The sequence below is a fragment of the Sinomicrobium pectinilyticum genome (assembly GCF_003725735.1).
Taxonomy (GTDB): domain Bacteria; phylum Bacteroidota; class Bacteroidia; order Flavobacteriales; family Flavobacteriaceae; genus Sinomicrobium; species Sinomicrobium pectinilyticum.
The window spans coordinates 57,672-104,693 of record NZ_RJTM01000108.1 but is presented as its reverse complement, the minus strand read 5'-3'; the positions used below and the strand labels follow the sequence as shown (position 1 = coordinate 104,693).

Sequence of the window (47,022 nt, the reverse complement as noted above, 5' to 3'; positions counted from 1 at the left end):
CCCTGCGGGGGGTACCCCCCGCAGGGGAGAACAACCAGACAGAGTTTAATTTACAGACCCGAAAAACACAATACCGGCGAATATCTTATTTTCTTATTTCCTTTATCATTTCAGCGGCCTGCTGCTTTTGGCAACAGGCCGCATTTTTTAACGGCGCTGAAAAACTTTTCTTATTTCCTTATCTCCGTCCTTTAAACATACTTTATCCGTCAAAGAATCCAAAAAACTAGAATTCCGTGGGCAGAATGAGGGTTCTGCCAATGAAGTAAAAACAAATGGAAGTTCCCGGTTCGAGAGGAAGACCAACGGAGATCCTGCCTTTCTTCAACAGCTCTCCGCTTCTTTTGGAATATTGAACCCAGCGGTCGTCTACACGGTTGCGACATAGATGAATGCATATAAAATTTTCTTCTCCGGAAAGCGCAAATGCCTGCATGGCCATATCCTTTAACAGGCCATCCGCCTCAAAAAGAGACACCACATACCTTACTCCGTCCGTATAATAAAACGGAAAATCAGGGTGCAAATACAATTTACCCGAGCTTTGGAAAGCCTCTATGCGCCGCCGGACGGTTTTATTTTTAGTTTCAACAGATTGATATTGTAATGCTACTTCCATAAATTTCAAATGAGTTTTACCCTGCAATCAGCAACAATGTTATTCCGGAATTCTATCTCAAGGTATATTTTGTAAGGCAAACTCTTCAGGTCTCGCACAAAATATTTCCACTGATCCACATAATAGTGGTTGTATTCATCTCCGAGAAGTTCCATGATCTCTTCTTTAGATTTAGACAACAAAACCCCTCCGTCCAATATGCTTTTCAGATGGGATATCCGTTGATCCCTGCTATTTTTCCACAACGAACTTTCAAAAGAGCAGTGCCGGACCCGCAATGCGATCATGACATATTTACAAAATAATGACATCTCTCAATTTTTTACTGTCTATCAAAGCCTTATGATTCACGTTTAAAAAATTACCTCAAATCCATACTTTCCGTAATTTTATTCTGTTTCCGATAAAAACATCCAAAATCAGGAAGAACATTTCTATATTTGCAGTCTTAGTAATCTTCAGTAGAGACAGCCCTCCCGGGAGTTGATAAAACGACCCGGGGCGGACTGTTCTAAACACTTGATTATGATATTAGGAAACGCTGTATTAACGTTGACATAAAATTAAAAGGACCTCGTCATATTCCCGTTAAAAAAGTTGTAGAACTAGTACAGGCCGGGTGTAGAATAAATTCGTGTTACATATAGAACAAGTTCTATAGATAACCGGTTATTTATAAGTATTTTTTTTGTATAATTGTACGCCCTAAACGTAATTATCTATAACTTACTTTATTTCAGGAACTTATTACTGTTTTATAGCCTTTAATACCAGTATAAAACGGATGTTTTTCACCCCTGATTAACAATTTTTTAAACCTGCAATTTTCACATAATCTTTTTAGAATTCCCCCTCTGATTCTAATGCGACTTACGTTGACCATTCTTTCCAGTTTACTTTACCTTATCTCTTATAGCAATCAGGTTCGCGATCTTCCGACTAAAGACTATGGCATTAACTGGTATACCGATAGTGACGGACTGCCCCAAAACAGTGTAAAACATATTTTTAAAGACACTTACGGATTTATCTGGCTACTCACCCAAAACGGTCTGGTTCGTTATGACGGAAGAAATTTCCGTGTATTCAACTCCAAAAACACCTCGATACACAACAACCGAATGATGTATGCGCTCGGGGTTCCGGACAAAGACAGTATATTTGTTTATAACGAGTTCGGCGAAACCCTCCTGATATCCCAAAGAAAAGCTGAAACCCTTCAACAAAACATCTTAGACCTCCCCCATCCCCTTATTTCGACGCCGGAAATAAACAGTACCGATAGCACAAATATCCGGGGGAAAAAATATGTAATCCCCGCTTCCGGAAACAACCACTATACTGTCACCAATGATACGGTTTCTCATTACAACAATAACTCCCGGAGGACATCGGAGGTCTATTTCCCGCACAATGCCTCCGGTTATTTTTTCACCGTGGGCGACAGCCTGTATCATCTCGAAAAGGATGGAGAATATACCAGGATATATGGCGGAAGAACTGTTCACGAAAAAACGGAAGTCCCGGCCGGGGACGAAAATATTACCGGAATTATCTATAATAATATTACCCGGCAAACATTTTTACATACCCGGAAAAGCCTGTATCTCCTGCAGGTAAAAAATTCAAAACTACGTCTGGAACGCATACTTCCGGATTTCGATTTCGGCCCTGAAAACAGTATAATCTCCGCCTATTATGATTCTTTCCTGAAAATCATCTATCTGGGCAGTAAAACCAAGGGATTGGGGATTATTAAAAAGCACAATTTCAAAAACATAAACACCTGGGATACAGACAGGGTACAACATGCCCTTACCAACTATACCTCCAATAAAATACTGACTGCTACAGGTGCTGTTATTAATGTAGACAATATTGCCGGAGAGAAACTGAATGGTACGTGGGACAGCGATAAGTACAGTCTGATAACGGATAAACAGGGTGACATCTGGACCAAAAACCAAAACCACCTGTACCGTTTCAGTAAGGACACCGATTATCGGGAATTCCGCCAATGGGTACTGCCATATTCCATAGAACAACTCTACAAAGGAGCTCACGACAGGATATGGATTGCTATGCACCTCAGTAACGATGAACACAAAGCATCGGAAAGCGCAGTCTATTATCTGGATTCCGCAGATCCGGAGTGCGCCCCGAAATCTTACAGAAAATTCAATTTCAGTGTCCAGTACATCTTGCAAACCACAGACACTACCCTCTGGCTAGGGAGTTTAAGAGGCCTGCATAAACTAAACCTCGCCACAGGGAGATGCAGTACTATAGACGGACTGAACAACAAACAGGTAACCAGCCTTTATGCTTCGGCTCCCGCGGAAATATGGGTTACCACTTCCACAAAAGGTATATTCCTTTACCAGAACGGAAAACTTACGGGTTTTCCATCGGACAGGAAAGGGTATATGCTTTCTTCGCATTGTATCGTCGAAGACAATGAAGGATATTTATGGATCACAACCGGTAAGGGACTCTTTCAGGCGGCAAAGAAAAAGATGCTGGACTATGCTTCCGGGAAAATGGAACAGGTATATTATCACTATTACGATAAGAGTTCTGGGTTTCTTTCCAACGAATTTACGGGCGGGTGCGAACCCTGCGGTATCAGATTACAGAATGGCCATGTGGCACTTCCGTCTCTGAACGGGATTGTCATTTTCGATCCGAAAAAGGTAAAACCCGAACTTCCCAACGGAACCATGTATATAGACGAAGTAAGGACAGCGGAGGGTATACTCCCGGTAGATCAGGACACACTAAGGCTCAGCCGCAATTTCGGCAGGATATACATCCATCTGGCCACGCCATATTATGACAATCCTTACAACCTGAACATGGAATTTCAACTGGAAGATGAAGATACCAAAAACTGGGAGGACATAGAAGATGGTCAAACCATAACCTTCTCTCAATTACCTCCGGGGCAACACACCCTGGTGATACGAAAAATGAACAGTTTTTACTCGTATTATATCCATAAGAGAATCACACTGATAGTACCTCCTTATGTCTGGGAAACGGACTGGTTTTATATATTGCTATACCTGGCCATCCCGGTAGTCATTTTTTACAGCATCAAACTACGCATTAAATATGTCCGTTATAAAAACGCCCTCCTTAAAAAGAAAATAATAGAAAGCACACGACACCTTCGAAACACGATACGGACTTTAAGAATAACAAAAGATAAGCTGAAGCAACAAACCGCCATACAGGAAAAGCTTATCGCTTCGATCAGCCATGATATCCGAAGCCCTCTCCGTTTTATGGTAGATACCGGAGAATACCTGTATGCCAATTATGATACGGGGAATAAAAAAATGATAAGAGAAGGTATCCGTTCTATGTATACCGCCTCCGTAAAAATACATGAATTCATCAGCGAGATTCTCGATTACAGTAAGGCCCGTATGTATGAGGGCATAGGAAACACACCACGCGAAAGTTATGATCTCCAGCATCTCATCGGAGAAAAAATTTCACTTTTTACGGAAATAGCAAATTCGCAACGGACCAGAATATACAACTACATTCCCTATAATTTTACCACATGGGTAAACAAGCATTTGCTCTCCATAATCATCCATAACCTTCTGGACAATGCCGTTAAAAACACACACAACGGCAAAATAACCCTCTATGCTTTTATCCGTGAAAAAAAATTGCGTATTGTCATAGAAGATACCGGGAAAGGCATTTCCCAAAAACAGCTGCAATACTACCAATCGCTCATGAACCCGCATGAAGAACAGCAGATTTCCCTGGACACTCCAAATAAAAGCCTGGGAATTAAAATCATACTGGACCTTCTTATCATTCTAAATGGAAAGATAGACATTAAAAGTACCGTGAACAAAGGAACACGGATCACCTTGCTCTTTCCCGTAGAAGCCGAATAAAACCGACATTTGAAAAGTATCTGTTATTTCGCCAAAACCCGGAGAACAACACTTCTCTTACCATAGCTTAATTACAGAATGTACTCTCTTCCATATTATATAAGTCCCTCAGAAGCAAAAAAACAGTGCCTCTCCGAAGGGAAAGGCACTGTTACAAAATATCACACGTGAATATAAAAAGACATCAGTTCGTCCATATATCTTCTTCGAACCCTCTGATTTTTTCCTTTATCCGTTCACCTTCCAATAACTGGAACAAAGAATTCTCCACTATATAATCTTTTATAGGCCTGTCTCCATGCACATTATCTTCTTTATAGACGGTGGCATTAAACCTCCTGGTGTTCAATATCGTATCGAATGAAAGAGGGGCTGCCGAATTCCGGTTGTTGAAAGTCTTCGCCTCATGGAGGATTTGTCTTGCACTCGGATACCATACCCAGAACAGTTCTACAAGGTTAGACCCGTCGTCCGTGTCCGAATCTATGAAGTTTACATCCGGCGCTACAGGTGCTATGGCCAAAAGACGGTATTTCAGCTCGCCCTGGCGCTTATCAAAATACCAGACTCCTTTGATATGATATTCGACGATATCGGCAGCGGTGATATCCCTTTTATCGATATATTCCGGGGATACCTGTTCTCCTGCGTTCAACTGCTCATATCCCATATCGGTCGTATCGATCTTGGAAAGTGTGGATTCCAGGTCCTTAAATTCCCTTTTTTCCGTGAAATAGGAATCGACATAAATGTCTTCGAGCTTTCCTTCCTTTATGGCATCTACCAGTACGTCATAAAGTGATTTCCTGTTAGATTCCCTTATCGGTTCAATGGGATAGTAGAGAGAAAAATTTACTCTTTCGTTCAGGTCAATAACTTCCCAGGTTGTTTTAGTCCACATAACGTCCCTGTCATCTACATAACCGTAGTCCATAGGTGCGTCGTTGTCCGCTTCCTTTTGCCTGTCTGTCTTCACCCCGATCTCTTCGGGTTTCTTGGCATTGAGAAGGTTAGCCTGCCCAGGGGAGACATGAGACCATATAGCAAAAACCAAGGAAAGTGGGATAGTAACTCTCCAATTCATATATTTCTGTTTTTATGTTAGTTCAGATGAGTAACCACACAGAACCGGGAGTAATATGCTGCCCTCCCGGAGAGCAGCATAAAAAACTCCGGATGTGGATTATATGATTAATGCTTATACTAGTTGGTAAGCTGGATCACTACCGGTGATACTTTCTTCAATTTGTATCCGGTGTTTCCAGTAATATAAGCTTCTATGTCAAATACCTGAACAGCATCGCCTCTCCTTGCCCTTTTCAGCGCATTTCTGGCTGCACCGTCCAGCTTATTCCCTCGCACGGAAATCGTAGGCTGTCCCGGAACCTTGAATTTAAACCCGCGGATTCCCAGACTGAGATCAAAATCAAAGTCCTCCAGTACCGCCCCTACGGTAGATACTTCCAGGCTTGATCTCGGCATACTGACCTCACCCGATTCCCCGCGTATGGTTCCGGAAGGCCTCGGCACGTCTTTGATCCGGAATTCGGAAGTCGTACTGATGCGTTGTCCGTCCGGCAGTGTACCGCTGGCTGTTATGTTTACAGTTCTTCCCGAGCCGGGATTCATGGTATATTTACTACCTGAAATCCTGGATAATCCCGTAGCAGACGCAGACACTTTATTGTCCGGTATTCCGGGTATGGATATGGTAATGGGATTCGAAACCCCACGATATACCACATTCATTTTATCTGCGGAAATAACAGCGGCGTTCGGTTTGGTTATCGTAGCAAAAGTAGAAGATACCGGCACCTCAACAGGTTCGTCATTCTGCATGAACACTAATTTCCCTTCCAGTTTATGGTCTCCCGGGCTGCCCGCACTTACTTTGAGCTTTACTTTTCCCCCGTCCAGTTCATAATCATTCTCAGATAATTTTTTCCCATCCAGGAAAAGTTCCACTTCATGTGGTTTCGTTGTAGCATCCGTTCTACCCAGCACAATAGACCCGTCAAAAGTCTCTCCCTGGTAATAGGCCGACTTAGGTTGTTCGAGCAATGTGGTATAATTGGTCATCGATACCTCACTGCTCAACTCTTCTCCGAGCATTGCCCCGAAAATATCGCTTTCCGTGTTTTTAATGTCCGACTGTATTTGGGTGATCTTAGTCAGGGAAGCCACTAACGGAAAACCTTCGAAGTTGTAATTCAGCCAATCTATTTTAACGCCATCCCTGTTTTCTGCCTTGCCGTTTTCCCCGGTGGAAAACCGTTCTGCTACAGAACTCTTTATCTCGTTAAAATTTTCACCCAGGGCTTCCAGTACGGCTCCCCTGTACTCCTCCATTTTGTCTACGAACTCCTGCCCTTCTTCGGTGTACTTACCTCCTCCTTTAAAGAACTTTTTATCCAGGAACTTGGACTGGTCCATCTTTTCATAGTCCCTTTTATCGTTAAGCCTTTCGGTCATTTCTGTCTTCAGTTCCTCGAGATAAGCATAATATTCTGTAGAAGCTTCCTTTACACGATTTGCTTTTTCCAGTACAGGCTGGTACCGGTCCGGTTTTTCACTTGCCAGCCTCGAGAGGCCCTCAAGTGCAGCCGCATTATCGGTAGTTGCCTTAATATTGGAAGCTTCGAGTTTCTCATTCAACAGGCCAAATGCAGATAATACCTCTTTCCCCATATTTATGGCCAACATGGCAATAAACACGAGATACATGAGGTTTATCATCTTTTGACGTGGTGATAAATTATTTCCTGCCATGTCTAATTAGTTTTGATTTTTGGTTCTGAGGTTACTAATTAGCGTTTGATCATAGCAGATAACATACCTCCGTAAACATTGTTCAGGGAAGACAGGTTAGTGGTAAGAGACTCCATTTGTTCTTTCAGCCTTCCTGCGTTGTTAGCTACTTCTTCATTAATGGCAGCCTGTCTTCCGGCACTTTCCAACTGTACCTTGTACAAGCTATTGAGAGATTCCATCTGCGCTGCTGCCAGAGAAAGCTCTTCACTATATCTTTTTGTAGAAGAGATAGCATCTACAGTAGGTGCCATATTTTTTGCGGCTCCTTCAAAGTTGCGTATACTGTGCCCGAGGCTGCTCATCAATTCCGCATCGATTTTCGCGTCTTTTAACAGGTTGTCCAGTTTCTTGGAAAGCATCCCTTCCGCTTCGACTGCTTCTTCCTGGCTTTTCTTTTCTTTTTTTCTGGCTTCTCCCCCGTCAAGTTCAGGATATACCAAGCTCCAGTCCAGGTCTTCTTCCACCGGTTCAAATGCTGAAATAGCGAATATAATAGCTTCCGAAACAAGCCCTATGGCCAGAAGTACCGTTCCGTCCAGAAAACCGAGTTCCCAGTGGTTCAGCTTAAACAGTGCCCCTAAGATTACAATGGAAGCACCAAGGCCGTAAGCCATATTAAACAGCTTTTTACTAGATTTAGAATTTGCCATAATGGTAATAGTTGATTTGTAATATATTTAATTAAAAGTTCAGATAAACTTTGGATCTAGCGACCTATTTCGCTGGTCCCCATGTAGTCCTGTACCGTACGGAAGCCTATATAACTCCTGGCGGAATCCTGGTATTCGAAATCGCGGGTACTGACCTGTAAAAAATAAGCGACATCTTTCCAGGAACCTCCGCGGATCACTTTTCTCTTATTCCGCTCGTCATACGCATTGGGGTTCATTGTAGAAGCATAATCATAAGAATTGGGATCATAAGCAGAGTTTGTCCACTCCGAAACGTTACCGGCCATATTGTACAATCCGTAATCATTGGGCTGATAGGATTTGGCCTCTACGGTATACAAGGCATCATCGGAAGCGTAGTCTCCCCTGTTCGGTTTGAAGTTCGCCAGGAAGCAACCTCTCTCGTCTATAAGATAAGGACCTCCCCACGGATAGGTTCCCGATTCCAGACCTCCCCGGGCGGCATATTCCCATTCTGCCTCAATCGGGAGACGGAACTGGTTTACAAAGCCTTTTCCTCTGGATTTCTGAAAATCATTCTTGTACTTGGTCCTCCAGTTACAAAAAGCTTTTGCCTGTTTCCAGGACACTCCCACTACCGGGTATTCACTATACGCATCATGCCAGAAATAATCGTTGTGCATGGGTTCGTTATAGGAATAATAAAAATCCTTGATCCATACGGTAGTATCCGGATAAATCATTAACTCTTCGGTCTTCAGGAAATCTTTCCGGTTCCCTTTTTTCATTTTGGCAGCAGCCTGAATATCCATCCAGGTATATTTGTATTTTAGCTGAGTGACATCTATGGTACGGTACCCATTATAAGACTCTTCCATAGAGAGGTACATAGAGTCCATAACTTCGGTGTAGTACTCGTCCGGATATTTGGATGTATCCCAGATAAGCCGGGGCTTTTTATTCAGCATCCGTCCTTCATAACCGGTCTCTCCCATACCACCATAGTTTTCCAGCATGTACTTGTCATAAGCAGAAAGCTTGGAAGTGTCCGCATCGTCGAAGGCATATTCCCCTATACCACCATCATCCGGGGTAAGTCCTTCATAATCGGCAAGAATAGCAAGTTTTGTGCGGATTATGGAATCTTTCACCCATTCTACGAACTGTCTGTATTCGCTATTGGTAATTTCGGTTTCGTCCATATAAAACGACCTTACCGTCACGGTTTTGGTAGGGGCATTCATTCCACCAGCCACATCCGATTCGGATTTACCCATAATGAAAGAACCTCCGGGAACCAGAGTCATGCCATAAGGTTTCTCCGGATGCCATCGTTTTCCGCCTACTCCAACCAGTTCTCCCCTGTCCTTTTTGCCACAACTATAAAGAAATAATCCCAGGGTTATAACAAACAATAGTCTTTTCATTCGTTTTTTCGGTTATTTATAGTTTAAAAAATTCGAGCATACCTACTTCAATTACCCGGAACAAGTTTTTTTTGCCAGATGTTTATCCTCTGTTTCAAAAAGCACCCCTGTACCGGAAATTACCCCAGGGCCGTTTTCTTATATGCCTTCCACCAACGTTCGGGAACGACTTCGTTACAGGCGTCTAAATAATCTTTGTGGGTGCATGGTAATAACGTATGTCTTTTCAATTTATTATTCATCTCTCCAAGAATCGGTACTTCTATCCACCACCTTCCGGAGATATCACTTTTATAAAAACACAGTTCCTGATCTTCCATCGGCACTATGTATTTCTCGTAACTCTCTGTCCCGATAAACGGATAATCTTTTTTTCTGAAGTTGTATCCTTCCATAAAATACCAGAGCACCTGTGCGGCGAGCTGGGCATTCATACGGGTATTTCTGTTCTCGTAAATACCAAATACGGAAACCTTATCACTGATCCCCGCATACCTGGCTATGGCACAAATCTCACGACCGTCAAAACCATTAGGATAAGTGTCGGGGGCATTCCCCAGATCGGCTGCCCTTACAGCCGTCATATCCACACTTACCACATCGGCATCGCGAAAAACAGGTTCTGCCAGGGTAATGTCCCCGGTCACGGCGCCAAGTCTGTAAGCATCAAAGAACAACTTTTCCATCAAATCAATTTCTTCCTGAGCATTAAAGTAGGTCTGGTACCCCAGGTTGCAGAAATTAAACAGGTTATTCGGTTGTTCCACGATGATCTTGCTCATGTACGAATTGGAAGAAATAAGCTCTTCGGACGAACCGAAATCGAATTTGCTGTCTACCGCTACCACGTTAACCATTTGTTCGAGTTTGTCAAAAGCGCGATAGGTGGCGTAGGTAATATCCTGGCTTCCTCCTATGATTATAGGGACCGTATGATTTTTCACCAGGTGCTCCACTACGGTTTTTACGGCAAAATAGGTATCTTCCACCGTTTCTCCGGGCTCTATATTTCCCAGGTCCGCAATGTTGCTTCCCCAGTTTCCGGTAAAAAGCTGGTACAGCTGTATTCTTATTTCATTCAGGTCCGGCCGGTCCATGGTCTGGATCGACGCATTCCTGGTTTCATTGACCCCTATTATTGCCAGTTGCACATCATCCAGTTCCGGGAATCCGTCTTTTTCGGTATGAATGCTCATGTACTTCCCTATGGTTTGCCGGGATAGCAGTTGACTATGTGCCAAAACCACCGTACTTACCGGGGACAAAAACTCAAAATCCATACAGTCTGTATCTTTCGAAGATTGGGTTTATCCAGCCGAAGCTGTTTTTTCTCAATATTGTTTTTTATATCTTTGGCCAATTACCACTGCAAACATCACCCCTGCACATCAGTGGAAAAAGAAAGCCGGAATATACGAAAATGTTCCTGTAAAAATCCAACATACGGAATTAATAACTCCGGAAAATCAATACAATCTATTTCTTCGCTTTTGTGGACTTTTTCTTTTTCGGGGCTTTTTTATCCAGCATCCCTTTCGCGTCCTCCAGGCTCAACTGATTCACATCTACATCCTTGGAGAGCTCTACCTTGGCCCTGCCTTTTATGATATTATGCCTTCCCCAGCGGGCCTTTTCTATTCTAATTCCTTCATCCGGCCATTCCTGTACGACTTTCTCCGCTTCTTTTTTCAATTTGTCCTCTATCAGCTCCCGGATATCGGAATCCGAAAGGTTGTCAAAATCGTACTTTTTATTCACGTTCACGAACATGCCGTCCCATTTGATGAAGGGACCGAAACGGCCTTTCCCCTTGGTTACTTCTTTCCCTTTATAACTTGCAATGGGTGCATCTGCCTTTTGTTTGGCTTTTATCAGTTCCACAGCCCGATCCAGGGTAACATCAAAAACATCTTCTCCTTTATCCAGGGATATAAACGTATTATCGTAACGAACATACGGACCGTACCTGCCGACATTGACCTCCACGGTTTTTCCTTCATACTCTCCCAGGTTCCGTGGCAGTGCGAACAATTCCAATGCTTCCCCGAGGGTGATACTTTCAATGGTCTGTTCCGGCAAAAGACTTGCAAATTTCGGTTTTTCCTCTTCATCCGCAACGCCTATCTGAACCATGGGACCGAAGCGCCCGAGACGTACACTGACCTGCCGTCCGGTTTCCGGATCTGTTCCCAGTATCCTTTCCCCGGTTTCCCTGTCCGCATTCTCTTCCACATCTTTTACCTGAGGATGAAAATCCTCGTAAAAATCTTTCATCATCAGTGTCCAGTCTTCCTGCCCGGAAGCAATATCATCGAAATTCTGTTCTACCCTGGCGGTAAAGTTATAGTCCAGTATATTTTCAAAATGGTTAACGAGAAAATCGTTCACGATCATACCGATATCCGTAGGTACCAGTTTTCCTTTATCCGATCCGGTAATTTCGGACAGGGTCTTTTCCTGCACCTTTTCTTTTTCGAGAGTGAACTGAATATAGTTTCGCTCCGTCCCTTCGATGCTTCCCTTTTCGATATATCCCCTGTTCTGAATCGTGGAGATCGTCGGGGCATATGTAGACGGACGGCCTATGCCGAGCTCTTCCAGCTTTTTCACCAGGGAAGCTTCCGTATAGCGATACGGCGCCCTGGAAAACCGCTGTGTAGCCGTCATATAATTATTGATAAGGTTTTCCCCTACGGCCAGGGCAGGCAGCAGATCGGCCTGTTCTTCGTCTTCATCGTCCGTTCCTTCGATATACACTTTCAGGAAGCCGTCAAATTTGAGGACCTCACCGTTAGCCGTAAATTGCTCCTTATGTGTATCGGCTTCTATTTTCACCAGGGTCCGTTCCAGTTCGGCATCGCTCATCTGCGAGGCTATGGTACGCTTCCATATCAGGTCGTACAACCTGGCCTGGTCCCTTTCCACAGATACGGAATGCCTGGAAATATCCGTAGGCCTTATCGCTTCGTGAGCTTCCTGCGCCCCTTTTGCCTTTTGCGAAAAGTTACGCGGCTTACTGTATTTCTGTCCGTATTCACGTTGAATTTCCTCTTTTGCAGCTTCTACCGCTTCAGGAGAAAGGTTCACACTATCCGTTCTCATATAGGTAATAAGTCCCGCTTCATATAACCTCTGGGCCATATTCATGGTCTTGCTCACCGAAAAATAAAGTTTCCTTGAGGCTTCCTGCTGTAACGTAGAAGTGGTAAAGGGTGGTGCCGGGGTCTTTTTTGCCGGTTTGGTCTCTAGGTTTGCCACCTGAAATTCCGCACCTATATTGTTTTCCAGGAATTTTCTGGCTTCTTCTTTAGTCGCAAAGGTTTTGGGCAGTTTTGCCTTGAACGATTTGCCGGCTTCCGTTTTAAACTCCGCTACAATGCGGAAAGAGGCCTCCGGTGTAAAAGCGGTTATTTCCCGTTCGCGTTCCACGATAAGCCGTACCGCCACGGACTGTACCCGCCCGGCGGAAAGACCGCTTTTTATCTTTTTCCAGAGGATGGGCGACAATTCATAACCTACCAGGCGGTCCAGTACACGCCGGGCCTGCTGTGCATTTACCAGGTTATAGTCGATCCCCCTGGGGTTCTCAATAGCTTTTAGAATGGAATTTTGGGTAATGGCATTAAATACGATCCTCTTTACTTTAGACCGGTCCAGTTTTAATTGTTCTGCCAGGTGCCAGGCAATAGCTTCTCCCTCCCGGTCCTCATCACTCGCCAGCCAGACCGTATCGGCTTTTGCAGCAAGACTTTTGAGGTTCTTAACAACTTCCTTCTTGTCTTTTGAAACAATATATTTAGGTTTGAAGTCTTTTTCCACATCCACACCGAGTTCCTTGGAAGGCAGATCCGAAATATGCCCGTAACTGGATGCTACCTTATAATCCTTACCCAGGAATTTCTCTATGGTCTTCGCCTTGGCAGGCGACTCTACAATCACTAAATTCTTTGCCATAAACCCATTTTTAAGATTACAAAAGTATATTAAAAAATATTTATAAGGATACCCTTCCGTTTTTTTGCCTAAAAAACCACCGGCATTTCCCTGTCAAATTGTCACTAGGTTTATAAATAATCCTATCTTTGCACCATATAATTACGAATTGATTTTTTAAACGGTTCCCGGCATGGACCTGCCAGATAAATGCTGGCACAATGTTCCGGGAAGCAAATGAACCGCCCGTTACGGGCCTGAGTCCTTATGGAAAAAATAATTGACGAAAAGAAACAGGGAGAAAGCCTTGTCCTGGACCCGCAAAAAAATGCGGAACAGGCAATACGGAATGAAAAGGACGGCAGAAAGCTTTACATAGAAAGCTACGGCTGCCAAATGAATTTTTCCGACAGTGAGATTGTGGCCTCCATCCTGGCCAATGAAGGTTTTAATACCACCAGGCAAGTGGAAGAGGCAGACCTCGTCCTTATAAATACCTGCTCTATACGGGAAAAGGCCGAGCAAACCGTACGCAAAAGACTCGAAAAATTCAATGCCGTCAAAAAAATAAACCCGGGAATGAAGGTCGGGGTACTGGGCTGTATGGCCGAACGCCTTAAAAACAAATTCCTGGAAGAAGAAAAAATTGTGGACATGGTCGTCGGCCCTGACGCCTATAAAGACCTTCCCAACCTGGTACAGGAAATAGACGAAGGCCGGAATGCCGTAAATGTGATCCTCTCCAAAGAAGAGACCTACGGCGATGTAGCCCCCGTCCGCCTGAACAGCAACGGGGTGACCGCCTTTGTGTCTATTACCAGGGGGTGTGACAATATGTGCACGTTCTGTGTCGTACCTTTTACACGGGGACGGGAAAGAAGCCGGGACCCGCAATCCATACTGGAGGAGGTAAATGAACTGTGGGAAAAAGGATATAAAGAAATAACGCTTCTGGGGCAAAACGTGGACAGCTACCTGTGGTACGGAGGCGGCCTGAAAAAGGATTATGACAATGCATCAGAAATACAGAAAGCCACTGCTGTGAATTTTGCAGGGCTGCTGGCCATGGTTGCGGAGGCCCAACCCGGTATGCGTATCCGCTTCTCTACTTCTAACCCGCAGGATATGACACTGGATGTTATTGAAGTCATGGCCCAATACCGGAATATCTGTAAATATATCCACCTGCCCGTACAAAGCGGCAGCAACCGGATACTGAAGGCCATGAACCGCCTGCACACCCGTGAAGAGTATTTTGAACTTATAGAAAATATCCGCAAGATCATTCCCGATTGTGCTATTTCACACGATATGATTACAGGATTCCCCACAGAGACCGAAGAAGATCATCGGGACACCCTTTCCCTGATGGAATACGTAAAATATGACTTCGGTTTCATGTTTGCTTATTCCGAAAGGCCCGGAACCCTTGCTGCCAGGAAAATGGAAGATGATGTCCCCGAAGAGGTAAAAAAGCGAAGGCTAACGGAGATCATTAACCTGCAACAGCAACACGGACTGTACAGGACCCGGCAGCATCTCGGCAAAACGGAAGAAGTACTTATTGAAGGCCTTTCCAAAAAGAGTGATGCACACTGGATGGGGCGAAATACACAAAACACCGTAGTGGTTTTCCCAAAAGAAAATTACAAAATAGGTGAGTTTGTAAATGTTAAGATCACAGACTGTACTCCTGCCACCCTGATCGGGGAAGCAGTAGATCTTTCCGTCTGACAGCCGGTCCGGAGGGTTATCTTCCCGGAAATAACAATGAAGTGTAACCAATAAGCTATTCCCTTTCCAATAAATTATGCGACAAGGGGATCGGACAAAACTATGGAAAACGTACAAGCCATAAAGCAGCGATTCGGTATTATAGGTAATGATGTAAAACTTAACCGCGCCATAGAGAAAGCCATACAGGTGGCTCCTACGGACATTTCCGTGCTGGTTACCGGGGAAAGCGGTGTGGGAAAAGAAAGCATTCCTAAGATCATCCATTCACTGTCTCACCGGAAACACGGCAAATTTATTGCGGTTAACTGCGGGGCCATTCCCGAAGGGACCATAGACAGTGAGCTTTTCGGACACGAAAAAGGATCGTTTACTGGAGCCACCCAGACCAGGAGCGGTTATTTTGAAGAAGCTGACGGGGGAACGATATTTCTCGACGAAGTCGGGGAGCTACCGCTTACCACGCAGGTACGCCTTCTGCGGGTACTGGAAAACGGGGAATTTATAAAAGTAGGATCTTCCAAGGTACAAAAAACCAACGTGCGTATCGTTGCGGCTACCAATGTAAACATGTTTGAGGCCATAGAAAAAGAAAAGTTCCGCGAAGACCTTTACTACCGTCTCAGCACCGTGGAAATTCACCTGCCGCCCCTGCGTGACAGAAAAGACGATATTCATCTCCTCTTCCGGAAATTTGCTGCCGATTTTGCCCAGAAATACAAAATGCCCGCCATTCGACTCGAAGATGATGCCGTACAATTATTGCTGAAATACCGCTGGGCGGGAAATATACGACAGCTGCGAAACGTAGCCGAACAGATATCCGTACTGGAACAGGAACGGAGTATATCGGGAGACACCCTGACGGGATACCTGCCAGGTGCCGGGAAAAATCTTCCTGCTGTTATTAATGAGAAAAAAAGCCAGGCCGATTTTGGCAGTGAACGGGAGATCCTCTACAAAATACTGTTTGACATGAAGAGCGATCTCAACGATCTCAAAAAACTGACACTGGAATTAATGCAGTCCGGCAGCAGTCAGAAAGTACAAGAAGAGAACCAGAACCTTATACAGAAAATCTATGGCAAATCAGGTGACGAATCCGATTTTGATCCCGATAGCAAAAATCCCGGCCCCCGTACAGAAGATTACAGCGACATTGAAGATTACGAGGACAGCGATGCCCTGGAAGTAGTGCCCGTTACACAACATCCTGCCATACGGGGGAGAAACGAAGACAAATATCACTTTGCCGAGGAGATCGAGGAAGAAGAAACGCTTTCGTTACAGGATAAAGAACTGGAACTCATAAAAAAAGCACTGGACCGCAACCACGGAAAACGAAAAGCAGCAGCGGCAGAACTCGGCATTTCCGAAAGGACATTGTACCGGAAAATAAAGCAGTACGATCTCTGAATAAAAAAGACGGAATTAATAAGTCATTTTAAATAATACCTTTGCCGGGAACGTTACATAACATATAGTATCATAACACCCAATCCAATGAGAATACCAAACCCCGTTAAGGGAGGATATATTTTCGCATTCCTCGCATTAATCACCGTACACGGCTGCGGAGTCTATAATTTCACCGGAGGTGATGTCGGTAGTGCACAGACCTTTCAGGTCAATAGCTTTCGTAATGAAGCTCCTCTGGTAGAGCCGGGACTGGACAGGGATTTCACCCTTGCCCTGCAGGACCTGATAATGAACCAGACCAGCCTGGACCTCGTACCTTCCGGCGGCGACCTTCTTTACGAAGGAGAAATCACCGAATACCGTGTAGCCCCTATGACTGCTACGGCCCAGCAAACAGCGGCCCAAAACAGGCTTACTATAGGAGTGCGGGTACGTTTTGTCAACAACACCAAGGAAGATGCCGATTTCGAAAGAACTTTTTCTTTCTTTTATGATTTCGGGGCAAACGAACAGCTGAGTGCCGTGCAAAGTGCAGCACACCAGGAAATTTTTGAAAGGATAACCCAGGATATATTTAATGCATCTCTTGCCGATTGGTAAGGAAAACGCACATTATTATTTGTCAAATCCCGAAAACAGAGTGTTTATAATAGTTTATGACCGTTTCAAATTTCATACATCTCTTGCGAAATCCGAAAAATATCCGTCTGGGAGAAACCACTTCCCTGGAACAGGTCATTGAACAATATCCCTTTTTCCAATGTGCCAGGGCATTGCACCTCAAAGGGCTGAAAAACCTCAACAGTTTCAAATATAACGATACCTTAAAAAAAACAGCGGCTTATACCACCGACAGGGCCGTACTGTTCGACCTTATCACGTCCAGGGATTTCATACAAAACCGCATTGCCCGGACCATTGCCGGAAATCATCCTGACATAGCGGGCATCGAGGTGAACGCACAGGAGATCCGCCTGGAAAACCGGAAGCTGATAGAGCAAACCCACATAGGCAGTGAAAAGGAAGCCGAACAAATCCTGGACCCTTCCGTTTTTATGCCGGTGGAAAAAGAGCTACCTTCCGAAGAAGAACAGCAGCTCCATATAGGAGAGCCTCTTGAGTTCAGCCGGAATGAAAAACACTCTTTTACCGAATGGCTAAAACTCTCCGCTGCACGGCCGGTGCAGAGAGAAGAGAAAAAGTCCGCCTCCGGTCCGGGGGAAAAAGAGACTGCTTCCGATCAAAGCAGGAAGTTCAAACTCATTGACAAGTTTATAAAGGCCAATCCGAAAATAGTTCCGAAAGCAGCTGACCGCAACAAAGAAACACCTGTCGTAAACCTCGCAAAAAGTACCCAGATGGAAAAGGCCGAACTTATGACAGAAACCCTGGCCAAAGTATACCTGGAACAGAAGCGATATAAAAATGCCATTCAGGCCTATAAAATATTAAGTTTGAAATATCCGGAAAAAAGTGGTTTCTTTGCAGACCAAATCAGGGCCATCCGGAAATTACAACAAAGTAACTAACTGGTTCCCTGACAGCTAATGACCGGGCAAAACAATTCCCGGAACCGAAAGAACAAAATTATATTAACAAATTATAACATCAACAATGAGTACGTTTTCTATCTTTTTAGTGCTGATTATCATAGTATCGCTTTTATTGATCCTGGTTATTATGGTACAGAATCCGAAAGGCGGCGGACTTTCTTCGTCTTTTGGCGGCGGAGGCGGCCAGATAGTGGGCGGGGTTAAAAAGACAGGGGATTTCCTGGACAAAAGTACATGGACCCTGGCCACGATCCTCATCGCCCTTATACTCCTTTCCAACCTGTCACTCAAAAGCGGAAATTCTTCACAGGATTCCAAATTGCTGGACGGACAAAGGACAGAAAGAGAAACCACCGCACCACAACAGACAGACACTCCGGCACCTGCAACGGACACTACCGGAACAGCGCAGTAATCTGCTAAATACATACATCAAAAAATGCCAGCTTGTCATAAGTTGGCATTTTTGTTTACAAAATTGTCAGTTTACCTTTCTTTTTAGCAGGTACGATCATGTTGGCATAATTTCTGTCTGATTCTGCATAGTTCAAAAATTAATCTAAATCCTATAAAAATAATAAGATGGCTAAAGTAAACATTAAACCGCTTGCAGACAGAGTTCTGGTAGAACCTGTTGCCGCAGAAACAACAACCGCTTCAGGAATCATTATCCCCGATTCTGCAAAAGAAAAACCACAAAAAGGTGTTGTTGTTGCAGTTGGTCCCGGCACTAAGGACGAACCGTTAACTGTAAAAGTTGGTGATACTGTTCTTTACGGAAAATATTCGGGTACGGAACTCAAACTGGAAGGCACCGATTATCTGATGATGCGCGAAAGTGACATCCTTGCTATTGTATAGCTCCTCATTACTTTATTTAATACCCATTAACTAAAAGACATTAAATTAAAAATCAAAAACACATGGCAAAAGATATAAAATTCGATATTGAAGCCCGTGACGGATTAAAGCGCGGAGTGGATGCACTGGCAAATGCAGTAAAAGTGACTTTAGGACCAAAAGGTAGAAACGTTATTATCAGCAAATCCTTTGGTGCCCCTACCGTTACCAAAGACGGTGTTACCGTAGCTAAAGAAATAGAACTCGAAGACGCCCTCGAAAATATGGGTGCCCAAATGGTGAAGGAAGTTGCTTCCAAAACCAACGATCTCGCCGGGGACGGAACGACTACTGCAACTGTTCTGGCACAGGCTATCGTAAAAGAAGGTTTGAAAAACGTAGCGGCAGGAGCAAACCCTATGGACCTCAAAAGAGGTATAGACAAGGCTGTTGAAGCACTGGTAGCTGACCTGGCCAAACAAACCAAAGAAGTAGGCGACACTTCTGAAAAAATTAAACAAGTTGCTGCTATCTCTGCCAATAATGACGAAACCATCGGTGAACTCATCGCCAAGGCATTCAACAAAGTAGGAAAAGAAGGTGTCATTACCGTAGAAGAGTCTAAAGGAACAGATACTTATGTAGATGTTGTAGAAGGAATGCAGTTTGACAGGGGATATCTTTCTGCATATTTCGTGACTGATTCCGAAAAAATGGTTGCCGAACTGGAAAACCCCTATATCCTGCTTTACGACAAGAAGATCTCCAATATGAAAGATCTGCTTCCCGTACTCGAGCCTGTAGCACAACAAGGGAAACCCCTGTTGATCATTGCCGAGGATGTAGATGGTGAAGCTCTTGCTACCCTCGTCGTAAACAAACTGAGAGGTTCTCTCAAAATAGCCGCTGTAAAAGCTCCCGGATTCGGTGACCGAAGAAAAGCAATGCTCGAAGACATCGCTATCCTTACAGGTGGTACCGTAATTTCCGAAGAAAGAGGATTTACCCTGGAAAATGCGACCATAGACATGCTTGGATCTGCAGAGAAAGTAGCTATCGACAAAGACAATACTACCGTAGTAAACGGTGCCGGTGATGCAGAAGCTATCAAAGGACGTGTTAACCAGATCAAGGCACAGATAGAAACCACTACTTCCGATTACGACAGGGAAAAACTTCAGGAACGTCTTGCCAAACTGGCAGGTGGTGTAGCCGTACTTTACGTAGGTGCTGCTTCCGAAGTGGAAATGAAAGAGAAAAAAGACCGTGTAGACGATGCTCTTCACGCTACGAGAGCTGCCGTTGAAGAAGGTATTGTTGCCGGTGGTGGTGTTGCCCTCGTAAGAGCTAAAGCCGTTCTGGACCAAGTTAAACCTATCAACGCAGACGAAGAGACCGGGGTTCAGATCGTAGCCCGTGCTATCGAAGCACCGTTGCGTACTATTGTGGAAAACGCCGGCGGAGAAGGTTCCGTAGTAGTTTCCAAAGTACTGGAAGGCAAAGACAGCTTCGGATACGATGCCAAGTCCGAGAGTTATGTGGACATGTTCAAAGCAGGTATCATCGATCCTAAGAAGGTGACACGTATTGCTCTGGAAAATGCCGCATCCGTTTCCGGAATGATTCTGACTACGGAATGTGCTCTTACAGACATTAAAGAAGACGCTCCCGCAGCTCCTCCGATGGGAGGCGGAATGCCGGGAATGATGTAATTCCTTCTCTCTCCTGAGAAAGAGAATTTATAACTTTTAAAAAGTCCGGGGTTTGCTTTAAAATCCCGGACTTTTTTGTTAATATTTTTTTAATCCGTTTTCGTTTTTTAAAAATTTTCTATTATTTAGTTGTCCATCAATCAATTAAATTATGACAACTGATACACTACAAGCCGTACGCTGGAACACGGCTCAAAAAGTATTGTTCCGGTTTATCTTTCTTTATACCCTATTCTATATTTTTCCGTTTCCTGTTAATTATATTCCTTACGGGCAATATCTCTCCCATTGGATCGGTCAGTTCTGGCAATGGTTATCGCTATGGACGGCTGATCATATATTTCATATTACAGAGGAACTGCCATTAAACGGAAGAGGCAGCGGGGATATAACTTTAGCTTATCTTCAGGTGTTTGTTCAACTGCTCATTGCAACAGCAGGAACTATTATCTGGTCTGTGTCGGATAGAAAAAGAGAACACTACAACAATTTGTTCCGCTATCAGATCGTCTTTCTACGATACTATACCGCATTTCTACTATTGACATACGGTATCATCAAAATTATTCCGACACAATTTTCCAATTTGAGTTTGTTCGACCTCATAAAAACGTATGGCGACTCCTCCCCCATGGGACTCATGTGGAATTTTATGGAGTACTCCGACACCTATACCAGGTTCTCCGGAATTGCAGAAGCCCTGGGAGGTGTTTTACTGCTTTTCAGACAAACAGAACGATTGGGAGCTCTTATAGGCTTCGGGGTTATGCTGAATGTTTTTTTAATGAATATGAGTTATGATATCCCGGTGAAACTTCTCTCTTTCCATCTCATGTTTATCTGTGCCATTATTCTCAGTGCTCATATCAAAGCTTTTTTGAATTTCTTCCTCTTTAACAAGACCGCACCTCCGGAACAGATACTTCCGTACTCTTCACGTAAAAAGATCCGCATTGCCGGGTATATATTCAAAGGGATTTTCATACTTCATTTTGTTATTCCCCGGGTCATCAATACTCACGAATACTATACAGAACGCAGAGACAAAGCATCACTTCCGGCGCTCTATGGGATTTATGATGTGAAAGATTTTATATATAACGGCGATACCATACCGCCCTTGCTTACCGATACGCTCCGGTGGAAACGAATAGTAATAGACCGCCGGAGTACCGGCATTGTAAAAATGAATGACAAGATCACTCCCCTCAAAAATGATACGGATACCCTAAAACATACCCTTATGCTGGCATCGTGGCAAGATACGACCAAGGTACATTCCTTCACTTATGAAGTCCGGGACAGTTTGTTTTATGCCACTGGTACTTACGGAAGGGACAGCATAAGTATAACCATGAAGAAAAAGGACCTCAATGATTTTCTCCTTATCAACAGGGGTTTTCACTGGATCAATGAGTACCCGTTTAACCGCTAAACTTATCAACCCTTTCGGATAACCTCCAGGAAATCCTCCCTCGCCGGGCTGAAGACATCGATAAGCATACCGTCTTCCAGGCACTCGGCCCCATGGGGTACATCGGACGGGATAAAGAAACCATCACCCTCCTTCAGGGTCTTCTTTTTCCCGTCTATGGTTATTTCGAATACTCCCGAAGCTACATAGGTCGCCTGGGAATGATAGTGATGGTGCAGATACCCTACGGCTCCCTTTTCAAACTTTACTTTTACCATCATTATGCGAGCGTCATATCCTATAAACTGGCGCTCAATACCCTTATCCACTTTTTCCCATGATATTCCGGAACAGGTAAAGGATACTTCGCTTTTATTTTCTGATGTCTTCATAGCCATTATATTTTTATCCATCTGTGTTTTTCAAAACTAAGGAATAAACAGTGGAACGGGAGACAATGCGCCTGAAAAAACATTTCTACCCGATTTTCGCCTTTCTCAGGCGAAGTGAATTGGCAATAACGGACACCGAACTGAAGCTCATGGCCAGGGCAGCGATCATAGGAGAAAGCAGGAGCCCGAATACAGGGTACAGTACGCCGGCAGCAATGGGTATTCCCAATATGTTATACCCCAGGGCAAACCACAGGTTCTCTTTTATATTCCGCATTACCTTATGGCTCAGCATACGTGCCTTGGCTATATCTTTCAGGTCCCCTTTCACCAGGGTTATCTCTGCGCTCTCTATCGCTACATCAGTCCCTGTTCCCATAGCTATACCTATGTCGGCCTGTGCCAGGGCCGGGGCATCGTTTATCCCGTCTCCCGCCATGGCTACTTTTCTCCCTTCATTCTGCAACCGCTTTACCTCTTTCTGCTTATCTTCCGGTAACATCTGTGCTTTAAATCCATCCAGGTTCAGGGTTTTACTGACGGCTCTGGCAGTGTCTTCGTTATCACCGGTAAGCATAATAACTTCCAATCCCTCTGCATGCAATTTTTTGATAGCGTCTTTGCTGGTCCCCTTTATTTTATCGGAAATCACCACAAAACCGAGGACCTTGCCGGCTTCGGACAGGTAGGATACGGTTTTTCCCTGTTCCTGTTCCGTTTTTACTTTTCTGCGCAAATCCGCCGGTATTTCTGCTTTTACCTGCTCCATCAGTTTCTCATTGCCCAAAGCTAATAAAGCCCCTTTCCCCTCTGACTCATGGCCATGGGTTTCCGCATGGTAGGCGATGACCCCTTTCCCGGTAACAGCCTCAAAATCGGTTACCCGGCGAGGTTCTACCTCTTTCTCTTCGGCATATCGCATGGTAGCCCGTGCCAAAGGATGTTCACTATGACTGTTCAGGGATATTATTTTTTGCAGCAATTCCGTTTCATCCGAATCTCCGGAAGCAACGACCTTTTCCACAGAAGGTTTTCCTTCGGTGACTGTTCCGGTCTTGTCAATAATAACCACATCTATTTTATTCATGCGCTCCAGGGCTTCTGCGTTCTTGATCAATACGCCGGATTGAGCGCCTTTCCCTACTCCTACCATGACCGACATGGGAGTAGCCAATCCCAGGGCACACGGACAGGCAATGATAAGTACCGCTATGGCATTTACAAAAGCGTATACATACGCCGGCTGCGGACCGAAAAAGGCCCAGACAATGCCTGTAATTACAGCCACCACTACCACAATAGGCACAAAATACCCGGAGATCCGGTCGGCCAGTTTTTGTATAGGTGCCCTCGATCTGCTGGCTGAATTTACCATTTCGATAATCTGCGAAAGCAGGGTTTCCGACCCTACTTTTTCCGCTTCCATGACAAAACTCCTGTTCCCGTTAATGGTACCCGAACTGACTTTATCCCCGGCTTTCTTATCTACCGGGATAGGTTCCCCGGATATCATGGATTCGTCAATAGCACTTTCTCCCTCTTTTATAACACCGTCCACAGGTATTTTCTCTCCCGGTTTCACCTTTAAAAGATCACCTTCATTTACATCATCCAGGCTCACTACCTTTTCTTTTCCGTCTACTATTTTAGTGGCATTATTAGGAGCCAGTTTCAATAATTCCTTTATAGCGGAATTGGTTTTGCCATGCGCCCTGGCTTCGAGTAATTGTCCGAGCAATACCAGCGTTAATATCACTGTGGCCGCTTCAAAATATACATACACCGTTCCTCCATGCGACTTGAATTGTTCCGGGAAAATCCCCGGGAACAACAAGGCTCCCACGCTGAATAACCAGGCAACACCGGCTCCGATACCAATAAGGGTAAACATATTGAGATTCCAGCTCACCACCGACCTATATGCCCTTTCGAAAAACATCCATGTGGCGTAGAAAACGACGGGAAGCGATAATCCGAACTGGATCCAGTTCCAGTATTTCCAGGGCATCCATGTCCCCAACGGATCTCCCGGTAACATTTCGGACATGGCGATCAAAAATACCGGGACGGTAAAAGCAACCGCTACTTTAAATTTTCGGAGCAGTTTTTTATAGGTCTGGCCCTCCTCTTCCTCATCGGCCTCCATCGGCACCAGGTCCATACCGCATATAGGGCAGGAACCGGGCTCGTCCTTCACTACTTCAGGATGCATGGGGCAGGTATATTTTGTCTTTTTCTTTGCAAGGGAAGGTGCTTCCACCAGGTCCATGCCGCAAACAGGACAACTTCCGGGCTTATCGTAGGTTTTATCTCCTTCACAATGCATCGGGCAGTAATAAACGCCGCTACCGCTACCGGAAACTTTCTTGTCTGCTTTTTTATGATCAGGAGCATGGTGATCATCCCCATGGGAACCACAACAACTACCGCCCTTCTCTTTCTTGTCATGTCCGGGAGCCTGTATCCCGTAATGCCCTCCATCATCTTCGAGTGCCTGTTGCAGTTTTTTCAGCGGAACATGATTTTCCATTTCTACTTCGGCTTCGGCCTTTTGCAGATCTACGGTAACTCCGGTAATGCCTTCCACTTTCTGCAAAATGCCTTCTACATGATTTTTACAGCCAGTGCACGACATCCCTGTTATTTTATAGGTATGTTTCATAATTCTCCTATTTTACCTGACAAAGTTCCGGTTTAAAGTATGAGGATGTGTTATACAATTTTGGAAAAGGATTGTATAATTTACTGTTCCTTTTTTATATAGATTGTTAGAAGATTGAATGGAGATTGAATAGAGATTGGGGAAGATTAACATCTCTTATTAATTAAATCTTTTTTCAATCTAACTTAATCTCTTACGCATAGAAGATAACATTTTTAAAAGCTCTTCATTCTCCCTAAGCAACTCCATTACAAATTCTTCTTTTAAAATACCGGATTCTATTAATAAGCCAAGCCATGCTCCATTCAACGCATCACAACTCCTCCAACGGTTTCCGCTTTTGTTCCCCAAGCTTTTTAAAATGAGACGGGGTAAGTCCCGTAACTTTCTTAAACTGCCGGCTCAGGTGTGCCACACTGGAATAGTGCAACTGAAAAGCAATCTCACTCAACGACAATTCGTCATAAACCAGGAGCTCCTTTACCCGCTCGATCTTCTGGGCAATAAAATATTTTTCGATGGTAGTCCCTTCGGTCTGGGTAAACAGATTGCTGATATAAGTATAATCATGGTGAAGTTCCCTGCTCAGGTAGTCGGACATGTTTGTTTTCGGGAATTCTTTTTCCTGACCGCGTATGAGTTCTATGATCTTGTTTTTTACTTTTTCGATGAGCCTGCTCTTTTTATCATCTATAAGTGCAAAACCATATTTTTCCAGGGCTCTTTCCACCTCGGTTTTACGCTCTGCGGAGATCTCTCCGGACACTTCTACCTCCCCGAGTTCTACGGACAAAGGCCGTAACCCCAGTTTCTCCAGTTCGGCCCGTACAATCATCTTGCAACGACTGCAAACCATATTTTTAATATGAAGTTTCATGCTACGGATATCGGGATGTGAGGTTTCCGGATCTACCGAACCAACCTCACATCTCCTTTTCCTTCCGGTTTTAGTTCAGCCTCGCTTTAACTTCTCCGCATTTCAGCATTTTATCCCCGAAATAAGGGTTGCGTATTTCTTCTTCGGAAGATAACCAATACGCTCCTTCAAAATCAAATGCCATGGGACAAAATTGTTTATACACCGTGCCCGAAGCTATCTGCCCGTCTATCAAGGAAGTAAAGACTTCCGAAAGCCCGTAAAAAGCCTTACGCTGCTTTTCCACATCGTCCGTACCCTCGATTTCTTTGGCAAAATCAGTTGCCTTTCCGGCATTCTCCACTTTCGAAAGGGCTTTGACCAGCATTCCGGCACCGTTCTTCGCTTCTTTGGCATCGGTATGCACCAAAGCGGTTTTTACGTGGATGTAATGGCTATAGGCATTAGCTATCTTATTGTCCTTAAAAGAAAGGTCACCCACCATTTCCTCATGGTGCGTATTTTCTTTGTGCCCCGAATGATCTTCGTGTTTTTCCTCTACGGTCTTTACGGTTTCCTTTTTTTCCTGTTTGCAGGAATACATCCCTGTTACGGTAGCCAGGGCCAGCATTGCTATTACTAATCTGTTTTTCATTGGTATGTAATTTAACGTTATTCTGTTTTTATTTGATCTCACTTGTTACTTCCCCGCATTTCAGCATCTTATCTCCGAAATACGGATTGCGTATTTCTTTCGACAAACTTAACCAGTCTGCCCCTTTATCCGAATCTGCCATAGGGCAGTGTTGTACGTATAAAGTTACGGAAAACGGCCCGAACATATTCGCCATCCGAATCATGTTGTCGGATAGCGGTTTAAAATACGTCCGCATCCCTTCTATATCCGCCGCTCCTATCATACGTTCCACATATCCGTCCAATCCCTTCTGAAGATCCATCCAGCGTTCATGCGATGTTCCTTTAAAAAGTGACATATCCACGGATGCAATCGAAAATTCCAGCGATTCCAGGGCCTGTTTTGTTGCTGCCCGGTCTCCACCGACCAATGCATCTTTGAGCACCAGGTAAGCCTCTGTCACTTTTTCCAAAGCGGCTTTGGCTTCTTCGGAAATCTTCGCTTTTACCGGGGCATTCCGGCTTTCCATAGTGCCGGGAACAGCCGTTCCGGAATTTCCGTGATGGTGCCCGGCACTGTTATTTCCTCCTTCCGGATTCATCATACTTGGCTTCCCGGCCAGTTGTGCTGCTGCGTCTACGGTAAAAGTACCGTTAACCACAATTTCATCGCCTTCCTGCAATCCCGCTTTTACGGTATAGGTATTTCCGAGGGACGGCCCCAGGGTGACTTCACGCAGTCTGAACCCCGGCCTGTTACCTGCCCCTTCCCGGGTATAAACGACAGAACGCTCCCCGGTCCATAACACTGCGGTCTTCGGTATGGTGATCTCTTCTTCCGATGCCGAACCGGGCATCACCCGTATTTCCCCGGAAGCAAACATTTCGGGTTTCAGTCTCCCGTCCTTGTTCGATACCTCCACCCGGGCAGTAGCTACCCTGGTCTGTGCATCGATCAACGGGTCTATAAAAGATACGACGCCTTCAAAGACCTCTCCGGGCAAAGAAGCAATGGTATAGTTTACTTTGCTCCCTTCTTTTATCCATACCATTTCGCTTTCGTAAACATCGAAAAGCACCCATACCGCAGAAAGGTCGGCTATTTCATAAAGAGGCGTTCCCCGCTCTACATAGTCTCCCAGCTCCACTTTCTTTTCGGTAACAATACCGTTTACATCAGCTCTTATGGGAAAGCGCTGTACCGGGCTCTGATCAGTCAGCACCCTGTCTATCTGTGCCTCTCCTATCTTCCAGTTGCGTAGTTTCTGTTTTGCTGCTTCGAACAGTTCGGGCTGGGCATTCCGGATAGTATAGGCCTGCAGCAATTCTTCCTGGGCAGTCACCAGGTCGGGCGAATACACTACGGCCAGGGATTGCCCCTTTTTTACGCTTTCCCCGGTAAAATTAACGGTAAGCTGTTCTATCCTTCCGGGTATATGTGTGGTTTGCGCATATACTTTACGTTCGTCAGGCACGACCTTTCCATTGAGACGGATCACTTTCTCCGCGGCCTGTCTGCCAACGGTCATTGTACGGATATTGGCCAGCTTCACCGCGTTTTCGCTCATCTCCACCACAGCAGGGTCCCCGCTTGAAACACCATCTTCCAGTGGCACCAGGTCCATGCCGCATATCGGACATTTCCCGGGTTCGTTCTGTCTTATCTGGGGATGCATGGAGCAGGTCCATGTTTGGGCAACGCTGCTTTCTTTTCCGTGCACATGATTATCCTTCGTTTCCCTGCTTCCGCCAAACACCAGCCAGCCCAGCAGAAAGCCGAAAAGAAGGATTCCCGCCATAATCCAGATATTTTTATTTTTTGTTTTCATAGTTCTATTTATTTGGGGGAGGGTCATGCCCTCCCGTTGGAGCCGCACGGCCGTGCGGCATTACCGGTTATTTTGTTAATAAGTAATCTTTCTTTGCTTTAGCCGTAAACCTGTCTTTCTCGGCCGTGGCCTTTGCGGTCTGGTACAGCAGTTTTTCCTGCTGCACCCGGAGTATCTCTTCAAAATCGCTGCCTGAATTACTGTAAGCCGATAACAATAGCTTTATGACCTGCCCGCTGCTTTCCAGTTGTTTGTCATACAATGTTATACGTTGCTCTGCTTTTTTCAAATCGTATTTTGCCATTTCATACCCGGCCCGCAGTTGGTTTTTCACCGCGACTTTCTGATGTTGGGCAGATTCGGCGAGGAATTCTGCTTCCTTTACCTTTGCTTTATACTTCTTTCTGAAGATCGGCAGGCTTACGGAAAGCATAGGCATAATAACATCCTGCCCGTTATTCTTCGGGTTCATTTCCGTCTGTTTGCTGATTATAGAATAATCCACCCCCAGGCCCAGCATGGGCAATCCCTGTTTTACGGCGGCCCTTTTCTGTGCCCCGAGCGAAGCGGTACGTTTATCCAGTTGCAACATTTTCGGATGCGAAGCAAACAGGCTGTCTCCTTCTATGTATTCCTCCTGCACATTATCTTCGCCGTAAGGAAGTGCCTCCGGAAAGACCACTTCATTATCATAACCGACGTTCAGGAGGGCATTGAAGCGGTATTTCACGGATTCTTTTTTATCCTTTAACAGGGATATTTCTGTTTCTGTTTCGTTGCGCTTCATATCCACACGGACCACGTCCACCATAGCGGCCTTACCATTCCTGAATTTAGACAGGGCCAGTTCCCTGAAGGTATTGAGTACTTCCATATTTTCTTCCTGGAACCGGATGGTCTTTTCCAGCTCGTACATTTCGGCATATACCGTTTTCACTTCCAGGAAAAGTTCTTCCCTGACATCCAGGTATTGCTGAAAGTTCGCTTCCGCCATCAGTGTTGTCGCATCTTTCTGTGCTTTCAGTGTTCCGAACCACGGGAACATCTGCATCAATGAGAACTTGGCCTCCTGCTTGCCCAGGCGGGTCTCTATCATTTTTCCGAAAGCGCTCATCGTCAATGTAGGGTCCGGCAGACTGCTCACCTGCGGGGCCTTCTGCATGGCAGCCTCAAATTCAGCATAAGAGGCCTTGATCTTCGGATTATTTTCCGCGGCCGTCTGCAGGTAATCCTCAAGAGTCTGTGCTGTCATTTTTACGGGCAGTAATACACAGCATAATATCCAGATCATCTTTCCCATTTCTATAATTTTTTAGTGTTTGTTTCCGGTGTTTCTTTTTTCACTACGGTTTCCCGCCAGTACGCCTGTAATACAGGGACCACGAACATGGTCATTATCTGTATGAACATTCCTCCCACTGTAGGTATAGCCATGGGCACCATAATATCCGCGCCTTTCCCCGTGGAGGTCAGTACCGGTAACAGGGCAATAATGGTCACCGCCGTGGTCATCATGGCGGGACGCACCCGTTTCAGCCCGGCTTCAAGTACAGCTGCTCTTACTTCGGGGACGGTTTTCGGTTGTTTTTCTTCAAAGACCTGGTGAATATAGGTCCCCATAATCACCCCGTCATCGGTAGCGATCCCGAACAAGGCTATAAACCCTACCCAAACAGCTACACTGAGATTTATCGTGTGCATCTGGAAAAGGTCGCGCATGTTCACCCCGGCTATGGCAAAATCCATAAACCAGCCCTGTCCGTAGAGCCAGAGCATGATAAATCCTCCTGCAAAGGCTACAAAGACACCGGAAAAGTGAATGGTAGAGGCGATGACGGTACGGAATTGAAAGTACAGCAGTAAAAAGATGAGCACAAGGCTCAGGGGAATTACGATAGCTAATCTCTTTACGGCACGTACCTGGTTTTCGTAATTCCCGGAAAACTTATAGCTAACGCCTTTGGGGACCTGTAATTCCCCGGCCGCTATTTTTTCTTCGATAAACTGTCTGGCATCGTTCACTACATCCACTTCCGCATAATTTTCTTTCTTATCGAAAAGCACATAACCGGTAAGGAAGGTCTCTTCGCTTTTTATCATCTGGGGCCCACGGAGGTATTCTGTTTTCGTCAGTTCTCCCAGGGGAATCTGTGCCCCGGAAGGAGTTGGTACCAGTATCTTTTTTATCTTTTCGGGTGTGTCGCGAAGTTCCCTCGGGTACCTTACCCTCACCGGGAAGCGCTCCCTTCCTTCTACCGTACTGGTAACCTGCATACCTCCTATGGCAGTTTCTATGACCTGTTGCAGCTGCTCTACACTAAGTCCGTACCGTGCTATGGCATTGCGGTCTATATGCAATTGCAAATAGGGTTTCCCCACGATACGATCGGCAAAAACGGCTTCCTGTTTTACGGAAGGTACCTGTTTAAGGAGATTTTCCAGTTGAATACCGAAATCCTGGATGGTTTCCAGGTCCGGTCCGTATACCTTGATCCCCATAGGAGCCCGCATACCGGTCTGCAACATCACCAGGCGGGTTTCTATAGGTTGTAGTCTGGGTGCGGAAGTCACCCCGGGAATGCCGGTAACCTTTATAATTTCATTCCAGATATCATCCGGAGATCTGACCGAACTTCTCCAGTTCCGGAAAAACGATCCGTCACTGTCTTTTACCAGGTCCTTATCCGAATAACCTCTCTCCAGTACCTCATCATTGGTAAGGGTATCTCCCGATTTTAGAACAAACTTCCCTTCATTATCCGTTTTATAGGTCTGTCGCCTTCCTTTTTCACCCGTACTGTATTCCGGTTTGTAATTAATTATATTTTCATACATGGAAATGGGCGCCGGGTCCAGGGCACTTTCTGCCCTCCCCAGTTTTCCTACGGCCATATCCACTTCCGGTATCCGCGCAACGGCCATATCCAGTTGCTGTACCACACGCTTGTTCTCTTCTATTCCCGCATGGGGCATGGAAGTGGGCATCAACAGAAAGCTGCCTTCGTCCAGTGAAGGCATAAACTCTTTTCCCGTTCCCGGAAACGTATGGGCCAGTCCGCTCCATATGGTTGTAGTACGGACATTCCACCCCAGATTATCCAGTCCGCGGGCCACAAAACCGAACATCTTCGGAAAACCTATCCATATCATCAGCCCGAAAAATACGGTGAACAGGGGAACCAGCAGGAACTTGCCTTTATGTACCAGGCACCATTTCAGAATAGGCTCGTAATAACGTACCACTGCCAGTAATACGGCCAGGATAAGTGCCAGCAGTACGATAACAAAAAGATAATTGGTGAGCAGACTGTTCTGGGGTCCCAGGGGTACCCATTCTTCCGCAAGGAAAAACAGGGTCACTGCCAGTACGATGAAGAGCGTGACCTCCGAAGAATATTTTCCCAAAAAACCGGGACTGCGGTATTCCAGCAGTTTTATGAGCCCGATAACTACCAGTGCAAGCGGAAGCCACATTTTAAAGATAAGGGCGAGCAATATTCCTCCCGTTACCAGGGAAATATTCCATATCGTTGTCATTTTCTTTTTCCCCGATCCGGGTGAGAACACAAAATACGACAGGGTTGGCAGCACAATAATTCCCAGTACAAAGGAAGCTGCTAGGGCAAAGGTTTTCGTAAAAGCCAGCGGCCGGAATAATTTGCCTTCGGCATGTTCCATAAAGAACACGGGGAGGAAACTCACCACGGTTGTGGCCAATGCCGTAGTTATTGCGGGGGCTACCTCTACGGTTGCCTTATAAATGACTTTTGAGAGGGCCTTTCCCCTGGCTCCTTTATTTTCTTTAAATTCCAGGTGCCGGATCATATTCTCCACAAACACGATCCCCACATCCACCATAACGCCTATGGCTATGGCAATACCCGAAAGGGCAACTACATTGGCATCGACCCCTGCGTAACGCATCACCACAAAAGTCATCAGTACCGCTACCGGGAGCAGGCTGGAAATGAGTACCGAAGCCCTCAGGTTCAGTACCAGTACGATAACTACGATAATACTGATAAGTATTTCATGAGAAAGTGCTCTTTCCAGGGTACCGATAGTCTCATTTATAAGTTGTGTACGGTCGTAAAAAGGTACGACAGTGAGTTGGCTTTCGGTGCCGTCGGCCAGTGTCTTTTTAGGCAGACCGGGAGCGATTTCGCTAATCCTGTCTTTTACATTATCAATAACTTCCAGCGGATTGGAGCCATAACGGGCCACGACAACGCCACCCACCACTTCGGCCCCTTCCTTATCCAGCAGGCCTCTCCGCGTGGCAGGGCCCAGGGTGACTTTCCCTATGTCCTTAATAAGTATGGGTTTATTGGCATTGACGGCAACTACGGTTTCTTCCAGGTCCTCTACGGATTTGATATATCCCAGGCCGCGGACAAGGTATTCCACCTGGTTGACTTCTATGGTCTTGGCCCCTGCATCGCGATTGGAATTCTTCACGGCCATCATGACCTGGTCTATCCCGATATTATAGGCCTTGAGGGCATCGGGATTGACATCTACCTGGTATTCCTGTACATAACCTCCTATGGACGCTACTTCAGAAACCCCTGCCACGGCGTTCAGGCCGTATTTTACGTAAAAATCCTGTACTGTGCGCAGTTCATGGAGATCCCATCCTCCGGTAACATTGCCGTCCGGATCACGTCCTTCCAGGGTGTACCAGAACACCTGTCCCAGTCCGGTAGCATCGGGGCCAAGGGTCGGTTGCACATCTTCCGGAAGGAGACCGGCCGGCAGGGAATTCAGTTTTTCCAGTATCCTGGAACGCGACCAGTAAAATTCCACATCTTCATCAAAGATGATGTATATACTGGAAAAACCGAACATGGAAGTACTCCGTACCGATTTAACTCCCGGTACTCCCAGCAAAGAAGTAGTAAGCGGGTAGGTGATCTGGTCTTCCACATCCTGTGGTGACCGGCCGGGCCAGTTGGTAAAGACGATCTGCTGGTTCTCTCCTATATCCGGAATGGCATCTACAGGAACGGGATCTTTCGGTAAAAACCCGGTGTCCCAGTCGAAAGGCGCAGTTACCAGTCCCCAACCCGTAAAGAGAAGCAGCAAAAGGATCGTTACCAGCCGGTTATGCAAAAAATAGTGTATGATCTTATTTAACATAGATTCTGTTTTAATGCTGTAACTGTAAACAAAGACGATATATCGAAGCATCGGGACGGGATAACGGTATCCTGTCCATGCGACAATATCGCCGGAAAACGGTTATAACATTAAAACTAAATCAGGAAAGTGTCGTTCAGCACCTGAATATCCCGGACGACCAAAGGGGGGGCGTAATCCCGGAAAGGGACGACATTTTCTTCCAGCCCTTCGAAAAGATTGAGGTAAGTATAGACAAAGGCTTTCAGGAATATCACTTGTTGATGTAATTCCTTGTCCACGGCTTTCTGAAGGGTATCCTGTCCCTGGATCAATATGGTCTCGTCGGAACAACAGGAAGTTTTGGTAACAGTACACAAATAACCATCATCCTGCTTCACCTCCATTCCACAGCTGTCGGCTCCGGAAAAAATCGCGGTATCCACCAGGAAACTACCACAAAAGTGTTTTTCCACGGTGAAAGACAACGTGGAAAGCAACACCAGAAAGGCGAGCAGAAAAGATGATATTTTCAGAAAAAACTTTTTCATCCGGACACAAAGGTAGAAAATATTTTGTTTTAACAATTTATTTTTGAAATTGTTAACACGCTTGTCCGGTTTCGGGCGACCGTACTGACTGTTTTTTAGGTTTCGGACCCAAAGATTTAGGTTTGAGACCTAAAATTTTGAGTATTAATATTAAATATTCAGGTCGGTTAATATCCTGTTTGGATAAAATAATCTCCCTTTGGAACAAAACAAAGATATTTTTAGCAAAAAAAGCTAAAATTTTAACTGGAAAACCTAAAAATTTAGCTTCCAAAGCTAAATTTTCGGGTGTAGGAACCAAAACTTTCATTATTCCTTTCAAAAACTTCTATTTTTCAGCTAAAAACATCCTTATTTTATCCTAACACATCTTCATTTCACCTAAAAGGAACTACTATACTTTTTTTGAAAAAGTTCCCGTATAAATGTCTTTAAAGGTTAGGCTTTAGTATATGACAAAAATTAATTTCGTCATACGAGTATGTCTGTGGTCGAGTGTACGAGTTATCAATATCCATCCATATACCCGTATACCCGAATACCCGAATACCAAACATCAAGATGCGTTTTGCCTTGTGGTAATACATTCAATGTTAATTGAAATAAAAAAATGTCATGTACTGAAAGGTTAGGCAGAAAATCTTCAAATATGAAGTAACTTTGCGGCAAAATCGTATTTCCATGACTTTTGAAGAACTGAGACCACAGGTAGAAACTATTTTACAACGGGACACCGCTATAGATGCCCGGCTTACCGGGGTATGTGAACTCTTAAAGAAAAATATCCCCTATTATGACTGGGTGGGTTTTTATTTTAAGAATGGCGACAAAGATGAATTAAAACTCCGCGCTTTCGCCGGGGAGCCTACAGATCATGTTATTATTCCTTTCGGAAAGGGAATATGCGGCCAGGTAGCGGTTTCTGACCAGAATTTTGTGGTCGCCGATGTCAAGGCTCAGGATAATTACATCGCGTGCAGCATTTATGTAAAGGCTGAGATCGTAATTCCGCTGTTTGTCAACGGTAAAAATATCGGGCAGATCGATATCGACTCACATATGGCCGATCCGTTTACTGAAGAAGACGAAAGGTTCCTGGAATTTGTAAATGCAAGGGTTGCAGAAGTGCTTGTATAAGGACTTAAGTCAGTCACATGGCCCTTTGTTTATGGGAAAATCGGCGGGCGCAGGCTAAGGTGGTATTACAAATGCCCGGAAAACAGGTACTCGTTTCCGCCAGGCTCAAACGAGCACCAGTAAAGTAAAAGCACCGAATCCAAAATAAAAGCCCCCGAAAAACGAGGGCATTTACCAGGTATATCCTTTTTAGTTCCTTATTCGGTATCCCACCACACACGGGTATTCCAGGTATTTCCACCCATATTGGAGATGGCAGTACTTAGATTATCCGGGTTTGTCGTACTTTCTGAACTCGGGTAAATCTGCCTTACCGGGATCATTCCGTTAGCAAAATTTCCGCTGTAATTTACCGGGGTTAGTTCAGGGTACCCTGTTCTCTTCCAGTTGTTCCAGGCTTCGGTATAGTTATTCAAAAGCCCGGTTGTAGCCCAGATTTGCTCGTTAATCATTCTCAGGGCATTCTCTTCGCTGCCGGTATCGAGTGGATTATTAGCTGCGTAATCGGCCATATCGCCGGAAGAAATTTGTGTTCCTCCAAATTTATTGATAGCTACCATAGCTCCCGTTACCCCGTTTTCATAGTATTCCGCTGCTGTTTGCGCGGTATTATAGCCACCTCGTATGGCCGCCTCGGCCAGTAAAAGCTGGATTTCGGCATAGGTCAGCACAAATACAGGCGCATCCCTGTCCCTGTATATGGCCGTAGGGCGGGAGTAATTTCCTATAGGGGTAGCATCATCTCCGGAACCTGTTCCCCCGGGGTAATCAGGTTCCGTAGAAATATCGGTACTTCCCCCGTTCAGGTCATAGCCATTGGGCATGCCTAATTGAGAATCCGGGTCGTTGTCTCCCACAACACTACCGTTTTGGTTAGCCAATAAACCTGCAGGCGGTACTTCGGCAACAACAGCCAATCTCGGATCGTCCGTAGCCTGCATATAATCTATCAAGACTTTAGACCATCTCACCTGGTATATATCTGCCGCGGTGAGAAGGGCATTGGCATTGCTGTTGGCAAAACCATTGGTATTATCGGAAGGGAGGACAGCTTCGTCGTCAGCAGATTCAAACACGCCTCCTGCTATGGCCCTGTTGGCGTATTCTACAGATAATTCCGGATTGACGTCCACCATTCTCATCGCCAGTTTGAGCATAAGGGAATAACCGAATTTCCGCCATTGGTCCAGGTCTCCTCCGTAAAGCACATCGCTGGTAATCTCATCCCGGGAATCATCCAGTGCCAGAATAGCAGCATCGAGATCTTCCAACATGGCGGGGTACAGATCTTCCTGCCTGTCGTAAACCGGCCTGGTATTTCCTTCTTCTGCCTGTCCAGCTTCGGAATACGGGATATCTCCGTATACATCGGAAACGTATGACAGGCTTAAGACTTTCACAATATCGCCGAGAGCGTACAAATTGGGCATCTCTTTTTCTTCGGCCAGCTTCTGCATTTCAAAAACACGCGATGTCACCTCATAACCGGCATTCCACGCACTTTGTATATAGGTTGTAGTACTTCCGGAGATTGCGTATTTATCGCCATTAGTATAATAATTAGCCCCACCGGTAGAAGTAGAAGCCATAATCTGCATCCACATACTTTGAAAGAGTATGGGGCCCGAGTAACCGGTAGTCATATTCCCGTAATCGTATAACTCTCTCGGAAGTAACAGATTCGGATCAAACAATTCTTCATCGGCATTATTCGGATCGGTATTCAACTCTGCAAAATCGCTGTCGCAGGCCGTTGAAACCAGGAGAAATGCCGCGGACAGTATGCTTATATACTTCTTCATGATTAATTCAATTTAAAATTAACATTCACGCCGAATGATCTTGTCGACGGCAAACTTGTTCCTTCAATCCCGCTATAATCGATCGTAGAGCCGAAATTGGCCTCAGGGTCTATATTATCCGCTTTCCGCATCAGGAAAAAGAGGTTTCTTGCTACCAATGAAATATCTACTCCTTTTAAAACCGGCATTTTTTCAAATAATTCATCCGGGAGCGTATATCCTATGGACAACTGCCGGAATTTGATAAAATCACCATCCACTATGCTGGTCCTGGTCACATTCTGCGCCAGCGCCTGATAATAGTTCTCGGCCGATGCCGTGATGCCATTGGTCGTAATCCCGTTTTCCCTTCCTGTTAAGGTATTTTTATGTAAACCCCTGTAATGGGAGTAGTATTCCGTAGCGGATAATACTTTATTTCCGTAGTTAAAGTCAATGAGGAAAGACAGTGTAAAGTTCTTATACCGGAATTCGTTGTTCCAGCCTCCGTAGAATGTGGGCAGTACGGTGCCCCAGGTTTTGAGATCTCCTCTTACCGGCAAACCGGACTCATCTACCACTATATTTCCGTTATCGTCATAAGCATAATCGTAAGCCATGATCTGCGGTCCGGCTTTACCTACTACATAAGCGGTTACCGCATCTCCCAAAGTGGCGCGGTTTTGTCCCAGGTTGATAGGGTTATTATCTTCATCGGTTTGCAACACCTCATTCTTAACAGAGGTGAAGTTGAACGAGCTCCTCCATGAAAAATTATCGTTCATGATCGGCGTTCCGGACACGAGGAATTCCAGCCCCCTGTTTTGCGTAGACCCCGTTCCCACCCAGCCACGGTTAAAACCTGAAGCAATACTGGTATTCGTGGCAATAATCTCGTTCTTTGTCTTCTTGTCGAAATAAGCGACGTCGAACGATAGTCTGTTGTTGAAGAAACCAAGTTCCAGCCCGAATTCCACTTCGCTTGTGCTGAAGGGTTTTAAATCGGTATTAGGCAATTCTAACGGCGACTCTCCGGTGGGTACTCCGCTGTACGTATTTCCGGAAGTGTAATAGAACCGGTTTTGATAAGCCTCGGTGGGCTCACCGCTGGTCACTGCATAAGAAGCCCTGAGTTTACCGAATGTAAGGCTTTCCGTATTTAAAAGATCACTAAAAATAAAAGCCCCTGTTACCGATGGGGAAAACAGGTTATTGTCGGACCTGCCCGGCGAGGATAAAGTAGAATACACATCATAGCGCCCCGTGGTAGTTAAGGTAAGAAAGTCTTTATAACCCAGGCCTACAGAGTAGTAAGCAGAGTGTACTTCTCTTTCGTTAAAGATGTATTCTCTATTGTACGTCCTGAGGTTTGTAGGCGAGTAAAGGAAAGGTATAACAAACTGTGACCCGTTTAAGTTCACTGACTCGTACTTGTTCTTTCTCAAACTGGCACCTGCAAGGGCATCCAACTCTATATCCTCGGTAAGGTCTACCGTAGCACCAAACATACCGTCTACGTTTAATTCTGATCTTTCCGATTGTCCCCTGGCAATCAAAGCGCCTTCCAGGTCCCGGGTATATGCCAGCCCCGTAGGTTCTACGTTAAAGACTTTATCATTCGATACATCGTTCCCCACCCGCAGCATGGCGTAGATGCGGGATGTAAAATTATATTTTGCGCTCAACATGGATATGAGGCGCCTCCTGTTTATGTCGTTTATCCCCCGCTCTGTTATAAAATAGGGGTTAGTCACGTAGTTATCGTCGCTAAATACGGTTTCTGCCCCGGTTTCAGGATCATAACCGGGAGCAAATATCGTCTGGTCTACATTAGGTGCGAGAAATATAAAATTATTGGGGTTTCTCGGCCCATCGCTCAGATAAGGGGCATTGTCCGTCTGCTGATCTATATAATTCATCATAGCCGATACATTGAGCTTGTCGGTTATGTTCTGATCGACATTGAGCGTAATTGTATTCCTTTTCAAATCGCTGTTGGGGACAATGGCTTTCGAGGTCAGGTTAGACATGGACAAGCGAAAAGTCCCCGATTCTGTTCCTTTGGAGACCGATACGCTATTGGTGATATTGGATCCGGTCCTGTAAAAGTCCAGATAGCTGTTCTTAGCAGGAGAATAAGCGTACTGTTGCCCGTCATAACCGATAACGTCACCACCATCCATACGCTCTCCCCAGGCAAACCTGTTTGTTCCCTGTGCATTAGATGCTGTGGTTGGTCTTACCCCTCCGGTACCCTGACCGTATATGCTCTGAAAATCGGTAAGGTCTACAGCTTCCTCTACCATAGCGTTCATTGTATAATTGAGTGCCCAGTCATCTCCTTTTTTCCCTTTTTTGGTGGTGATCAGAATAACGCCATTAGAAGCTCTGGAACCGTACAGAGCCGACGCCGACTGTCCTTTGAGCACGGTCATTTTCTCTATGTCGTCCGGGTTTAGGTTCCCAATACCATCTCCCATATCGGCACCTCCCCATTGGCCTGAGGCTCCTCGCTGGGTATTGTCCATCGGAATACCGTCAATTACATACAACGGAGACCCCGTTCCGCTGACGCTGGGCAACCCCCTTAAGGTAATATTAGCCGTTCCGCCCGGACCGCTGTTCGTCCCTTTGACTACCAAACCCGCAACACGACCGCTTAAGGAGTTGGCCACATTGGTCTCTCTGGCTACTGCAAGGTCTTCGCTCTCCACTTCTGTAACCGAATAGGCAAGTTTCCGCTTCTCCTTATTAATACCCAGGGCCGTTACTACCACTTCGCCTAATTGTTCTGCACTTTCCTCGAGCTTCACATCTATTGTAGTCTGTCCCGCAACAGGTATTTCCTGGCTGGCATACCCCATAACAGAGAATACCAGCACGCCGTCTTCCGGTACGTTATCCAAGGCATAATTACCGTCAAAATCGGTAGAAGTTCCATTATCCGTTCCCTTCAGAACCACGTTGGCTCCTGGCAACGGTAAGCCGTCTTGTGCACTGATGACAGTACCCGTCACTGTAATGCCCTGTGCTCCGGCAACCTGCACCGAAAACAAGAACAAAAACAGTACAACTGTTAACAAATTCTTTCTCATACAATAAATATTAGGATTAATTCACGTTAACTAAAGACACTATTAACGTTAGCCTTTATAAAAGTTATATTTAAGTTAATGTTTATCAAAAAAATTCGACCAACAACTACTGTGAATAGCTGAAAAACAAAAGTGCCGCAAATAAGACTAAAACATCTTTTGTTTCAGTTGATTGGCACCTTTTTCTTCATTTCCTTCGCAGTTCGGAATATAGCCGGCGAGCTCGTTGTATTCTTTACGAGCTTCAGATCTTAAATCCTAGATGGAACAAAGGTTATCGGCACCGGGAAATATCCAAAGAAAAAATATGGAGCGGCCTGATATCGGTGCGCATACGGCCGCATCCGTTTACAGAAGAAGATAGACGGTTCCTGGAATTTGTGAACGAAAGGGTTACGGAAATGCCTGGATAAGTACTGTTTCTACTACGTTCAAACGAGCACCGGTAGGGGGCAACTCAGATCCAAACTAACAACTAAAGGACTAAAACACTATTTCAAATCCTTCTTTTTTTCATTTCCTCTACGATATTGTAAGCTGCGGGACAAATAGATGTGTTTTTTAAGGTGAGGTTGGTAATCTGGTGGAATTTTTTCCGGTCGGTATGTGGGTATTCACGGCATGCTTTGGGACGTATGTCATAAATAGCACAATAATTGTCCGGGCCGAGAAAAGTGCAGGGCACACTTTGTAATACGTAATCGTTGTCTTCATCGATACGGAGATAAGTGTCCGTGAACTGCTGCGGTTTCATTTTCAAATATTTTGCTATGCGCTCTATATCGGCATTGGTAAACAGCGGCCCGGTAGTTTTACAGCAGTTCGCGCATTTCAGGCAGTCGGTCCGTTCAAATTCGGCATGATGCAGTTCCTGCATCACATAATCCAGATTCTTCGGCGGTTTCTTTTTGAGCCCGGCGAAGTATTTCTTGTTCTCCTTATGTTTATCTTTGGCGAGTTGCGGCAGTCGTTTCAGAAAATCGTCCATGATGCAAAATTAATGTTTCATATCGGGTTTTGGAGTGCAAATGATTTTTTTTGGGAATTGTAAGGGGGCACTCGTTGCAAACGAGCGCCAGTGATTTAATAAACATAGACTGTTTAACATCTTATGAAGGAGGAAAAACATAAAGCAGAAGGCCCGGATATTATCGGAACGGCCTTACGGGATTACCAGCAGGGAAATTACACGGAAGATATTATTACTGAGACTTCCATTTCGGAAGAAGACGAATTACCGCTTCCCTACCTATTCCGTAATTATGAGGAAATGCCAAAAACAGAACAGAAGGCCCTTCAACTGGCATACGGAAAAGTCCTGGACATAGGATGTGGTGCGGGAAGTCATGCTTTATATCTCGAAAAAGAGAAAAAGTTTGATGTCACTGCCATAGACACCTCTCCGGGAGCAGTGGACGTCTGTAAGTCAAGAGGACTTACCCGTGTTTTTGTTCAGGATATCATGCAGTATCACGGTGCAAAATTCGATACTGTACTCTTACTGATGAACGGGCTGGGTATATGCGGAAAACTGGCATATATAGATAACTTTCTATCACACCTCAAAAGCCTGCTGAATGAGGGCGGGCAGATATTGCTGGATTCTTCCGATATTATTTATATGTTCGACGAGGATGAGGACGGCGGGCACTGGATACCCTCTTCCCCGGAGTATTACGGTGAAGTTGAATTCCGCATGAAATATAAAGGTATGCAAAGCCCCGGATTCCCCTGGCTTTATGCCGATTATAATACCCTACAGAATGCCGCCGTTTCCAACGGGCTAAACTGTGAACTCGTATGCCAGGGAGAACATTATGATTATCTGGCGAGGCTTTGTAACGCTTCTTTACTGTAAGCCCGGTTAACATACTTCGCGCTCTTATCGCGGTTAACGATAAATTACAGGGCTGCTTTAATGCTTCTTACTTGAATGAAAAAGTATCTCGCCGGCACTTAATAATTTCTTATCAGAAATAAAATATCCCTGGTGCTCTTTCCCGTTAACTATTATTTTATCGATATATCTTCCTTCTCCGGGATTGTCACTGGTAATGATCAGTTTGTCCTTCGCATAGTAATCGGTATCCAGGTGAATGGTTACTTTGCTAAACCTGGGGGCAACAAAGGTATATTCCGGGTTGGCCGGGGTTACCGGGTATATTCCCATCATGGCATAAATGGCCCAGGCCGACATGGTCCCCGTATCATCGTTGCCGGGAAGACCGTCGGGAGCATTTTTATAATACGTATCCAACAACTCGCGAACCCGTTTCTGCGCCTTCCATTCGCTTCCCTTTACATAGTTGTAAAGAAAAGGATACGCGATATCAGGTTCGTTGGCCATGTCGTAGTGGCCGTTATCAAAAATATAGTCGAGCCGGGTCTCGAAATTTTTACGTCCTCCCATCAGTTTTATCATTCCTTCTATATCCTGGGGCACCATAAAGACATACTGCCAAGCGTTCCCTTCTATAAATCCCATGTTCTTCTCAAAATTAGCTCCTTTAACCGGATCGAAAGGTTCGTACCAGCTCCCATCAGGGTTCCTGGGCCGCAGGAGTTTTAATTTCTTGTCGAAGAGTTTACGGTAAGACAGCGAACGTTTACTGAACAATTGATAATCCTCTTTTTTGCCGAGGGCCTTGGCCAGTCGGGCAATGGCATAATCGGCAATATTATATTCCTGAGTGGTAGACACCACACCGTCGGGCAAACTCTCCGAATTGACATAGCCATCGCGAATATAATCGTCCAATGCGGGACGGATCGGGTTGTCTTCCAGTTGTGTTGCCCCTTTTTTCATGGCTTCATAAGCCTTTTCTATATCAAAACCGGTAAGGCCCCACAGATAGGTATCTGCAAGAACTACAGAAGCCGGATCGCCTACCATGGTAAAGGTCTCCGTGGAGTTGAGCTCCCATTTGGGCAGCCAGCCGTTTTCGTCGTACATATCGAGCATGCTTTTTACCATTTCCAACTGTTGGTCGGGATAAAGAAGGCTCATAAACTGGTGATAATTTCGATAGGTATCCCAGAGAGAGAACACCGTAAAACGGCGTTTGTCAGTCTTCCCGATCTTTCCCGTAGCGATCTCCGGGTATTCCCCGTTAATATCATTGAATATGTTCGGATGGATGAGCGTATGGTACAAGGCCGTGTAAAAAATAGTTTTATCGTCTTCGGTCCCGCCTTCTACTTCTATCCTGGAAAGCTGTTCGTTCCAGGCATTCTTCGTTTTTTCGTAAACCACGTCAAATGAGAGTCCGCCTGTTTCTTTTTCCAGATTTTTCCTGGCATTGTCTATACTCACGTAAGATACCCCTATCTGAACTTCTACCTGGGTCGGTTTTTTAAAATCGTACCGGAAATAGGCGCCTATACTGTCTCCCACCACCTCACGGGTAAAGTCTTTCATCATACGGGTTTTACCATTGTAGGTCATCCATTGAGCTTCCACACCTTCGTAAGTGGCCGGCTTTTTCCAGATACCGAATTCTTCGGCAGGGATGGAAAATTTCGCCACAAAATATACGGGATACGCATGTTCCGGGCTATTGTAACAGAAAGACCCTACGGTCCGCATTCCTTCTATTTCGGTAGGGGAAACCACTTTTACCATGGCTCCCTGCTCATTAGTCAACCCCAGGCCAAGATTGAGTAGTATATTGGACTTTCCCGCAGGGAATGAATAGCGGGTTACTCCCGTCCTTGTACTGGCCGTGGCTTCCGCACGAACATTATATTCAGACAAATTCACACTATAATATCCCGCTTTGGCCACCTCATCGGTGTAGGTTGTTCCGTATTTCAGGTGATCGGTTTCCAGATCACCCGTGGTAGGCATAGTGATGATGACTCCCAGGTCCGGGCATCCTACACCACTTAGATTGACATGGGTAAACCCCGTGAGAAAACTATTTTCATGTACATAGGGGTTGGAAAGCCATCTGCTGTCTTTCTCCAGTACATTCTGCTTTCCGGCCACGTTAAAGGGTGATACACTAGCCATTCCCCTGGGAGCAATAGCCCCCGGATTGGTTGCCCCGAAATTGGAGGTGCCTATAAAAGGATTCACGTAATCCACAGGTTTCTCCTGGGCAGTCCCGGTGTAAAGGGACATTAAAAGGCTTACGGATAATATTTTGAGCGTTTTCATGGTGTTGTAATTGCGTTTGTTTTTGGGGTGTCACTCCACTACAATCTCATCGACAAAAAGCCAGGTGTTCCCACCGTTTGGGGTTTTTCCCAGGTTGGTTGCCTTTACTTTTATGTAACGCGCGGATTGTGGAGGAAAGGTCACCGGAAAATCCTTTAGATCGGCGTTACCGTTTTTGGCATAATCCCGTTGTATTTCATTTGCTTTTTTAAAATTTTTTCCGTCGTCAGAGAGCAATACCTCTACCCGGATCGGATAGTATATTCCCGCTCCCTGGTTTTCCATAGATCCGACGGTGACTTTTGTAAGTTCCGCAGGTTCTTCCAGGTCTATGACCACTTCCATATCATTACCTATCCAGGCCTGCCATTGCCCGTCGTGAAAATCCTTACCGCCGCGCAATACATTGACCATATTGTATGTACCCGAGCCGGGATAGTTTTTGTTCCACTCGTTCGCATAGGTCACTTTTTTACCGACTGCCTTGTGCCAGGTAAATGTTTTTTCAAAAACCTTACCCACCGGTTTATCATTTTCAAACCGGGAAGCCCTTACCGTTGTTGTTCCGGTAATTTCTATGGGGGTAGTATATTTGTCGGCGGAAGCGAGATTTTCTTCATTAAGCACATAACGGATATCCGTATCCGGAAATTCGGTTGTCAGGGCTATTGTCACTTTCTGGTCTTTGTCCACTTTGGCATCTGCCATTATGGTATAGGCACTTCTGGCATAATTGATCCCGAGTTCGTCATATCTCTTGAACATATGTTCCAGCCTGGCCGTAAAATCATTCCAATCCCGGCCTTCTTTCGGGCTCCATACAGTCTCTGCCAGAGCAGTCAGCCTCGGGTAGATCATATATTCGGAATGTGAAGTTGTGGGAATATATTCGGACCACAGATTGGCCTGCCCCCCCAGTACGTGTCGTGCCTGGTTAACACTCATGGAATCTACCACCGGGTCGAATCCGTATACTTTACTCAGGGGAGTATACGCATTGAATGCCAGGGGTTCGGAATCCTGCGGCCCCTGATAATAATCGAAATAGCAGTGGGATACAGGCGTCATCACCACATCGTGCCCTTGTGCAGATGCTTCCCATCCGCCTTGTATACCTCTCCAGCTCATCACAGTGGCCCCGGGCGCAAGTCCGCCTTCGAGTATTTCATCCCAACCGAGCATCACCCTTCCTTTGGAACTGACAAATTTCTCGATGCGCTTCATAAAATAGCTTTGCAGTTCTTCCACGCCTGCAAGCCCTTCTTCTTTTATCCGTTTCTGACAATGCGGACAGGTTTTCCAGTTGGTTTTGGTCGCTTCGTCTCCACCTACATGAATATACCTGGAAGGAAATAGCTCCATCACTTCGGTCAGTACATTTTCGAGGAATTCGAAAGTTGATTCTTTTCCTGCACAGTAGATATCGGTAATAGGCCACACTCCCCCGGAAGGTATCATGATGGGTTCTCTCTTACAGGATAATTCAGGATAAGAAGCAATAGCACTCATCACATGCGCAGGCATCTCTATCTCAGGTACTACTTCTATTCCATTTTCTTTGGCATAAGCCACAATTTCCTTAATATCCTCCCGGGTATAAAACCCGCCGTAAGTAGCTTTTTCCGAAGGATCGGGTACAGGACGGGCATTCCAGTGCATATCTTCTTTATCTACACGGTAGCCTCCGATTTCGGTAAGCTTCGGGTATTTTTCAATTTCTATCCGCCATCCCTGGTCGTCCACTAGGTGAAAGTGCAATATATTCATTTTGTGGAATGCCAGTCCGTCTATGACTTTCAACACATATTCTTTCGGAAAAAAATGCCTGGAAACGTCGAGCATAAGGCCACGCCATGGAAATCTCGGGCTATCCTGAATTTCCACTGTGGGAACAGCCCAGGTGAGATTACCCTGCAAAGCCGCACTTTCTATTTCTACCGGCAATAATTGACGTAAAGTTTCCAGACCATACAGGAAACCGGAATACCCGGCAGCGGATATGGTTACACTGTTTTCAGTGACACTAAGCGCATAGGCTTCATCTTCCAGGGTTTCATCTTTGCGGAAGGCTACATAATTCCCGGAAGGTTGGGAGTTTACTATTTCCGGTTCCCATCCGGCTGCTTTGCGGAATTTTCCAGTCAATATTTCTGCGATCTTCCGGTATTCTTCTCCGGTTACAAAAACGGTTTCCCTGTCAAACACAAAAGCTCCTTCCCGGAACTTCAGTTCTTTCGGTCGGGGGATGATGGAAATGTCACTTTCCTTAAACGTTATTTTTTCCGGGCGGTCACATCCGGAGAGCAGTATGACCAAAGTCAGAATATAAGGATATATCGGGTTTACTTTCATTTTTCCTGAATTAGGTCCGGATCATTGAGATTTGAAGAAATACACAGAAGTACGGAACATGTGAAAAATCCGGGTTATTAAAAAATTCCCGCAGGGCCGGTAAAGGCCCCACAGGAAAATCATAGGGGGATTATGAAATCTTATATTCGCCGTCTATCAGGCGGTTTCCGTCCTTTTCATCGTAAACAGCATAATTAAATCCGGGGCGCAGGCAATAGGCCCCGTATTCGCCTTGTTTATTCAGCGCGATAAAGCCTATCTGCAAATATTCCAGATCGGGACGGTTTTTGTATATTTTATAGATGCGTTCCACGATTTCCTTACACGCCTCCATGGGACTTTTCCCCTGGCGCATGAGTTCCACTACCATAGCGCTTCCGGAGGTCCGCATTACAGCTTCTCCAAGCCCTGTGGCGGCAGCACTTCCCACTTCGTTGTCC

33 protein-coding genes and 1 pseudogene (1 of these 34 cut by a window edge) are annotated in these 47,022 nt (G+C 45.3%); 11 read left to right on the top strand and 23 right to left on the bottom strand.

What is annotated here, in order from left to right; all coding sequences use genetic code 11:
* Window positions 1-226: 226 nt before the first annotated feature.
* Both ED312_RS16290 and ED312_RS16285 read right to left on the bottom strand, forming a co-directional pair.
* Window positions 227-619 (bottom strand): DUF6876 family protein, encoded by a 393-nt coding sequence (locus ED312_RS16290; RefSeq protein ID WP_123217083.1) that lies wholly within the window; start codon window positions 617-619, stop codon window positions 227-229.
* 5 nt (window positions 620-624) lie between these two features.
* The gene (locus tag ED312_RS16285) at window positions 625-930 is read right to left on the bottom strand and encodes a hypothetical protein (protein WP_148044319.1); all 306 of its coding nucleotides are present in this window, start codon (window positions 928-930) and stop codon (window positions 625-627) included.
* A 552-nt stretch (window positions 931-1,482) separates the two neighbouring features.
* On the opposite strand from ED312_RS16285, the gene ED312_RS16280 reads away from it, so the two are divergent.
* Window positions 1,483-4,539 carry a sensor histidine kinase gene (locus ED312_RS16280; protein WP_123217081.1) on the top strand — a complete coding sequence of 1,019 codons (3,057 nt, stop codon included), beginning with the start codon at window positions 1,483-1,485 and terminating at the stop codon, window positions 4,537-4,539.
* Between the two features lie 184 nt (window positions 4,540-4,723).
* Here ED312_RS16280 and porN read toward each other — a convergent pair whose 3' ends face one another.
* From porN to topA, 6 genes are all read right to left on the bottom strand, one after another.
* Window positions 4,724-5,623, bottom strand: a complete 900-nt coding sequence (gene porN, locus ED312_RS16275) for a type IX secretion system ring subunit PorN/GldN (protein WP_123217080.1) — start codon at window positions 5,621-5,623, stop codon at window positions 4,724-4,726.
* A gap of 119 nt (window positions 5,624-5,742) precedes the next feature.
* Window positions 5,743-7,308, bottom strand: a complete 1,566-nt coding sequence (porM, locus tag ED312_RS16270; RefSeq protein ID WP_123217079.1) for a type IX secretion system motor protein PorM/GldM — start codon at window positions 7,306-7,308, stop codon at window positions 5,743-5,745.
* A 38-nt stretch (window positions 7,309-7,346) separates the two neighbouring features.
* Window positions 7,347-8,000 carry a type IX secretion system motor protein PorL/GldL gene (gene porL, locus ED312_RS16265; protein ID WP_123217078.1) on the bottom strand — a complete coding sequence of 218 codons (654 nt, stop codon included), beginning with the start codon at window positions 7,998-8,000 and terminating at the stop codon, window positions 7,347-7,349.
* Between the two features lie 56 nt (window positions 8,001-8,056).
* Entirely contained in the window at window positions 8,057-9,409 is a 1,353-nt protein-coding gene (gene porK, locus ED312_RS16260; RefSeq protein WP_123217077.1) for a T9SS ring complex lipoprotein PorK/GldK, read from the bottom strand.
* A gap of 119 nt (window positions 9,410-9,528) precedes the next feature.
* Window positions 9,529-10,689 (bottom strand): formimidoylglutamase, encoded by a 1,161-nt coding sequence (locus ED312_RS16255; RefSeq protein WP_123217076.1) that lies wholly within the window; start codon window positions 10,687-10,689, stop codon window positions 9,529-9,531.
* Between the two features lie 196 nt (window positions 10,690-10,885).
* Window positions 10,886-13,363, bottom strand: coding sequence for a type I DNA topoisomerase (gene topA / locus ED312_RS16250; protein ID WP_123217075.1), 2,478 nt, complete (start codon window positions 13,361-13,363; stop codon window positions 10,886-10,888).
* A 246-nt stretch (window positions 13,364-13,609) separates the two neighbouring features.
* Here topA and miaB point away from each other — a divergent pair, with 246 nt between their 5' ends.
* From miaB to ED312_RS16210, 8 genes are all read left to right on the top strand, one after another.
* On the top strand, window positions 13,610-15,076 hold the full coding sequence (gene miaB / locus ED312_RS16245) for a tRNA (N6-isopentenyl adenosine(37)-C2)-methylthiotransferase MiaB (RefSeq protein ID WP_123217074.1): 1,467 nt from the start codon (window positions 13,610-13,612) through the stop codon (window positions 15,074-15,076).
* Between the two features lie 102 nt (window positions 15,077-15,178).
* Entirely contained in the window at window positions 15,179-16,492 is a 1,314-nt protein-coding gene (locus ED312_RS16240) for a sigma-54 interaction domain-containing protein (protein ID WP_123217073.1), read from the top strand.
* Between the two features lie 87 nt (window positions 16,493-16,579).
* On the top strand, window positions 16,580-17,095 hold the full coding sequence (locus ED312_RS16235) for an LptE family protein (RefSeq protein WP_123217072.1): 516 nt from the start codon (window positions 16,580-16,582) through the stop codon (window positions 17,093-17,095).
* 83 nt (window positions 17,096-17,178) lie between these two features.
* Window positions 17,179-18,024: a hypothetical protein gene (locus tag ED312_RS16230; protein ID WP_317125688.1), complete on the top strand. Its 846-nt coding sequence runs from the start codon at window positions 17,179-17,181 to the stop codon at window positions 18,022-18,024.
* Between the two features lie 85 nt (window positions 18,025-18,109).
* Window positions 18,110-18,463, top strand: coding sequence for a preprotein translocase subunit SecG (gene secG, locus ED312_RS16225; protein ID WP_123217070.1), 354 nt, complete (start codon window positions 18,110-18,112; stop codon window positions 18,461-18,463).
* Between the two features lie 167 nt (window positions 18,464-18,630).
* Window positions 18,631-18,909 carry a co-chaperone GroES gene (locus ED312_RS16220; protein ID WP_123217069.1) on the top strand — a complete coding sequence of 93 codons (279 nt, stop codon included), beginning with the start codon at window positions 18,631-18,633 and terminating at the stop codon, window positions 18,907-18,909.
* A gap of 62 nt (window positions 18,910-18,971) precedes the next feature.
* Window positions 18,972-20,600 carry a chaperonin GroEL gene (gene groL / locus ED312_RS16215; RefSeq protein ID WP_123217068.1) on the top strand — a complete coding sequence of 543 codons (1,629 nt, stop codon included), beginning with the start codon at window positions 18,972-18,974 and terminating at the stop codon, window positions 20,598-20,600.
* A 151-nt stretch (window positions 20,601-20,751) separates the two neighbouring features.
* The gene (locus ED312_RS16210; RefSeq protein ID WP_123217067.1) at window positions 20,752-22,035 is read left to right on the top strand and encodes a hypothetical protein; all 1,284 of its coding nucleotides are present in this window, start codon (window positions 20,752-20,754) and stop codon (window positions 22,033-22,035) included.
* A gap of 5 nt (window positions 22,036-22,040) precedes the next feature.
* Here the strand turns inward: ED312_RS16210 and ED312_RS16205 are convergent, their stop codons facing one another.
* From ED312_RS16205 to ED312_RS16165, 9 genes are all read right to left on the bottom strand, one after another.
* A complete protein-coding gene (locus tag ED312_RS16205; protein WP_123217091.1) occupies window positions 22,041-22,406 on the bottom strand; it encodes a cupin domain-containing protein in 366 nt (121 codons plus the stop codon).
* Between the two features lie 85 nt (window positions 22,407-22,491).
* Window positions 22,492-25,068, bottom strand: coding sequence for a heavy metal translocating P-type ATPase (locus ED312_RS16200; protein ID WP_123217066.1), 2,577 nt, complete (start codon window positions 25,066-25,068; stop codon window positions 22,492-22,494).
* A gap of 313 nt (window positions 25,069-25,381) precedes the next feature.
* Window positions 25,382-25,945: an AraC family transcriptional regulator gene (locus ED312_RS16195; RefSeq protein WP_123217065.1), complete on the bottom strand. Its 564-nt coding sequence runs from the start codon at window positions 25,943-25,945 to the stop codon at window positions 25,382-25,384.
* Between the two features lie 70 nt (window positions 25,946-26,015).
* Window positions 26,016-26,579 carry a DUF3347 domain-containing protein gene (locus ED312_RS16190; protein WP_123217064.1) on the bottom strand — a complete coding sequence of 188 codons (564 nt, stop codon included), beginning with the start codon at window positions 26,577-26,579 and terminating at the stop codon, window positions 26,016-26,018.
* Between the two features lie 28 nt (window positions 26,580-26,607).
* Window positions 26,608-28,389, bottom strand: a complete 1,782-nt coding sequence (locus tag ED312_RS16185) for an efflux RND transporter periplasmic adaptor subunit (protein WP_123217063.1) — start codon at window positions 28,387-28,389, stop codon at window positions 26,608-26,610.
* Window positions 28,390-28,456: 67 nt separating this feature from the next.
* The gene (locus tag ED312_RS16180; protein ID WP_123217062.1) at window positions 28,457-29,689 is read right to left on the bottom strand and encodes a TolC family protein; all 1,233 of its coding nucleotides are present in this window, start codon (window positions 29,687-29,689) and stop codon (window positions 28,457-28,459) included.
* 2 nt (window positions 29,690-29,691) lie between these two features.
* The gene (locus ED312_RS16175) at window positions 29,692-33,528 is read right to left on the bottom strand and encodes an efflux RND transporter permease subunit (protein WP_123217061.1); all 3,837 of its coding nucleotides are present in this window, start codon (window positions 33,526-33,528) and stop codon (window positions 29,692-29,694) included.
* 116 nt (window positions 33,529-33,644) lie between these two features.
* Entirely contained in the window at window positions 33,645-34,058 is a 414-nt protein-coding gene (locus tag ED312_RS16170; RefSeq protein WP_123217060.1) for an HYC_CC_PP family protein, read from the bottom strand.
* A gap of 52 nt (window positions 34,059-34,110) precedes the next feature.
* Complete coding sequence (locus ED312_RS16165) at window positions 34,111-34,380, bottom strand: hypothetical protein (protein ID WP_148044318.1); 270 nt, start codon at window positions 34,378-34,380, stop codon at window positions 34,111-34,113.
* Window positions 34,381-34,739: 359 nt separating this feature from the next.
* Between ED312_RS16165 and ED312_RS16160 the strand changes: the two genes are divergently transcribed.
* The gene (locus ED312_RS16160) at window positions 34,740-35,195 is read left to right on the top strand and encodes a GAF domain-containing protein (protein WP_123217058.1); all 456 of its coding nucleotides are present in this window, start codon (window positions 34,740-34,742) and stop codon (window positions 35,193-35,195) included.
* Window positions 35,196-35,392: 197 nt separating this feature from the next.
* Here the strand turns inward: ED312_RS16160 and ED312_RS16155 are convergent, their stop codons facing one another.
* From ED312_RS16155 to ED312_RS16145, 3 genes are all read right to left on the bottom strand, one after another.
* The gene (locus tag ED312_RS16155) at window positions 35,393-36,997 is read right to left on the bottom strand and encodes a SusD/RagB family nutrient-binding outer membrane lipoprotein (protein WP_206363270.1); all 1,605 of its coding nucleotides are present in this window, start codon (window positions 36,995-36,997) and stop codon (window positions 35,393-35,395) included.
* A 2-nt stretch (window positions 36,998-36,999) separates the two neighbouring features.
* Window positions 37,000-40,071 carry a SusC/RagA family TonB-linked outer membrane protein gene (locus ED312_RS16150; protein WP_123217056.1) on the bottom strand — a complete coding sequence of 1,024 codons (3,072 nt, stop codon included), beginning with the start codon at window positions 40,069-40,071 and terminating at the stop codon, window positions 37,000-37,002.
* 496 nt (window positions 40,072-40,567) lie between these two features.
* The gene (locus ED312_RS16145) at window positions 40,568-41,059 is read right to left on the bottom strand and encodes a YkgJ family cysteine cluster protein (protein ID WP_123217055.1); all 492 of its coding nucleotides are present in this window, start codon (window positions 41,057-41,059) and stop codon (window positions 40,568-40,570) included.
* A gap of 123 nt (window positions 41,060-41,182) precedes the next feature.
* Between ED312_RS16145 and ED312_RS16140 the strand changes: the two genes are divergently transcribed.
* Window positions 41,183-41,929 carry a class I SAM-dependent methyltransferase gene (locus ED312_RS16140; protein WP_123217054.1) on the top strand — a complete coding sequence of 249 codons (747 nt, stop codon included), beginning with the start codon at window positions 41,183-41,185 and terminating at the stop codon, window positions 41,927-41,929.
* A gap of 57 nt (window positions 41,930-41,986) precedes the next feature.
* Here ED312_RS16140 and ED312_RS16135 read toward each other — a convergent pair.
* The 3 genes and pseudogenes from ED312_RS16135 to ED312_RS16125 all read right to left on the bottom strand — a co-directional run.
* Window positions 41,987-44,242: pseudogene (locus ED312_RS16135) on the bottom strand (GH92 family glycosyl hydrolase); the annotation flags it as partial.
* Window positions 44,243-44,260: 18 nt separating this feature from the next.
* Window positions 44,261-46,582: a glycoside hydrolase family 20 protein gene (locus tag ED312_RS16130; protein ID WP_123217052.1), complete on the bottom strand. Its 2,322-nt coding sequence runs from the start codon at window positions 46,580-46,582 to the stop codon at window positions 44,261-44,263.
* Between the two features lie 130 nt (window positions 46,583-46,712).
* Window positions 46,713-47,022, bottom strand: the end of a protein-coding gene (locus ED312_RS16125; protein ID WP_123217051.1) for a N(4)-(beta-N-acetylglucosaminyl)-L-asparaginase. It continues 716 nt past the right edge of the window; the window shows 310 of its 1,026 coding nt (coding positions 717-1,026); the start codon falls outside the window, past its right edge — the gene reads right to left on this strand; the stop codon is at window positions 46,713-46,715.

Excerpts from the sequence above, each read along its gene's own strand:
- ED312_RS16205 (WP_123217091.1), bottom strand. The coding sequence starts at position 22,406 with ATGAAGACATCAGAAAATAAAAGCGAAGTATCCTTTACCTGTTCCGGA.
- ED312_RS16220 (WP_123217069.1), top strand. The coding sequence starts at position 18,631 with ATGGCTAAAGTAAACATTAAACCGCTTGCAGACAGAGTTCTGGTAGAA.
- ED312_RS16200 (WP_123217066.1), bottom strand. The coding sequence starts at position 25,068 with ATGAAACATACCTATAAAATAACAGGGATGTCGTGCACTGGCTGTAAA.
- ED312_RS16150 (WP_123217056.1), bottom strand. The coding sequence starts at position 40,071 with ATGAGAAAGAATTTGTTAACAGTTGTACTGTTTTTGTTCTTGTTTTCG.
- ED312_RS16170 (WP_123217060.1), bottom strand. The coding sequence starts at position 34,058 with ATGAAAAAGTTTTTTCTGAAAATATCATCTTTTCTGCTCGCCTTTCTG.
- ED312_RS16290 (WP_123217083.1), bottom strand. The coding sequence starts at position 619 with ATGGAAGTAGCATTACAATATCAATCTGTTGAAACTAAAAATAAAACC.
- ED312_RS16195 (WP_123217065.1), bottom strand. The coding sequence starts at position 25,945 with ATGAAACTTCATATTAAAAATATGGTTTGCAGTCGTTGCAAGATGATT.
- ED312_RS16160 (WP_123217058.1), top strand. The coding sequence starts at position 34,740 with ATGACTTTTGAAGAACTGAGACCACAGGTAGAAACTATTTTACAACGG.
- ED312_RS16185 (WP_123217063.1), bottom strand. The coding sequence starts at position 28,389 with ATGAAAACAAAAAATAAAAATATCTGGATTATGGCGGGAATCCTTCTT.
- porL (WP_123217078.1), bottom strand. The coding sequence starts at position 8,000 with ATGGCAAATTCTAAATCTAGTAAAAAGCTGTTTAATATGGCTTACGGC.
- ED312_RS16210 (WP_123217067.1), top strand. The coding sequence starts at position 20,752 with ATGACAACTGATACACTACAAGCCGTACGCTGGAACACGGCTCAAAAA.
- miaB (WP_123217074.1), top strand. The coding sequence starts at position 13,610 with ATGGAAAAAATAATTGACGAAAAGAAACAGGGAGAAAGCCTTGTCCTG.
- ED312_RS16285 (WP_148044319.1), bottom strand. The coding sequence starts at position 930 with ATGTCATTATTTTGTAAATATGTCATGATCGCATTGCGGGTCCGGCAC.
- ED312_RS16280 (WP_123217081.1), top strand. The coding sequence starts at position 1,483 with ATGCGACTTACGTTGACCATTCTTTCCAGTTTACTTTACCTTATCTCT.
- ED312_RS16235 (WP_123217072.1), top strand. The coding sequence starts at position 16,580 with ATGAGAATACCAAACCCCGTTAAGGGAGGATATATTTTCGCATTCCTC.
- porM (WP_123217079.1), bottom strand. The coding sequence starts at position 7,308 with ATGGCAGGAAATAATTTATCACCACGTCAAAAGATGATAAACCTCATG.
- ED312_RS16180 (WP_123217062.1), bottom strand. The coding sequence starts at position 29,689 with ATGGGAAAGATGATCTGGATATTATGCTGTGTATTACTGCCCGTAAAA.
- ED312_RS16175 (WP_123217061.1), bottom strand. The coding sequence starts at position 33,528 with ATGTTAAATAAGATCATACACTATTTTTTGCATAACCGGCTGGTAACG.
- groL (WP_123217068.1), top strand. The coding sequence starts at position 18,972 with ATGGCAAAAGATATAAAATTCGATATTGAAGCCCGTGACGGATTAAAG.
- porN (WP_123217080.1), bottom strand. The coding sequence starts at position 5,623 with ATGAATTGGAGAGTTACTATCCCACTTTCCTTGGTTTTTGCTATATGG.
- ED312_RS16155 (WP_206363270.1), bottom strand. The coding sequence starts at position 36,997 with ATGAAGAAGTATATAAGCATACTGTCCGCGGCATTTCTCCTGGTTTCA.
- ED312_RS16145 (WP_123217055.1), bottom strand. The coding sequence starts at position 41,059 with ATGGACGATTTTCTGAAACGACTGCCGCAACTCGCCAAAGATAAACAT.
- ED312_RS16130 (WP_123217052.1), bottom strand. The coding sequence starts at position 46,582 with ATGAAAGTAAACCCGATATATCCTTATATTCTGACTTTGGTCATACTG.
- ED312_RS16190 (WP_123217064.1), bottom strand. The coding sequence starts at position 26,579 with ATGAAAAACAGATTAGTAATAGCAATGCTGGCCCTGGCTACCGTAACA.
- ED312_RS16255 (WP_123217076.1), bottom strand. The coding sequence starts at position 10,689 with ATGGATTTTGAGTTTTTGTCCCCGGTAAGTACGGTGGTTTTGGCACAT.
- topA (WP_123217075.1), bottom strand. The coding sequence starts at position 13,363 with ATGGCAAAGAATTTAGTGATTGTAGAGTCGCCTGCCAAGGCGAAGACC.
- ED312_RS16140 (WP_123217054.1), top strand. The coding sequence starts at position 41,183 with ATGAAGGAGGAAAAACATAAAGCAGAAGGCCCGGATATTATCGGAACG.
- secG (WP_123217070.1), top strand. The coding sequence starts at position 18,110 with ATGAGTACGTTTTCTATCTTTTTAGTGCTGATTATCATAGTATCGCTT.
- ED312_RS16240 (WP_123217073.1), top strand. The coding sequence starts at position 15,179 with ATGGAAAACGTACAAGCCATAAAGCAGCGATTCGGTATTATAGGTAAT.
- porK (WP_123217077.1), bottom strand. The coding sequence starts at position 9,409 with ATGAAAAGACTATTGTTTGTTATAACCCTGGGATTATTTCTTTATAGT.